The organism is Streptomyces sp. NPDC056128, assembly GCF_042263835.1.
GTDB lineage: Bacteria > Actinomycetota > Actinomycetes > Streptomycetales > Streptomycetaceae > Streptomyces.
Map to the genome: position 1 here is coordinate 122,524 of NZ_JBHJVQ010000009.1, position 56,246 is coordinate 178,769.

Below are 56,246 nucleotides of genomic sequence, written 5' to 3' on the forward strand. Positions count from 1 at the left end.
CTCGTGGTCCGGGTTTTTTTTATAACCCCCCCCCACCGCGGGCCGGGCACCTTCGCGGTGCCCGGCCGTCGTCGTACGCCTGGTCTTGCCGTCGGGTCAGACCGCCACCAGCGGCGCGTCCTCCCGCCACTTGAGGATCTTGTCGAAGCTCACCACTGCGCCGTTCCGCCCCGGCTCGTTGCCGATCTGGACGTGGTCCGCCAGTTCCCGGATGAGACACAGGCCGCGCCCGCTCTCGGCGTCCGCGGAGACCGGGCGGCCCACACTCCCCGGCCGGCCCGGCGCGGCGGCGGGGAACCCGGGGCCGGTGTCGGAGACCTCGATGTGGCAGCGCTCGCCGTCCAGGTAGGCCGTGACGCGGTAGGCATCCGTGAGGCCGCCCGCGCCGTCGTCCCCGCCGTGCTCGACGGCGTTGGCGCAGGCCTCGCTCAGGGCTACGGAGAGATCGAAGGAGATGTCCGGGTCGACGCCCGCGCTCTCCATGGTGCCGATCAGCAGGCGGCGGGCCAGGGGCACGCTCGCAGCCTCGCGCCGCAAATGGAGTGACCACCAGATGCTCATGCTCCAGCCTCCCGGCCGCGGCTCGACATACCGTTACGTATTGCCCCTCACACCCCGGTGTAAGCACGCGCGGGCCGTGACACCCCTCATCTGGCGGATGTGTCCCCGTCGTGCGCCGGTGTATGTGGCACCGCGCGCCCCAGAGAGTGATCTTCCGGTTCACTTCGGGTCGTACGGCATCTTGTGGACCTGCCGTACGGGGCGGGGGGCGTCAGTGCGATGATGAGCCCGCCATGACTGCCCCCCACCCGCCAACGGCGCGCTCCGGGAACGATCTCCGGATCCTGCGGGCCGCGGTGTTCGCCGCGGTCTGCGTCGTGCTGGCCGCGGCGGGGCACACCCTCGCCTCCTGCGCCACCGTTCCGCTGTGGTCGCTGGGCGCCGGATTCCTCGGGGCGGTCGTGGTCGCCGCGCCCCTCGCCGGCCGGCTGCGCTCGCTGCCCGGCATCGTGGCGCTGCTCACCGTCGGACAGACCGCGCTGCACGTCCTGTTCGGACTGGGCCAGCACGGCACCACCGCGGTCACGGCATCCGGTACGGCCGCCGGGGCCGCCGGCGCGACGGGCGGGCTGTCCGACGCCTCTCTGGTCCAGCAGGCGGCACGGCTGGTCTGCGGGACCACGGCGGCGGCGATCAGCCCGGCCCAGGCCCAGCGGATCCTCGACGACGCCCGGGTCGCGCCGGACGCCGCCACCGGCGCCACGCACCATCCCGCCGACGCGCTGGCCGGCGCCGGCGACTCCGCCTCGCTGCTGCCGTCCCTGCCGATGCTGCTCGGCCACGTCCTCGCGGCCCTGGCCGCCGGCTGGCTGCTGCGCCGCGGGGACCTGGCACTGGCCCGGCTCGTCGAACTGTCGGCGCACTCGGCGCACTCGATGGCCGAGGGAGCGCTCGTACGCGCCCTGCGCGCGGCGCTCTCCCTGGTGCGCGCCCTGCACGCCGGGCTCGCCGGCGCCCCCGGTACGGGCCCGCGCCCGCCGCGGCCCGCCCTGCTGGCGCCGCCGCGGCCCCGTACCACCGCACTCCAGCACACGGTGATCAGGCGCGGCCCGCCGAGCGACGTGTTCGCCCTCGCCGCCTGACACGACACGACCACCACCCCGCTTCCACCGAGGAGTACGGAGGGGCCGTCGTCGTGCGGCACGCGCGCGTGCGCGCATCCCTCTCCTCACCCGCACCGGTGCGGTACCGGTGCCCACTCGAAGCGGAGTGCTCCGTCCATGAAGACTATGAAGGCTTCCCGTGTCGCCGCCGTCGGCGCCGTCTCCGGCATCGCCGTCCTCGCCCTGTCCGCCCCCGCCTTCGCGCACGTCAGCGTGCAGCCGGAGGGCACGGCCGCCAAGGGCGGCTACGCGGTCGTCGACTTCAAGGTCCCCAACGAACGCGACAACGCCTCCACCACCAAGCTGGAGGTCAACTTCCCCATGGACCAGCCGCTCGCCTCCGTGATGCCGCAGCCGGTCCCCGGCTGGAAGGCCGAGGTCACCAAGTCCAAGCTGGACAAGCCGATCGAGTCGCACGGCAAGCAGCTCACCGAGGCCGTCTCCAAGGTGACCTGGACCGCCGAGGGCAAGGGCGTCGAGCCCGGCTACTTCCAGAAGTTCCCGGTCTCCCTCGGCACGCTGCCCGAGGACGCCGACCAGATGGTGTTCAAGGCCATCCAGACGTACTCCAACAAGGAGGTCGTGCGCTGGATCGAGGTGCCGCAGGAGGGCCAGGAGGAGCCCGAGAACCCGGCGCCCGTGCTGGAGCTGGCCGCCGCCGAGGACGACGCCCACGGCGCGGCGGACTCGTCGGACGACAAGGCCGGGAACGACGCCGAGTCGGCCGCCAAGGACACCGCCACCGAGGCCTCCGCCGACGACGGCTCCGGTGACGGCAGCGACACCACCGCCCGGGTCCTCGGCATCGTCGGCATCGTCGTCGGCGCGGCGGGCGTCGGCTACGGCGTGCTGGCGGGCCGCCGGCGCGACTCCGGCGCGTCGGCGTAACGACGCCCGCGCCGGTGCGTCGACGCCACCCCGTCGGCGCATCCTCATGTCCGGTGCGCGCCGTTCCGTCGGTCCGACGGACCCCGGCGCGCACCGGTGCACCTCACATCTGGGACATTTTTCTATGCGCAAGAAGACGTTCGCCGCGGCGGCCCTGCTCGCCGCCGCCTCCCTGACCCTGTCCGCCTGCGGCAGCGGCGCCGACAGCGACAAGCCGGTCACCGTGGTCTCCGAGGACACCGCCCAGCAGGCCGCCACCGTCCTCGACAAGCCCTTCGAGAAGCCCGACCTCGTCCTCACCGACACCCAGGGCAAGAAGTACGACTTCCGCGAGCAGACCGCCGGACGGCCCACGCTGGTCTACTTCGGCTACACGCACTGCCCCGACGTCTGCCCGCTGACCATGAACAACATCGCCGTGGCCAAGAAGCAGCTGTCGCAGGCCGAGCAGGACAAGCTCCGGATCGTGTTCGTCAGCACCGACCCGGAACGGGACACCCCGGCCGCGCTGGGCAAGTGGCTCAAGGGCATCGACCCGCAGATCGTCGGCCTGACCGGCGACTTCGACACCATCCAGGCCGGCGCCCGCACCCTCGGCATCTCGATCGACCCGCCGACCAAGGACAAGAACGGCAAGATCGTCTCGACCCACGGCACCCAGGTCGTCGCCTTCTCCCCGAAGTCCGACGCGGGCTACGTCCTCTACGGCGAGGACGCCACGGTCGACGACTACACCAAGGACCTCCCCAAGCTCGTGAAGGGGCAGAACCCGTGAGCGGCCGCGGCACCCGCCCCGCCCTCGCCGCCCTCGCGGTGATCGGCACGCTGGCCCTCGCGGGCTGCGGCGGCTCGGACTCCGGCTCCGCGGCCTCCGGCGCCTCCGGGGCCGAACTCTCGGTCGGCGCCGCCTACATACCGCAGCCGGTCTCCGCCTCGATGGCGGCCGGGTTCCTCACCATCACCAACGAGGGCGACTCGGACGACGAACTGACCTCGGTCACCAGCGGGGCGGGCGACGTCACCGTGCACGAGACCGTCGACGGGACGATGAAGGAGGTGGACCGCCTCAAGATCCCCGCACACGGTCAACTCGTGTTCAAGAGCGGCGGAAACCACCTGATGTTCGAGAAGCTGAAGCAGCAGCCGAAGCAGGGCCAGTCGGTCACCGTCGAACTGCACTTCGCCCAGTCCGACCCCGTCACGGTCAAGGTGCCCGTGAAGGCGGCCACCTACCAGCCCACCGACTCACACTCCGCACACACCGGAAACTGACCGGACACCGAGGGAGGGACCACCTTGACGCAGACCATCGCCCCGCGCTTCCGGACCCTGGTGCTGCTGCTCCTGGCCGCGGCCTGCGCGCTGCTCGCCGGCGCCGGACCGGCCTCCGCGCACGCCGCCCTGACCGGCAGCGACCCCCAGCAGGGGGCGGTGGTCGACCGGGCTCCGGCCCAGGTGTCGCTCACCTTCTCCGAGTCGGTCTCCGTGGACGACGACTCGCTGCGCGTCCTGGACCCCAAGGGCAAGCGCGTCGACGACGGCAGCCCGTCCGGCACGGGCGGCACGACGTACTCCGTGAAGCTGCACACCGGGTTGCCCGACGGCACCTACACGGTGACCTACCAGGTGGTCTCCGCCGACAGCCACCCCGTCGCCGGCGCCTACACCTTCTCCGTCGGAGCCCCGTCCGACACCTCGGTCTCCGTCTCCGGCCAGGAGGCGGGCGGCGGGTTCGTCGGCGCCCTCTACGGCTTCGGCCGGTACGTGTCGTACGCCGGGTTCGCCGTGCTGGTGGGCGGCGCCGCCTTCGTGCTGGCCTGCTGGCCGCGCGGCTCCGGGGTCCGCGTCGTACAGCGGGTCGTCGTCTCCGGGTGGCTCGCACTGACCGCCGCCACCCTCATGCTCCTGCTGCTGCGCGGCTCCTACACCGGTTCCGGGAAGGCCGGTGACATCGTCGACCTGAACCTGCTCGGCGAGGTGCTGCAGACCAAGACCGGCGCCGCGCTGGTCTCCCGGCTGCTGCTGCTCGCGGCCGCCGCGCTGTTCGTCGCCGTGCTCTTCGGCGCCTACGACAAGCGGGAGGACGAGGAGAAGCGGGACCTCACCTTCGGGCTCGCGGTGGGCGGAGCCGTCGTCGCGGCGGGCCTCGCGGCGACCTGGGCGATGTCCGAGCACGCCTCCGTGGGCCTCCAGGCGGGCCTCGCCATGCCGGCCGACATCGTCCACCTGATCGCCGTGGCCACCTGGCTCGGCGGACTCACCGCCCTGCTCGTCGCGCTGTACCGCGGCCCCGCGGACACACCGGTCCCGGCCGTCGCCGTACACCGGTTCTCGCGCGTCGCCTTCGGCAGCGTGGTCGCGCTGGTGGTGACCGGTACGTACCAGTCCTGGCGCCAGCTGGGCTCCTGGTCGGCCTTCACCGACACGCGGTACGGACAGCTGCTCCTCCTCAAGATCGGGCTCGTCGCGGTGCTGGTCGGCATCGCCTACCTCTCGCGCCGGTGGACCGCGCAGCTGGCGGGGGCCGCGGCACCGGGCGTGGTCCGGCAGCGGGAGCAGGGGGAGAAGCGCGAGAAGGGTCAGAAGGGTCAGAAGGGCGAGCAGGCGGAGAAGGAGCGGGTGGGCGCGTCGTCCGGCCGCGGGAACGAGAAGGCGAAGGGTTCCGAGAAGGCGGCGGCCTCCGACAAGGCGGCCGGTGGCTCGAAGGGGTCCGGGGGTGCCAAGGGGGCCGGTACGGGTGCCAAGGGGGCCGGTACGGGTGCCAAGGCGGGCGCCAATGGGGCCGGAGCTGGGAAGGGCTCCGGGGCCGCGAAGAACGCCGGGGCCGGGAAGGGCTCGGGGTCCGGGAAGGGCTCGGGGTCCGGGAAGGGCTCCAGCGCCGCGAACGGCTCCGGCGGCTCCCAGCGTGCCGCTCAGCTCGCCCGGCAGCGCGCGGCCGTGGACGCCGCCCGGCAGAAGCGGCAGCGGGACGCCGACCCGAACCGTTTCGGACTGCGCCGCTCCGTGCTCGCCGAGGCGGGCGTCGCCGTCGTCCTGCTGGCCGTCACCACCGTGCTGACCCAGACCGAGCCGGGCCGGACGGAGCAGGAGGCCAAGGCCACCGGCGCCTCCTCCGCCACCACCCCCGCACCGTCCACCGGCGCGGTGACGCTGGACATGCCCTTCGACACCGGCTCCCAGAACGGCAAGGGCGTCGTACGGGTCGAGCTCGACCCCGCCCGGGTCGGCGCCAACGACCTGCACCTCTACGTCGAGCGCCCGGACGGGACCGCCTTCGACATACCCGAGGTGAAGGTCGCCCTGACCCAGGAGGCCAAGGACATCGGGCCGCTGGCCGTCGCCCCGGACCACATCACCACCGGCCACTGGTCGGCGAGCGGAGTGCAGATCCCGATCGGCGGCGACTGGGAAGTCTCGGTGACCGTGCGGACCTCCGACATCGACCAGGTGACCGTCTCCAAGAACGCGCAGATCGGCTGAACCGCACCATGTCTGACCAGTCCACACCGGAAGCTACGAACGCCGAGACCGCCGCCCGCGAGGGCATCTCGCGTCGGCGGCTGCTCGGCACCGCCGGTGCCACGGGGCTCGTACTCGGCGCGGCCGGCGGCGCCACCGGCTACGCCGCCGCCCCCTCCACGGCGGCCGCCCCGCTCACCTCGCTGGGCAGCGGGCGGGCGATGTTTCACGGGAAACATCAGCCCGGCATCACCGACCCCATGCAGGCGTGCGGTCATCTCGTCGCCTTCGACCTGGCGGCCGGCGCCGGCCGCAAGGAGGCCGCCGCGCTGCTGCGCCGCTGGTCCGACACGGCACGCCGGCTGATGGCGGGCGAGCCGGCCGGAACCCGTGACACGGACGTGGCCCGGGACTCGGGGCCGTCCTCGCTGACCGTCACCTTCGGCTTCGGGCACAGCTTCTTCGGCCGGACCGGCCTGGACGGGCAGCGCCCGGTCGCCCTCGACCCGCTCCCCGACTTCTCCTCCGACCACCTCGACAAGAACCGCACCAACGGCGACCTGTGGGTGCAGATCGGGGCGGACGACTCCCTGGTGGCCTTCCACGCCCTGCGCGCGCTCCAGCGGGACGCCGGGGCCGCCGCCCGCGTCCGCTGGCAGATGAACGGCTTCAACCGGTCTCCGGGAGCCACCGCCCGCCCCATGACCGCCCGCAACCTCATGGGGCAGGTCGACGGCACCCGCAATCCGAAGCCGTCCGAGCCCGACTTCGACCGGCGGATCTTCGTCCCCGAAGAGCCGGGGAAGAACGAGCGGGCCTGGATGGCGAACGGCTCCTACGCCGTCGTACGCCGGATCCGCATGCTCCTCGACGACTGGGAGAAGCTCTCGCTCAAGGGCCAGGAGGACGTGATCGGCCGCCGCAAGTCGGACGGGGCGCCGCTGTCCGGGGGCGGCGAGACGACCGAGATGGACCTGGAGAAGACGGACAAGGCGGGGAACCTCGTCGTTCCGATCAACGCCCACGCCCGCATCACCCGGCCCGACCAGAACGGCGGCGCGGCCATGGTCCGCCGCCCCTTCTCGTACCACGACGGCTTCGACGCCGACGGTGTCCCGGACGCGGGCCTGCTCTTCGTCTGCTGGCAGGCCGACCCACTGCGCGGCTTCGTGCCCGTGCAGCGCAAGCTGGACCGGGGCGACGCCCTGTCGCAGTTCATCCGGCACGAGGCGAGCGGCCTGTTCGCGGTGCCGGGCGGGGCCGCGGAGGGTGAGTACGTGGGCCAGCGGCTGCTGGAGGGATGACCCCGGCCGGGGAGTGCGGAAGCCGGGTCTCACCCGCGCGAGGGGCCGTCGTGAGACACGTGAGCCGTGTCTCCCCGGGCCCATTAGGGTGAGGTCATGCCAGCCAGTTACGCGTATCTCGGCCCTGAAGGCACCTTCACCGAAGTCGCCCTGCGCACACTTCCGGAGACGGCGACCCGGGAACTGGTCCCGTACGTCTCGGTCCAGTCCGCGCTCGACGCGGTGCGCACCGGCGAGGCCGAGGCCGCGTTCGTGCCGATCGAGAACTCCGTCGAGGGCGGCATCACCACCACCCTCGACGAGCTGGTCGCCGGCCAGCCGCTGATGATCTACCGCGAGGTGCTGCTGTCCATCACCTTCGCGCTGCTGGTCCGCCCCGGCACCAAGCTGTCGGACGTCAAGACGGTCACCGCCCACCCGGCCGCCCAGCCCCAAGTCCGCAACTGGCTCAAGGCGCACCTCCCGGACGTCGCCTGGGAGTCCGCCGCCTCGAACGCGGACGGCGCCCGCCTGGTCCAGGAGGGGCGGTTCGACGCCGCCTTCGCCGGCGAGTTCGCCGCGGCCCGCTACGGTCTTGAGGTGCTGGAGGCCGACATCCACGACGCGGAGAACGCGCAGACGCGCTTCGTGCTGGTGGGCCGTCCGGCCCGGCCCGCGGCCCCGACCGGCGCGGACAAGACGTCCGTGGTGCTCTGGCAGCGGGACGACCACCCCGGTGGCCTGCGTGATCTGCTGGGCGAGTTCGCCACCCGGGGCATCAACCTGATGCTGCTCCAGTCCCGGCCCACCGGCGCGGGCATCGGCAACTACTGCTTCTGCATCGACGCGGAGGGGCACATCTCCGACCGGCGGGTGGCCGACGCGCTGATGGGGCTGAAGCGGGCCTGCCTCCAGGTGCGCTACCTGGGCTCGTACCCGCGGGCGGAGGTCGGGGTCGCGGACGTGGACGCGCTGCGGCCGGGCACCTCGGACGAGGCGTTCGTCGCGGCCGCGGACTGGGTGGCGCGCTGCCAGGACGGCCGGTTCTGACGGTCGGTTCTGACGGCCGGTGCCTACGTCCCGTACGACCGGTCCTACCTGCTGATTTTCGTTGTCCACAGGAGTTATCCACAGGTCTGCTTCTCGACCTGGGGACAAGTCGACAACGTAACGGCATTCAGTCGACATATCCCCCTACAGCCCCCCACTTCGTCCACAGAGGCCCAAGCCACCCTTCGTCCACCTGTTTCTTGCACCCCATCCTCCGGAGTGACACCGGGTGTCCCGTTTCCACTCGAAAGTGCGGGCCTGGAGGGTTTGGACGGGCCGCCTCCAGGAATTGGGAATGATCACTTCCGTGAGTCCACAGATCTTTCGCACAGCCTGTGGATAACTTTTCCCGACTGTGGATTCCTGTGGACAGTCACGCCTCAAGTCCCGTTCCCCACAAGGAAATCCGGTCAACCCGTCGTCCCCGAGGTGCCTCGTTCCAGGGATGCCGCAGCTTTTCATTGACCGGTCGCACGGAACGTGAGACGCGCGTTCGGCAATAGTGGGTCGAGACCCGTCACCGCACACCGGTAGCCTTGACCGCGTGATTGACCTTCGCCTGCTCCGTGAGGACCCCGACCGTGTGCGCGCCTCTCAGCGCGCCCGTGGAGAGGACGTCGCGCTCGTCGACTCCCTCCTGTCCGCCGACGAGCGACGCAGGTCGTCCGGCGTGCGCTTCGACGAGCTGCGCGCCGAGCAGAAGGGCCTCGGCAAGCTCATCGGCAAGGCCTCCGGGGACGAGAAGGCGGAGCTGCTGAAGCGCGCCGAACAGCTGAAGACCGACGTCAAGACCGCCGACGCCGAACGCGACGCGGCCGACGCCGAGACCCAGGAGCTGCTCCAGCGGCTCGGCAACCTCGTCCACCCCGACGTCCCCGTCGGCGGCGAGGAGGACTTCGTCACGCTGGAGACCCACGGCACGCACCGTGACTTCGCCGCCGAGGGCTTCGAGCCCCGCGACCACCTGGAGCTGGGCCAGCTGCTCGGCGCCATCGACGTCGAACGCGGCGCCAAGGTCTCCGGCTCGCGCTTCTACTTCCTGACCGGCGTCGGCGCGCTCCTGGAGCTCGCCCTGGTCAACGCGGCGATCGCCCAGGCCACGGCCGCGGGCTTCACCCCGATGCTGACCCCGGCGCTGGTCCGCCCCCAGTCGATGGCCGGCACCGGCTTCCTCGGCCAGGCCGCCCAGGACGTCTACCACCTCGACAAGGACGACCTGTACCTGGTCGGCACCTCCGAGGTCCCCCTCGCCGCGTACCACATGGACGAGATCCTCGACGCCGACCGCCTGCCGCTGCGCTACGCCGGCTTCTCGCCCTGCTTCCGCCGCGAGGCGGGCTCGCACGGCAAGGACACCCGGGGCATCTTCCGCGTGCACCAGTTCGACAAGGTCGAGATGTTCTCCTACGTCCTCCCCGAGGACTCGCAGGCCGAGCACCAGCGCCTGCTGGAGTGGGAGAAGCAGTGGCTGACGTCGCTGGAGCTGCCGTTCCGCGTCATCGACGTCGCCTCGGCCGACCTGGGCTCCTCGGCGGCGCGCAAGTACGACTGCGAGGCGTGGATCCCGACCCAGGGCAAGTACCGCGAGCTGACTTCGACCTCGGACTGCACCGAGTTCCAGTCCCGTCGGCTGTCGATCCGGGTCCGCGAGGACAGGAAGGTGCGCCCGCTCGCCACGCTCAACGGCACGCTGTGCGCCGTCCCGCGCACGATCGTGGCGATCCTGGAGAACCACCAGCAGGCCGACGGCTCGGTGCGCGTGCCCGAGGTGCTCCGCCCGTACCTGGGTGGCCGGGAGGTCCTGGAGCCGGTGGCCAAGTGAGCGACACCGCCTCCGCCACGGCCGCCGGTGCCGGTGCCGCCGGGACTTTTCCGTACCGGCTGATCGCGACCGATCTCGACGGCACGCTGCTGCGCGGCGACGACACGATCTCGTCGCGCACCCGGGACGCGCTGGTCGCGGCCACCTCGGCGGGCGCCGCCCACATCGTGGTGACCGGCCGCGCGGTCCCGTGGACCCGGCACATCCTCGACGACCTCGGCTACGACGGTCTGGCCGTCTGCGGCCAGGGCGCGCAGGTCTACCACGCCGGGGAGCACCGGCTGCTGACCTCGGTCACGCTGGACCGCCAGCTGGCCGGGGTGGCGCTGGCCAAGATCGAGGCGGAGACCGGTCCGCTGTACCTGGCGGCGAGCCGCGACGGCTTGGACGGCGACGTCCTGGTCGGCCCGGGGTACGAGGTCGGCGGTGATCTGCCGGCGGTGCCCTTCACCGACGCCTCGGACCTGTGGTCGGCGCCGCTGAACAAGATCTACATCCAGCATCCGACCCTGTCGGACGACGAGCTGGCCGAGGCGGCCCGGCGCACCGCGGGCGGCTTCGTCACGGTCACCATGGCGGGCGCGGGCATCGTCGAACTGCTCCCCCTCGGCCTGTCCAAGGCGACCGGGCTGTCGCTGGCGGCCCGTCGGCTCGGCCTGAAGGCGGCGGACACGATCGCCTTCGGCGACATGCCCAACGACGTCCCGATGTTCGGCTGGGCCGCCCGCGGCGTGGCGATGGCCAACGCCCACGAGGAGCTGAAGGCGGTGGCCGACGAGGTGACGTCCTCGAACGACGAGGACGGCATCGCGGTGGTCCTGGAGCGCCTGTCGGGCTGACCCGCCCGGCACGGAGCCCACGAGCCGGACGGCGCCGACGTCCCCGTCGGTCGGCCCACGCGAGGCGACCCGCGTGCTCGAAGCGGCCGCCCGATGCGCCGGCGCCGTCCGGCCTCATGCATCCACCACAATGCCGCCGCGGCAAGCCGGGCGCCACCGAATAGAGGCGGACATACGCCGCGTCAGCTCCGGCGCCACCTACGGCGTCTGCCCTTGCTGAAGAACCAGCCCGCGGGCGGCTCGTCGGAGCGCCACGGCTGCGGCTCCGGCTTCTCGCGGCGCCAGCGGGCGGCGAGCATCCGGGAGCGGGCCGAGGGCTCGAAGGTGCCGGCCTCGCGCACGAACTCCTCGTCCAGGACGAGGCCGTCCCAGGCGTCGTCTCCGGCGCTGTGCTCCGCGCCGCTCCTGGTGGCTTCCTCGCCGCCGTCCCGCGGCCGTCCGTGGCCGTCCTGCTGAGGTGTCTGGCCCGCCATCCCGGTCCTCCCAGCCCCGCGACGCCCGTCTGTTTCCCGTACTCGTCCCGGCCCAGTGTGCCCGGGCCGGGGTGAAGGCCCCGTCAGGTCGAGCCACGCCGGGTCAAGTCCCGGTCGGCCCGGGGCCCGCTCACTCCTCCCCGGCGAGCGTCAGCGACCTCAGCTTCTGGCCCGCGTACCAGGTGGCGAGGACGGTCACGCCCACCAGCAGCGCCGTGGCTGTCGGCAGGCCGACGTCCGAGGTCACCAGGTTTCCGTCGGCGACCTTCTGGGCCACCGCCAGGGACCACTGCTGGACGCTCAGCGTGCGGGCGCCCGGCACCAGGGAGCCGAACAGGGCCTCCCAGACGAGGGCGTAGACGAGCCCGAAGACCACCGCGTGCCGGGACACCGTGCCCAGCAGCAGGAACAGGGCGGCGTAGGCGATGGAGGCGACCAGCGCGGCGATCGTGTAGGCGACGGCGATCTGCTGGCCGTTGCCGTTCAGGATCAGGCCGGCGAGGAACGTGGGTACGGCGGAGAAGACCATCGTCACCGCTATGGCGACGATCAGCTTGGTGAAGATGATCGTCGGCCGTTTGATCGGCTTGGACAGCAGGTACACCACCGAGCCGTCGTCGATCTCCGGACCGATCGCACCGGTGCCGGCGATGACGCCGATGATCGGCACCATGGTGGCCAGGGCGAACCCGCCCAGCACGTCCGCCGCGGTCTGGTCGTCGGCTCCGGCGAGCGCGCGCACCGCGACGGCGATGACGAGCAGCAGCAGGGGCAGCGCGCCGAGGATGAGGGCCCGGCGGCGGCCGAGCAGGGCTCGGTAGGTGAGCCGGGCGACTGTGGGGTCGTACATTCTTCGGCCTCCTACGCCGCGACGAGGTACGAGAAGACGGACTCGAGGGACTCGTCGGACGGCGAGACCGTGAACAGCCGGATGCCGTGGTCGCGGGCGACCTTGGGCAGCAGGGCCGTGAACCGTCCGAAGTCGACGGCCTGGACGCGCAGCGCGCCCTCGGCGAGGTCGACCTCGATGCCGGACGTCGACGGGTCGGCGATCAGCGCGGCCGCGAGAGCACGGTCGTCGCTGGAGCGCACCAGGTAGCGGTGCGGCCGGTCGGTCATCAGGCGGCGGATCTTGCGGAAGTCGCCACTGGCCGCGTGGCGTCCGGCGACGATCACCTCGATGTGCCAGGCGAGCTGTTCGACCTCTTCGAGGATGTGCGAGGAGAACAGCACGGTGCGGCCCTCGTCGCCCATGCGCCGCAGCAGGTTCATCAGCTGCATGCGCTGGCGCGGGTCCATGCCGTTGAACGGCTCGTCGAGCAGGAGCAGGGACGGCTGGTGGACGAGGGCGGAGGCCATCTTCACGCGCTGCCGCATGCCCTTGGAGTACGTGGCGATCTTGCGGTCCTGCGCGTACTCCATCTCCACGGTGGAGAGGGCCTCCTGGGCGGCCTTGGCGCCCAGGCCGTGCAGTTCGGCGTTGGCCAGGACGAACTCGCGGCCGGTGAGGAAGTCGTACATCGCCTCCCGCTCGGGGACGATGCCGATGTGCTTGTAGATGGCCTCGTTGCGCCAGACCGGCCGGCCGTCGAGGGTGACGCTGCCGGTGGAGGGGGCGAGGAAGCCGCCCATCATGTTGATGAGGGTGGACTTTCCCGCGCCGTTGGGGCCGAGGAGGCCGGTGACGCCGGGGCCGATCGTCATGGTGATGTCGTTGACGGCGACCACATTGCCGAACCAGCGGGAGACGTGGTCGATGCTGAGGGTGCTCACAGTCCCACCTTCTTGTAGCGGCGCATCAGCAGGCCGTAGGTGCCGGCGATCAGGCCCAGGGTGACGAGGACGAAGACCAGGCCCTCGCCGTTGCTCGGGCCGACCCCGCCCGGGAAGGCCGAGGTGGCGCCCAGGAAGGCGGACTGCACCCCGTCGATGAGGGTGATGGGCGAGAACAGGCCGATCCAAGAGACGGCCCCGGAGCTGCCCTGGACGTCAGCGATCGCCTGGAGCGTGGAGACCGCGCCGTAGGTGATGGTCAGGACGGCGATGACGGCGGCGATGCCGAAGCCGCGGCGCGGGGTGACCGAGGCGACGACCAGGCCGAGTCCGGCGAAGAGCAGCGAGAGCAGTGCCACGGAGACGAGTCCCTGTGCGAACCCCTTGGTCTGGTCCGCGAAGTCGAGTTTGGCGAGCAGCGCGCCGACATAGAGCACCAGCAGGGGTGCGGCGGTGAGGATGAACAGGGCCGAGGACAGCGCCGCGTACTTCGCGCGGACGTAGTCGGAGGTCTCGATCGGCCGGGAGAAGTACAGCGGCACGGTCTTGAAGCGCAGGTCGCGCGAGACGGACTGGGGGGCCTGCGAGGCGACGTACAGGCTGATGACGGCCTGGAGGACGATCGCGTAGCGCGTGTAGTCCACGGGCAGGTCGTTCGCCTTGGTCGCGACGGCGACGGCGACCATGATGGCCGCGGGCAGGCACATCACCACGAACAGCAGCATCGGCAGCACCTTGGACTTGGCCGAGCGGCCGAGGCCGTAGGCGCCGCGCAGGGACTGCGAGTACAGCGAGCGGCGGGCGTAGGCGCGGCCGAGGCGGGGGCCGTCGTAGTTGCGGTAGCCGATGTTGTGGATGCGGGTCTGGTCACCCGGGACCGTGGCTGTGGGCTGTTCAGCTGCCATGGCCGACCGCCTCCTTCCGTGCTTCGTCGCTGTCCTTGAAGACCTCCGAGATGTGGTGCCGGCGCTGTTCCATCCGGACCAGGCCGAGGCCGAGGTCGGCGATGACGTCCCGGACCAGGTCGTAGGTCTCCTCGCCGGAGGCGGTGAGCAGCAGGACGTGGCCGGCGCCGGGCAGGCCGCTGCCGTCCTGGACGGTCACTCCGCGCGCGTCGAGCGCGTCGCGCACCGCGCGGGTGCCGTCGGGGTGTTCGTCGGTGTCGGTGACCTCGATGGCGAGGGTCGTCGTGTTCTGCGTGAAGTCCGTGGTGGAGCTGGAGCGCAGCAGCTTGCCGCCGTCCACGACGACGACGTGGTCGCAGGTGCGTTCCAACTCGCCCAGCAGGTGTGAGGTGACCAGGACGGAGATGCCGAAGTCGGTGTGGATGCGGCGGATGAGGCCGAGCATCTCGTCGCGGCCGACCGGGTCGAGGCCGTTGGTCGGCTCGTCGAGGAAGACCAGCTGGGGGTCGTGCACCAGGGCCTGCGCGAGCTTCACGCGCTGCTTCATGCCGGTCGAGTAGCCGCCTATGGGCCGGTAGCGCTCCTCGTACAGGCCGACGTGGCGCAGGGTGTCGGCCGTACGCTCGCGCGCGGCGGTGGGCGGCAGCCCGGACATGCGCGCCATGTGGACGACGAACTCGGTGGCCGAGACGTCGGGCGGCAGGCAGTCGTGTTCCGGCATGTAGCCGACCCGCTCGCGGATGGTGGCGCCCTTGGTGGCGACATCGAGTCCGAGCACTTCGGCCCGGCCCTCGGTGGCGGGAGACAGACCCAGAAGGATCTTGATCAGAGTGGACTTGCCGGCGCCGTTGGCACCGACGAGTCCGGTCACACCGGGTCCGACATCCACGGAGAGCCGGTCGAGCGCGGTCACCCGGGGGAACCGCTTGCTCAGGCTTTCGGTCGCGATCACAGTCACATCCATGACAGTAGTGACGCGCGCCACTGAGGTCGTCAGACCGCAGAGCCGTCTTGGAGTCAGACTCGAGTAGTACGGGCCCGTAGGGGATGCCGTACTTGAGAGCCACGGAGCGGGGCTCCGGGGGCCCGCGCCCGCCACCCTATTGACGTTGGGTCTAACAACTGGGAGATTCGGCGGCGTCACGTTACGAGCGAGTAGCACCGTCGGCGCGGACCGCGTCCGGACGGCTGGAACGGGGTGGCATGGCGACGGCAGTGGCGACGGAACTCCGTGCGGAGCTGCGGGGATTCCGGGAGGTGCAGCGTCTCGCCTACGAGTGCGCCGAGGCGGTGGCGGCCCGGCTGACGCCGGGGGTGACCGAGCGCGAGGCGGCCCGGATGCAGCGCGAGTGGCTGCGGGAGCGGGGCGTGCGGGACTGGTTCCACCTGCCCTTCGCCTGGTTCGGCGACCGAACGGCGTTCACGGACTTCCGCGTTCCGCTCCAGTTCTTCCCCACCGGCCGCCGGCTGGAGCCGGGGATGCCCTTCATCCTGGACATGGCCCCGGTGTACCGGGGCTTCACCGCCGACATCGGCTACTCCGGAGCGCTCGGCCCCAACCCGGTCCAGCACCGGCTGGCGGCCGACCTGGCGGCACACCGCGAGCTGATCCTGCGCGAGGTGCGCGAACGCCGTTCGCTGCGGGAGATCTACGAGGACGTGGACCGGCTCATGGTCCGTCAGGGCTATGCCAACCGGCACCGCGCCTATCCCTTCGGTGTCATCGCCCACAAGGTGGACCGGGTGCGGGAACGGCGTCTGTCGCCACGCCTGTTCGGCTTCGGCACGCAGTCGCTCAAAGGGCTGGCGAGCGACGCGCTGCACGGCCACCGCGAGGGCTGGTCCCCGCTGTGGTCGCCCTACCGCTTCTCCGACCACCCGCCCCGCCCGGGGCTGTGGGCGGTCGAACCCCACCTCGGTTTCCGGGGTACCGGCGCGAAGTTCGAGGAGATCCTGGTCGTCACCGACTCCACGGATCCCGAGGAGAGCGCCTTCTGGCTGGACGACGATCTGCCGCACGTGCGGCGCTGGGCGGAGGCGAAATGACGGTGCTGGACGGAGCGCGGGAGCGCTGGGTGCGCACGGGCGGGGTCGAGCTGTGCGTGGCCGAGCTGGGCGATCCGCGGCAGCCCACGGTCGTCCTGGTGCACGGCTATCCGGACAGCAAGGAGGTCTGGTCCGAGGTCGCAGGCCGCCTCGCCGACCGCTTCCACGTGGTGCTCTACGACGTCCGGGGCCACGGCCGGTCCTCGGCGCCGAGCCCGCTGCGCGGCGGGTTCACCCTGGAGAAGCTGACGGACGACTTCCTGGCGGTGGCGGACGCGGTCAGCCCGGACCGGCCCGTGCACCTGGTGGGCCACGACTGGGGCTCGGTGCAGTCCTGGGAGTTCGTCACGGTCGGACGCACCGAGGGGCGCATCGCCTCCTTCACCTCGATGTCCGGGCCGTCCCTCGACCACTTCGGGCACTGGATCAACAAACGCCTCAGGCGCCCCACCCCGCGCCGGATCGGGCAGCTCCTCGGCCAGGGCGCCAAGTCCTGGTACGTCTACCTGCTGCACACGCCCGTGCTGCCCGAACTGGCCTGGCGCGGCCCCCTCGGCAAGCGCTGGCCGCGCATCCTGGAGCGCGTCGAGCAGGTGCCCGGTGGCGACTACCCGACCGCGTCCCTGCCGACGGACGCGGCGCACGGGGCGTGGCTCTACCGGGACAACGTCCGGCCCCGGCTGCGGCACCCCCGCGACGACGCCTACGCGCACGCGCCCGTGCAGCTCATCACGCCCCTCGGCGACGCGTTCCTGTCGGAGCGGCTCTACGACGGGCTGGAGGAGTGGGCGCCCCGGCTGACCCGGCGCACGCTGCCCGCCAAGCACTGGGTGCCGCGCACCCGGCCGGACCGGCTGGCGGACTGGATCACGGAGTTCGTCACTTCCACCGAGGACGGACGGCCCGAGACGGCGCCGAAGGGCAGGCACGCCGACCGCTTCGGCGGGCAGCTGGTGCTGGTCACCGGGGCGGGCAACGGCATCGGTCGGGCGACGGCGTTCGCGTTCGCCGAGGCCGGAGCGCGCGTGGTGGCCGTCGACCGGGACGCCGAGGCCGCCGCCCGCACCGCGGAGCTGTCCCGGCTGATCGGCGCGCCGGACGCCTGGGCCGAGACCGTCGACGTCTCCGACGAACAGGCGATGGAGAAGCTGGCGGCCAAGGTCGCCGCCGAGTACGGCGTGCTGGACGTGCTCGTGAACAACGCCGGGATCGGACTGTCGGGCTCCTTCTTCGACACCACCGCGGAGGACTGGCGGAAGGTCCTCGACGTCAACCTGTGGGGCGTGATCCACGGCTGCCGTCTGTTCGGCCGGCAGATGGCCGAGCGCGGGCAGGGCGGCCACATCGTCAACACCGCGTCGGCGGCCGCCTTCCAGCCCTCCCGGGCCCTGCCCGCGTACAGCACGTCCAAGGCGGCCGTGCTGATGCTGAGCGAGTGCCTGCGGGCCGAGCTGGCCGGGCAGGGGATCGGGGTCACGGCGATCTGCCCCGGCCTCGTCAACACCAACATCACCTCGACGGCGCGCTTCGCGGGTGTGGACGCCGACGAGGAGAGGCGGCGTCAGCAGCGCAGTGCGCGGTTGTACGGGATGCGCAACTACCCGCCGGAGAAGGTGGCCGACGTGGTCCTGGAAGCCGTCGTGCACAACAGGGCCGTCGTCCCCGTGACGCCGGAGGCGCGCGGAGCACATCTCATGTCCCGATTCGCCCCACGGGTGTTGAGGCGCCTCGCACGGGTGAAGCCACCGCTCTAGTTTCCACAGGAACGCCCAACCAGCCTGTGGATAACCCGACTTGATTGTGGAACAAACCTCGGAGGCAAAATCGATCGCGTGAAGCGTGTCTCTCTCGGCAGGCTGGTTCCATGCAACACGAACACAGACCCGGACGCAGAGGCGAACACATCGACGACCGACGCACCGTGAAGGTGTCGAAGTACCTGTCGAAGCATCTGCGCCACCAGCCGGAGCGCATCGGGCTCACCCTCGACGAGGCCGGCTGGACCGAGATCGACACGCTGATCGCGGCGGCGGCCGCGCACGGCTTCCGCTTCACCCGCGAAGAGCTCGACCACGTGGTGGCCACGAACGACAAGCAGCGCTTCGCCGTCGAGGGCACCCGGATCCGCGCCAGCCAGGGCCACAGCGTCGACGTGGACCTAGGACTGCCCGCGGCGACCCCGCCGCCGTACCTCTACCACGGGACCGTGGCCCGCCACCTGGACGCGATCCGGGCCGAGGGCCTGCGGCCGATGAACCGGCACGACGTGCACCTCTCGCCGGACCGCGAGACCGCCACCCGGGTCGGCTCCCGCCGCGGCCGGCCGGTCGTACTCTCGGTGGACACCGCCGCCATGCACCGCGACGGCCACGTCTTCCACGTCAGCGCGAACGGCGTCTGGCTGACACGGACCGTGCCCCCGCAGTACCTGCGCTTCCCCTCCGGCCACTGACCCCGCGTCGCGTGAGGTGACAGCGGGTGATGTTTCACGTGAAACAGGGTCGGCCGCTTAGGCTCGGGGGCATGAGTCTGCGTCTGAGCACCGTGATCCTTCCGTACCGCCGCTGGCACGAAGGCGGACGTTCGTCCTGGACGCGTGCCGAGCAGCTCGGTTTCCACACCGCGTACACCTACGACCACCTGTCCTGGCGGAGCTTCCGCGACGGCCCGTGGTTCGGCGCCGTGCCGACGCTCACCGCCGCCGCGGCGGTCACCGAGCGGCTGCGGCTGGGGACCCTGGTCACCTCCCCGAACTTCCGGCACCCGGTGACGCTCGCCAAGGAACTGATCTCCCTCGACGACATCTCCGGCGGTCGGATCACGCTGGGCATAGGAGCGGGCGGCACCGGCTTCGACGCCACCGCGCTCGGCCAGGAGCCGTGGACGCCGCGTGAGCGGGCCGACCGGTTCGGCGAGTTCCTGCCCCTGCTCGACCGGCTGCTGACGGAGGACGCCGTCTCGTACGAGGGCGACTTCTACTCGGCCCACGAGGCGCGCAACATCCCCGGCTGTGTACAGCGGCCCCGGCTGCCGTTCGCGGTGGCCGCGACCGGTCCGCGCGGGCTGCGGCTCGCGGCGCAGTACGGACAGGCGTGGGTGACCACCGGCGACCCGAAACTCTACGAGAACGGCACCCCCGAGCAGTCCGACCGGGCCCTGCGGCAGCAGAGCGACAGGCTGGCCGACGCCTGCGCCGCGATCGGCCGCGACGTGGGCGAACTGGACCGGGTCCTGCTCACCGGCTTCACCCCGGACCGCAGCCGCCCGCTGGAGTCCGTCGACGCGTTCGTGGACTTCGCCGGCCGCCACCGCGATCTGGGCTTCACCGAGCTGGTCGTCCACTGGCCGATCGCCGACTCGGACTTCACCGCCGACGAGAAGATCTTCGAGCGGATCGCCATGGAGGCACCGGCACAGCTGAAGGACTGAGAGCCGTAGCTCACAGATGCGCGGACCGCCGCACGGGCGTGCACGCATATGCGTGACAATGACCCGGTGACCTCAGCGACCCGACAGCCCGAGCCCCCGGCCGCCGCCACCCGCCCGCGGCTCATCGCCACCGACCTCGACGGCACACTGCTGCGCGACGACAAGTCGGTCTCCCCGCGCACGGTCGCCGCACTGGCCGCCGCGGAGAAGGCGGGCATCGAGGTCTTCTTCGTCACCGGCCGCCCCGCCCGCTGGATGGACGTCGTCAGCGCCCACGTCCACGGTCACGGGCTCGCCATCTGCGGCAACGGCGCCGCCGTGGTCGACCTGCACGGCGGCCCCGGCGCCCACCGCTTCGTGAAGGTGCGGGAGCTGGCCCGGGAGAACGCGCTGGACGCCGTACGTCTGCTGCGCGAGGCCGCGCCCGGCACGGTGTACGCGGTCGAGCAGACGTACGGCTTCCACCAGGAGCCCGCGTACCCGAAGCTGCACATGGAGGTGCCCGACGACCTCCTGCCCGCCGAGGAGATCCTGGCCCCCGGCGGCCGCGCCGCCGACGAGCCGGTCCTCAAGATCCTGGCCTTCCACCCCGATCTGGACCCCGACGGCTTCCTCACCGTGGCCCGCCTCGCCATCGGCGACCGCGCCAACGTCACCCGCTCCAGCCCCAGCGCCCTGCTGGAGATCAGCGGGCCGGAGGTGTCCAAGGCCAGCACGCTCGCCCTGTGCTGTGCCGAACGCGGCATCTCGCACGAAGAGGTCGTCGCCTTCGGCGACATGCCGAACGACGTGGAGATGCTGACCTGGGCGGGACAGTCGTACGCGATGGGCAACGCGCACCCGGACGTGATCGCCGCCGCGTCGGGGCGGACGGTCGCCAACAACGAGGACGGCGTGGCGATCGTCATCGAGCGGCTGCTGGCAGACCTGGACTGACGGCCGCGTCCCGCGTCAGGTCAGAGGGGCACTCCGCGCTGCGACAGCCACGGCACCGGGTCCAGTGCGGAGCCCATCTCCGGCGTCACCCGCACCTCGAAGTGCAGGTGCGGTCCGGTGGAGTTGCCGGTACTGCCCGACTGCCCGATCCACTGGCCCGGACGGACCCGGTCGCCCTGGTCGACGGCGACCGAGGCGAGATGGGCGTACTGCGTGTAGTAGCCGCCCGCGTGCTGGACGACGACCTGGATGCCGAAGGCGCCGCCGCAGGACACCTGCACCACCCGGCCCGTACCGGCCGACCCCACCGGCGTCCCGACCGGCACCGCGAAGTCCTGGCCGGTGTGCCGGTTCGCCCATCGCGAGCCGCCGCTGCCGAAGGACGCCGACAGCTCGTACGCCTCGACCGGCGCCACCCAGGACTGGCCGACGGGCAGGTCCTGCTGGTGGAGGCGGACCGCGCCGGGGCACGAGCCGGCCGCGACGGAGGCGTCCGCCCGTCCCTCCAGCCGCGCACGCGCCGCCTCCAGCTTGCCCTCGATCCTGGTCTTCAGCGCCGCCAGATCGGCGTTGCGCTTCTCCAGTGCCTGCCAGGCCGCCTGCGCCTTCGCCTCGTCGGCGGCGAGCAGGGCCTCGGCCCGCAGACTCTTGCCGATGGCCTTGTTGACCGCCAGGTCCGCGCGGGTGAAAGCCCGCTGACCTCGCATCAGCTCGTCCGGGTCGTCTGCGAGGAACATCCGCGCGGTGAGGGAGAGCCCGCCGCCACCGCGGTACTGGGCGCGGGCGATCCGGCCCAGGTCCGCGTGCATGCCGTCGATCTTCTGCCGCTGCTCGTCCAGCCGCTTCTCGTACGCCAGCGCCTTCGACCGCTGTGCCTCCGCCTCGCGCCGCCCCTCCTCGTACCGCTGCGTCGCGTCGGCCGCGTCCTCGTACAGGCGTGCCACTTCGGGGCCGAGGTCGGCACCAGATCCACCGTCCCCGTCCGTGCCGTCGGCGGGGCGGGCCGCGAGCACGGCGAGCGCGCACAGCAACACCAGAACGAGCAGCGGGTGCCGACGGGATGAGCGCATGTCAGCGATCGTGGACCGTGCGGGGCCACCGGGTCTCGTTCACGTCGTACGAGTGGGGGAACCGTTGCTGCACACGGCTCAGTGCGACTGCTGCAACCGGGGCAACGGTGCCCCGGTGACGTTCAGTACGGCGCTTCCCACCACACCGTCGTGCCGCCGCCGTCCGCCCCGATGCCCGGGCCGAGCCGGCTGGTGCCGCCGACCGTCTCCGCGCGGCGCTCCAGATTGTGCAGGCCGCTGCGCCGGCCGCCCTCGGGGATGCCGACACCGTCGTCCGCGACGGTCAGCCGCACGCCGGGCCGCCCGTCCGGCAGGGTCGCCGCCGCGTCCACGGCCACCTCGATCCGGGTGGCGTGGGCGTGCCGGAAGGCGTTGGACAGGGTCTCGCGCAGCGCGGCGATGAGGTTCTTGCCGGTCAGCTCGCCGACGGCGGTGTCGACCGGGCCGACGAAGCGGTGCGCGGGCGTGAAACCCAGGGGTACGGCGGCCATGGTGATCTCGCGGAGCATGCGGGTGCGCAGGCCCGCGGGTGGATCGGCGGGCTGCTGCAGGGCGAAGATCGCCGAGCGGATCTCCTGGATGGTGACGTCGAGTTCGTCGACGGCCCCGCCGACCCCGTCGCGCACCTCGGGCGCCGCCGCCCTGCGCTGGGCGCTCTCCAGCATCATCCCCGTCGCGAACAGCCGCTGGATGACGAGGTCGTGCAGGTCCCGGGCGATGCGGTCCCGGTCCTCGTACACGGCGAGCCGTTCCCGGTCGCGCTGGGCGTCGGCCATCATCAGCGCCAGCGCGGCCTGTGCGGCGAACTGGTCGCCGAGCGCGCGCTCCGTCCGCGTGAACGGGCGCTCCCCGCGGGCGCGGGGCATGACGAGGCCGCCGAGGATCCGCCCGTCCCGGCACAGCGGCAGCAGCATGATCGGCCCGTAGGCGCGCACCGGTCCGGCGTCCAGGCGCGGGTCGGTGGCGGCGTCGTCCACGAACACGGGACGGCCGGCGAGGAGTTCGGCGACGATGCCGTTCTCCGGGGGAATGACCTTGCCGAGGGCGTTCGTGCGGTGCGGTGCGGCGACCGCCACGATCTCCAGGCCGCCCCCGTCGGCGGGCAGCAGCACGATGCCGGCGGCCGCTCCGGAGAGCCGGCGGGCCTGCTCGGCGACGGTTTGCAGGGCGTCGTCGGTGTCACCGCCGGACAGCAGCGCGGTGGTGACGGCGACCGAGCCGTCGATCCACCGCTCCCGCTGCTGCGCGGCCTCGTACAGTCGCGCGTTGCCGATGGCGATGCCGGCCTCGGTGGCCAGGACCCGGACCATGGCGAGGTCGTAGTCGTTGAACGGCTCGCCCGTGTGCTTGTCGGTCAGGTAGAGGTTGCCGAAGATCTCCTCCTGCACCCGGATGGGCACCCCGAGGAAGCTCCGCATCGGAGGGTGGTTCTCGGGGAAGCCGCACGCGCGCGGGTCCTCGGTCAGGTCGGTGAGCCGGACCGGCTCAGGGTCGACTATGAGGGCGCCGAGCAGCCCCTTGCGGCCGTCGGGAAGGTGGCCGACGCGCCGGACGGTCGCCTCGTCGAGGCCGTGGTGCACGAAGTCGGCGAGTCCGTCCCCGTCCTCGTCGACGACTCCGATGGCCGCGTACCGGGCGTTCGCCAGGTCGGCGGCCGTCTCGCAGATCCGGTTCAGCGTGGAGTGCAGCTCCAGTCCGCTGCCGACGGAGCGCATCGCGTCCAGCAGTTTCGGCACCCGTGCCAGGAGCTCGGCGGAGGCACCCTCGCGGGGCGGCGGGGGGCCGGGGGGCGGTGCTGGGTGCATGACCCGAGCCTAATGAGACCCTTTTGTTCAGGAAAGTCGGATTACCGAAGAATTTCTTGACCGTGACCGTGACCTCGCCCGCGCCCGCGCCCTCGCTCGCGCCCGCGCCGCGCCGCGCCGCGCCCGTGCCTACGGCCGTGTCTGTGGCACCAGCAGCTCCGCCGCCGCCTCGCGCCCGGCCATCTCCCGCAGCGGACCCGGCACGGCCGCCAGTTCCGCGTACGTCCCCCGCTGCACGACCCGGCCCCGGTCCAGCACGAGCACCTCGTCCACGGCCCGCAGACCCGCCAGCCGGTGCGTGATCAGCAGGGTCGTCCGGCCCTCGGTGGCGGCCAGCAGATCGGCGGTGAGCGCGTCCGCGGTCGGCAGGTCGAGGTGCTCGGCGGGCTCGTCGAGCACCAGGACCGGGAAGTCGGCGAGGAGCGCCCGGGCCAGGGCCAGCCGCTGCCGCTGGCCGCCGGACAGCCTGGCCCCGTGCGCACCGACCAGCGTGTCCAGGCCGTCGGGCAGGCTGTCCGCCCACTCCAGCAGCCGGGCCCGGGCCAGCGCGTCCCGCAGTGCGCCCTCGGTGGCGTCCTTCCTGGCCAGCAGCAGGTTCTCGCGCACCGAGCTGTCGAAGAGGTGCGCGTCCTGGGCGCACAGCCCGACGAGGCGCCGCACGTCGTCGCCGGCCAGGGCGTACGCGTCCACCCCGGCCAGCGTGTAGGAGCCGGCGTCCGCGTCGAGGAAGCGCAGCAGCGTCTGGGCGAGGGTGGTCTTGCCGGAGCCGGACGGCCCGACCACGGCGACGCGGCGGCCTTCGGCGAGCGAGAGGTCCAGGCCCGCCAGGGCGTCCCGGTCCTGCCCGGCGTGCCGTGCGGCCAGTCCCCTGAGGACGACCGGGAACGGCGAGGCGGGAGCCTGCCGGGGTGTCTCCGGCTCCCGTACCGGCTCGGGGGCGTCGAGGACCTCGTACACGCGCTCGGCGCTCCTGCGCACCCGCTGCCGGTACTGCACGGCCAGCGGCAGCCCGAGTACGGCCTCGAAGGCGGCCAGCGGCGTGAGGACGACGACGGCCATGGCCACGCCGGCGAGCCGGCCGTCGGCCACCGCCTGGGCGCCGACGAGGGCGGCGCCCGCGACGGTCAGGCCGGAGATCAGCGCGGTGAGTCCGTCGCCCAGCGCGGTGGCGGTGGCGGCGCGGGAGGCGATCCGGGTGAGCGTGCCGTCGGCCCGGCGTGCCTCCGCGGCCCGGCCGGGCAGGGCTCCGGCGACGGTCAGCTCGGCGGTGCCGGTCAGCAGGTCGGCCACCCGGGTGGCGAGCACGCCCCGCGCGGGGGCGAGCCTCCGCTCGGCCCGCCGGGCCACCGCCCCGGTCACCAGCGGGACGCCGGCCCCGGCCGCCAGCAGACCGGCCGCGAGGACCGCACCGGCCTCCGGCAGCAGCCAGGCCGTGAACCCGACCGAGGCGGCGGAGACGACGACCGCGCCACCGGCGGGCAGCAGCCACCGCAGCCAGTAGTCCTGCAGGGCGTCGACGTCGGCGACGAGCCGGGACAGCAGGTCGCCCCGACGGGTGCGGCGCAGCCCCGCGGGCGCCAGCCGCTCCAGCCGCCGGTACACGGCGACCCGGGTGTCGGCCAGCATCCGCAGCACGGCGTCGTGCGTCACGAGCCGCTCCGCGTAGCGGAACACGGCCCGCCCGATCCCGAAGGCGCGCGTCGCCGTGACGGCCACCATCAGGTACAGCACCGGCGGCTGCTCGGACGCCCGTGAGATGAGGTACCCGGAGGTGGCCATCAGGCCCACGGCACTGCCCAGCGCCAGGCTGCCCAGCAGCAGCCCGAGGGCGAGCCGTCCGCGCCGGGCGGCGGACATGGCACGGACCCTGGCGAGGACACCGCCCCGGGCCTCCACCACGGGCGCCGGGACGTCCGGAGCGACGGGAACAGCGGATACGGCGGTCTCCTCGGCACCACGCCCGGCCGGTACGGAAAGGGTGCCGTCGGACACGGCGGCGGGCGCGGGCTCCGCGAGCCGCACCACCCGGTCGGCCACCTCCAGCAGCGCCGGACGGTGCACCACCAGCAGCACCGTCCGCCCCTCCGCCAGCCTGCGCACGGCCGCCACGACCTCGGCCTCGGTGGCCCCGTCCAGGGCCGCCGTCGGCTCGTCCAGCAGCAGCACCGGCCGGTCCGCGAGGAACGCCCGGGCCAGCGCGAGCCGCTGCCGCTGCCCGGCGGACAGCCCCGTCCCGTCCTCGCCGAGGACGGTCCCCGTGCCGTCGGGCAGCGCGTCCACGAACTCCAGCGCGCCCGCGTCCCGCAACGCACGGCATACGGCGAGGTCGTCGGCGTCGGGCCGGGCCAGGCGTACGTTCTCCGCGATGGTCCCGGCGTACAGGTGCGGGTGCTGCGGCACCCAGGCGACCTGGGCGTGCCACTGCGCCGGGTCGAGCGAGGAGAGGTCGGTCCCGCCGATCCGGATCCGTCCCGCGCTCGGGGTCACGAAGCCGAGGAGGGCGTGGAGCAGCGTCGACTTGCCCGCTCCGCTCGGGCCGACGAGCGCGACCGTCTCCCCGGGCTCGACGGTGAGGCTCACGTCCGTGACGGCGTCCACGGAGCGTCCGGGATAGCGGACCGTGACGTCCTCGAAGGCGAGGGCGCCGTCGGCCGGAACCGGGTCGTTCCCGGACGCCGGTACGGGCCGTTCCAGGACCTCGAAGATCTCCTCGGCGGCGGCGAGCCCTTCGGCCGCCGCGTGGTACTGCGCCCCCACCTGCCGCAGCGGCAGATAGGCCTCGGGCGCGAGGACGAGGACGACCAGGCCGTCGTACAGGGCCATGTCCCCGTGGACGAGCCGCATGCCGATGGTGACCGCCACGAGGGCCACGGACAGGGTGGCGAGCAGTTCCAGCGCGAAGGACGACAGGAAGGCGATCCGCAGCGTCCGCATGGTCGCCTGCCGGTACTCACCGGTGATGCGCTTGATCGAATCGGCCTGCGCCTTGGCCCGTCCGAAGACCTTCAGCGTCGGCAGCCCCGCGACCACGTCCAGGAAGTGCCCGGAGAGCCGGGACAGCAGGCGCCACTGGCGGTCCATCCGGGACTGGGTGGCCCAGCCGATCAGCACCATGAAGACCGGGATGAGCGGCAGGGTCCCGACGATGATGGCCGCCGAGACCCAGTCCTCGGTGACGATGCGGGCGAGCACCGCCACGGGTACGACCACCGCGAGGCCCAACTGCGGCAGATAGCGCGAGAAGTAGTCGTCGAGGGCGTCGACGCCCCGGGTGGCCAGGGCGACCAGCGAGCCGGTCCGCTGTCCGCTCAGCCAGCCGGGGCCGAGCGCGGTGGCCCGCTCCAGCAGCCGGCCCCGCAGCTCCGACTTCACCGCCGCGCTCGCCCGGTGCGCGGCCAGTTCGGTGAGCCAGCCGACCAGCGCGCGGCCACACGCCACGGCGACCAGCAGGAGCAGGGGAGTACGGAGTTCGGCGGCGGTCATGGACTGCTGGAAGGCGCCCACCACCACCTCGGCGATGAGCATCGCCTGCGCGACGAGCAGTCCCGCCCCGACGGCTCCCAGGACGACGACAGCCGTAAGGAAGAGCCGGGTGGCGCGGGCGTACCGCAGAAGACGTGGATCGATGGGTTTCACGTGAAACAGACCTCCCCGGCACTCAGTGCGTGGCGTCGGCGAGGTGCTGGGTGCCGATGCGCTTGCGGAACACCCAGTACGTCCAGCCCTGGTAGAGCAGGACGACCGGTGTGGCGATCACGGCCAGCCAGGTCATGATCTTCAGCGTGTAGGCGCTCGAGGACGCGTTGGTGACGGTGAGGCTCCAGTCCGGGTTGAGCGTGGACGGCATGACGTTCGGGAAGAGCGTCAGGAAGAGCATCGCCACGGCGGCGACGATGGTGCCGCCGGAGAGCGCGAACGACCAGCCCTCACGCCCGGCCTGGTTCGCCACCAGGGCGGCGACCAGGGCGGCGACGGCCACCACGAGGGCGACCAGGCTCTTGCCGTTCCCGCTGTGGGCCTGCGTCCAGACCAGGAAGACCAGGGCCAGCACGGCCGTGACCAGCCCGATCCGCAGCGCCAGGACCCGTGCGCGCTCACGGATCTCACCGACGGTCTTGAGCGCGGTGAACACCGTTCCGTGGAAGGTGAACAGCGTCAGCGTGACCAGACCGCCCAGCAGCGCGTACGGGTTGAGCAGCTCCCAGACGGTGCCGACGTACTCCAGGTCCCGGTCGATCTTGACCCCGTGGACGATGTTGCCGAAGGCCACGCCCCACAGGAACGCCGGGATCAGCGAGGTCCAGAAGATCGCGGTCTCCCAGTTGCGCTGCCAGTTCTCCTCGGGCCGCTTCACGCGGTACTCGAAGGCGACACCCCGGACGATCAGGCAGACCAGGATGACCAGCAGCGGAAGGTAGAAGCCGGAGAAGAGCGTGGCGTACCACTCGGGGAAGGCGGCGAAGGTGGCGCCGCCGGCGGTGAGCAGCCACACCTCGTTGCCGTCCCACACGGGGCCGATGGTGTTGATCAGCACCCGCTTCTCGGGCCGGTTCCGGGCGAGCAGCTTGGTGAGCACGCCGACGCCGAAGTCGAAGCCCTCCAGGAAGAAGTAGCCGGTCCACAGGACGGCGATCAGAACGAACCAGACGTCGTGCAGTTCCATGACTGTGCAGCTCCCTCGGCCTAGTACGAGAAGGCCATCGGCTTGTCGGCGTCACGGAGGTCGCCGCCGATCTTCGTGGGCGGGTTGAGGTCGGCCTCGGTCAGCTCGGGCGGGCCCGCCTTGACGTACTTCGCCAGCAGCTTGACCTCAATGACGGCCAGGACGGCGTAGAGCAGGGTGAAGACGGTCATCGAGATGATGACCTCGGTGGTGGAGACGCCGGGGGAGACCGCGTCCCGGGTCTGCATCACGCCGTAGACCACCCAGGGCTGGCGGCCCATCTCGGTGAAGATCCAGCCCCAGGAGTTGGCGATCAGCGGGAAGGCCATCGTCCAGACCGCCAGCAGCCAGTACATGCGGGTGAGCCTCGCCCCGAGCGGCTTCTTCAGCAGCACCAGTCGCGGCACTTCGTCCTCCCCGGTGCGCAGCGGGGCCGGCAGCAGGAACCTCTTCCGGGTCAGCCACAGGCCCAGCAGGCCGAGCGAGAAGGAGGCCATGCCGAAGCCGATCATCCACCGGAAGCCCCAGTAGGCGACGGGGACGATGGGCTTGTAGTCACCGGGGCCGTACTTCTCCTGAAGGGCCTTGTTGGTGTCGTTGATGCCGGGTACGTAGGACTCGAAGTCGCTGTGCGCCAGGAAGGACAGCAGTCCGGGGATCTCCAGGGCGACCTTGTTGTGGCCCTTGTCGACGTCCCCGTAGGCGAACACCGAGAAGGGCGCCGGCTTCTCGCCGTCCCACAGGGCCTCGGCGGCGGCCATCTTCATCGGCTGCTGCTCGTACATGACCTTGCCGAGGGTGTCGCCGCTGACCGCGGTGAGCATGCCGCCGACCGCCAGGGTGACCAGGCCGAGCCGCAGCGAGGTCCGCATCACCGGGATGTGCTTCTTGCGCATCAGGTGGAAGGCGGCGATGCCGACCATGAAGGCACCGCCCGTGAGGAAGGCCGCCGAGAAGCTGTGGAAGACCTGGTTGAGGGTGGTGTTCTGGGTGAGGACCTGCCAGAAGTCGGTGAGTTCGGCGCGGCCCTTCTCCTCGTTGATCCGGTAGCCGACGGGGTGCTGCATCCAGGAGTTGGCCGCGAGGATGAAGTACGCCGACAGCAGGGTGCCGATCGAGACCATCCAGATGCAGGCCAGGTGGATCTTCTTGGGCAGCTTGTCCCAGCCGAAGATCCACAGACCGATGAAGGTGGACTCGAAGAAGAAGGCGATCAGCGCCTCGAAGGCGAGCGGGGCACCGAAGACGTCGCCGACGAAGCGCGAGTAGTCGGACCAGTTCATGCCGAACTGGAACTCCTGCACGATGCCGGTGACGACACCCATGGCGATGTTGATCAGGAAGAGCTTGCCCCAGAACTTGGTCGCCCTGAGGTACTTCTCCTTCTCCGTGCGGACCCATGCGGTCTGCAGCCCGGCCGTCAGGGCGGCCAGTGAGATCGTCAGCGGGACGAACAGGAAGTGGTAGACGGTCGTGATGCCGAACTGCCACCGCGCCAGGGTCTCCGGCGCCAGAGCCATGTCCACGTCGTCACTCTCCTTACCTCGCCACATCGCCGTGGTCAGCGGCGTTTTGAACGTGTTTGTCACACCCAACGCGGGTGCAACCGGGACACGCTTGTGAACGCGTTCACATTCACAAGCAATTATGACCTACTGCTTTTCGACACCGGAAGGGGGGTCCCCTGTGACGTCAACCCCTTGGCAGGGACTTCAACATATTGTTGAATCCGCCGCATGCAGATTCGGATCTCATGGCCTGCGGGACACCTCACCGCGGCACTCGACGACACCCCGACCACGCAGGCGCTTCTCAAGGCCCTGCCGCTCACCGCCTCCGCCCATACCTGGGGCGAGGAGGTGTACTTCGACACAGGTGTGTCGGTTTCACGTGAAACGGACGCCCGGGAAGTCGTCGAGCCGGGCACGGTCGCCTTCTGGACCGACGGGGACGCCCTGGCCCTCCCCTACGGGCCCACACCGATTTCGCGAGGCGACGAATGCCGCCTCGCGAGTCCGTGCAACGTCATGGGCCGCCTGGACGGCGACCCGCGCCTGCTGGCGACGGTGCGCGACGGCGACCCGGTACGCGTCGAGCGCGTCGACGCCTGACGGTCGTGTCCCGGCCCGCCGCCTGACCTACAGCTGCTTCTGAACTACAGCTCCTTCTGACCTACAGCTCCTTGCGGAACGCTTCCGACACCTTCAGGAAGATGTCGTTCGCCTCGCTCTCTCCGACCGTGACCCGCACACCCTCGCCCGGGAACGGTCGGACGACCGCGCCGGCCTGCTCGCACGCGTTCGCGAACGCGACCGTGCTCTCCCCCAGCCGCAGCCACACGAAGTTGGCCTGGGTCTCCGGCACCGTCCAGCCCTGTGCGCGCAGCGCGTCGACCACGCGCGTGCGCTCGCACACCAGCGACCCGACCCGGCCGATCAGCTCGTCCTCGGCCCGCAGCGAGGCGATCGCCGCCTCCTGCGCGATCTGGCTCACCCCGAAGGGCACCGCGGTCTTGCGCAGCGCCGCCGCCACCGGCTCGTGCGCGATCGCGAACCCGACCCGCAGCCCCGCGAGGCCGTACGCCTTGGAGAAGGTGCGCAGGACGCAGACGTTGGGCCGCGTGCGGTAGATCTCGACGCCGTCCGGCACCTCGGGGTCGCGGATGAACTCGCGGTAGGCCTCGTCCAGGACCACCAGCACATCGCTCGGCACCCGGTCGAGGAAGCGCTCCAGCTCGGCCCGCCGCACCACCGTGCCGGTCGGGTTGTTGGGGTTGCAGACGAAGATCAGCCGGGTCCGGTCGGTGATCGCCTCCGCCATCGCGTCCAGGTCGTGCACGTCGCCCGGGGTCAGCGGGACCTTCACGGACGTGGCGCCGCTGACCTGGGTGATGATCGGGTACGCCTCGAAGGAGCGCCAGGCGTAGATCACCTCGTCGCCCGGGCCCGAGGTCGCCTGGATCAGCTGCTGCGCCACGCCGACCGACCCGGTGCCGGTGGCCAGGTGGGTGAGGGGCACGCCGAAGCGATCCGACAGCTCGCTCATCAGGGACGTACAGGCCATGTCCGGGTACCGGTTGAAGGACGCGGCGGCGGCCGTCACCGACTCCATCACCCCCGGCAGCGGCGGATAGGGGTTCTCGTTGGAGGACAGCTTGTAGGCCACCGGGCCGTCGGCCGCGGCGGGCTTGCCCGGCTTGTAGGTGGGAATTCCCTCCAGCTCGGCGCGCAGCTTGGGGCTCGTCTCGCTCACCGCAGTCCTCCTCGTGACCACCACCGGCATCGAATACTTCTCACCTTATGAGGATTCGCCGCCGCTGCGTATAGGTGAGGCCAGACCTCCTCCGTCACACTGGCAACAGGGGCATCAGGGCACGAAGGCGCACGTATCGGGGGGCGCGCCGCACATATATCTACGCGCCGGTGGCTTGCGCCGTGGCGCGCATCCCCCGTGCAGGTGAGTTGAGACCTCTTCGCAACATCCGCCCCATGGCAGGCCCTCACTCGTCGGCACACCAGGTACTGGCATGGTTGGGCCCAACTAGCTTGCTTTCCATGGCCGTTCTGCGTTAATGATCATGCAGAAACGTGACTGTCAACGCGTGCATATGCGTCCGCCCTACCCCACCCCATGAGCCCTACTATCGGCTCGCCATGACAGCAGCAGGGAAGCACCAGGTGAGCCGCGCGGAAACCTCACGTCGAGGCAGCCGGCCGGGCCGGGCGGGCATCAGGGACGTGGCCGCCGCCGCCGGAGTATCCATCACTACCGTCTCCGACGCACTCAACGGCAAGGGCAGACTCCCGGATGCCACCCGGCGCCATGTGCGCGAGGTCGCCGACCGTCTGGGCTACCGGCCCTCGGCCGCCGCCCGCACGCTCCGCACCGGCAAGTCCGGACTCATCGGCCTGACCGTGACGACGTACGGGGATGAACCTTTCACCTTCACCGAGTTCGCGTACTTCGCGGAGATGGCGCGCGCCGCCACCTCCGCCGCGCTCGCCCGCGGCTACGCCCTCGTAATCCTCCCGGCGACCTCCCGCCACGACGTGTGGTCCAACGTCGCACTCGACGGGACGGTCGTCATCGACCCCTCGGACCACGACCCGGTCGTCAGCGAACTGGTCCGCCAGGGCTTACCGGTCGTCTCCGACGGCCGCCCGGCCGGCACACTCCCCGTCACGGCGTGGGTCGACAACGACCACGAGGCGGCCGTCCTCGGCATCCTCGATCACCTCGCCGACGCCGGCGCCCGCAGGATCGGCCTGCTCACCGGCACCACGACGGACACGTACACCCATCTGTCGACCACCGCCTACCTGCGCTGGTGCGAGCGCGTCGGGCAGGACCCGGTCTACGAGGCCTACCCCGCCCACGACCCGTGCGCCGGCGCGGTCGCCGCCGACCGGCTGCTGGCCCGCCCCGACCGGCCCGACGCCGTCTACGGCCTGTTCGACCCGAACGGGACCGACCTCCTCGCCGCCGCCCGCCGCTACGGACTGCGCGTCCCCGAGGACCTGCTGCTGGTCTGCTGCAGCGAGTCCACCGTGTACGCCAGCACCGAGCCGCCCATCACCACCCTCTCGCTCAAACCCCGCCGCATCGGTACGGCCGTGATCCAGGTGCTGATCGACGCGATCGAGGGGCTGCACTCGGACCAGCCGGTCGAGCAGGTCATACCGACCGAACTGATCGTGCGTACGTCGTCGCAGCGCCGCCCGCCCCGTACGACGGTCAGCCCGCCGCGATCACCGGAGAACCACTAGGAGCGCGCCGGGCCACGCGCTCGGCGCGTGCGGCGGCGCGCCCCGGTCCGAAACGGGGCGCGGAGGGGCGGCGCACGGGGGCGCGCGGAAGGCGGCGAACGCCACACCCGGCACGTTCGCCACACGGCCGGACGGCGTTCCCGGACGGGCGAAGACCGGCCCAATCGGGGCGAAAGCCGCGGTGAACCGGAGTCCTGTTCTGATTCACCACCCCTGGGTCATCACACAGCGCGATCCGCATTCCTATGATGGGCCCACACACCGCGGGCCGCTGCGACCAGGCAGTCCGAAGCGGTGCAGATGCGGCGCGATGGTGGAGGGGTCAATGACTCAGGGGGCCGGTCAGGGACCCGAGGTGGAGCGGACCGCGACGGTGCGCGACTTCCGGGTGCCCGCTTACGTCCACGAGACCGCTCCGTATGCCGGCCCCGGCACACAGGCGGGCGAGCCCGCGCCGCCCTCCGAGGAGGGGTCCGAGGAGCCCTATCCGGAGGGTTACACGCCCACGCAGCGGGATCTGCCCGTCATCCGTCGGGGTGACACGGTTCAGGTGCCCGTCGACCCCGAGCCGATCCAGGTGCGGCAGTCCGTCACCGGCCAGGGTCCGCTGTTCGTCGTGGGCGACGTGCACGGCTACCTCGACGAGCTGCTCGCCGCGCTGCGCGAGAAGGGCCTCGTCGACGCCGACGGCCAGTGGTGCGCGGGCACCTCACGCCTGTGGTTCCTCGGCGACTTCACCGACCGCGGCCCGGACGGCATCGGCGTCATCGACCTGGTGATGCGGCTGTCCGCCGAGGCCGCCGCGGCCGGCGGCTACTGCAAAGCGCTGATGGGCAACCACGAGCTGCTGCTGCTCGGCGCCAAGCGGTTCGGCGACACGCCGGTCAACTCCGGCGCCGGCACCGCCACCTTCCAGGCGGCCTGGCTGCTGAACGGCGGCCAGAAGACCGACATGGACCGCCTCCAGGACCACCACCTGCAGTGGATGGCCCGCCTCGACGCCATGGAGGAGGTCGACGACCACCTCTTGGTCCACTCGGACGCCACCACCTACCTCGACTACGGCCGTTCCATCGAAGAGGTCAACGACACCGTCCGCGAGACCCTCACCCGTAACGACGCGGAAGAGGTCTGGGACCTGTTCCGCAAGCTCACCAAGCGCTTCTCCTTCCGCGACGAGGGCGGCGCCGAGGCCGTGCGCTCCCTGCTGGATACGTACGGCGGCACCCGGATCGTTCACGGACACAGCCCCATCCCCTACCTGCTGGGCGAGGTCGGCTCCGAGGACGGCGAGGACGACACCCGTACGGCGGTCGAGGGACCCCACGTCTACGCGGACGGGCTGGCCATCGCGATGGACGGCGGCGTGACCATGGCCGGAAAGCTGCTGGTCCAGCAACTTCCGCTGGACGTCTGACCGTTCGGCAGACGAGCGTTTCGACGGCGGGACCCGTACGGGACGGCACCCAATTTCTGGAAACCCCCTGTCACCCTCCACCGTCACCGCTCTACCATCGGCTTATCCGTAGCAGGCTCCCCTCCGTTTCTGCCCGACGGCTCGTTGGCATGCGAGCCCCAAGCCCTACGGAGCATCGGGGGATGCACATGAACAGCGTTCCGCAGCACCTGTCGAACGAGGACCGCCAAGAGTACGAGCGGATCCTCGACGAGGCGCTGCGCTCCGCACCACACCGCCCGGAACTGGCCGCTGTCGGACAGCGGCTCAACTCCGAACAACTGCGCACCATGGCACTCAACGCGACCGCCCTCATCACGGCGGCGGCCACCACCGAGTACCAGCACTACGTGAAGGCCCGCGAGGAACTGCGCCACCCGGCGCCGTCCGCCACGTCGCCCGCCACGCGCGAGTCCGGCTCCGAGGAGCAGGGCAGGGACGCGGTGGGCCTCGCCGCCACCATGGGGGAGGTGGCCGAGGCGACCGGTGCGGGGGCCGTCGCCGTCGTCGCCGTCCTGGCACCCGTCCTGGCCGGCACCGCCGCGGCGATCTTCCTGCTCGTCGGCTACATCCTGAAGATGCTGGATCCGGGGCAGGCCTTCGCGCAGACCATGCTCACCACGGGATGGATGTTCGGCGCCGTGACCGCGGTGGCGATCCTCGTCGCCGCGGTGGGGCTGCTGATCACCGCACTGCGCAACCGGCCGTCCGCCGAGTCCGGCTCCTACGGCGTACTCGACGAGGAAGTGGCCCGGGCCAGGGACGCCTGGCACGACGCCCTGCTGGAACGCGGCATCCTGCCCTTCCTGCAGGAGGCGCTCGGTGACCCGGGCAGGGCGGCGGCACTGCACCGCACGGGACCGAGGGCCCCGAGCAGCCGCATGCCGCACCTCGGATACGGCCGGCCCGGGTTCACCAGTCCCGACGGCGGCCCCGAGACCGGTCACCGTCCGAGCTACTCCAGCCCGGACTACAGCAGCCCGGACTTCGGGGGTCCGGAACACCGGCCCGAGTAGCCACCGGTCCGGGCGGGCGGCGCGTCAGAGGATGCCCGCCCGGCCGGCGGCTGTGATCCAGGACGGAAACTCGGACAGCAGGCGGTCGTAGAGCTCCGGGTCCGGCACGGTGGCGATGTCGTCCACGGCGAAGAAGCCGACGTTGTCGACGCGGCGGCCCGTCAGGGTGTCGAACCGCTCCAGCACGCCGTACTTGGCCCGGCCGAGCCCCACGAACTGCCAGAAGACCGGCTCCTCCACCGCCTCCCGCAGCTCCCGCTCGATCTCGGCGTCGCGGTAGACACCGCCGTCGGAGAAGAACAGGACCAGGGTCGGAACCGGTGCCGGATTCTCCCGGACGAAGGCACGGACCTGGGCGATCACCTTCTGCTCCTCGTTCTGGATCCCGACCGCCCGCATGTCGACCTGCTGAGGGTCCAGGCCCTTCTTCCGGCCGCGGCGGAAGAGGCTGATCTCCCCCACACGTACGTGCAGCCGCAGCCAGTCGGGCAGCTCGCCCAGGCGCAGGTCGGGCAGGCGCGCCGGGTTCGAGGCGAAGGTCCATGCCTGCATCTCGCCGTCGTCGTCCAGCTGCGCGGCGACGGCGGCCATCCGCTCCACGACGTCCGCCACGACGCCCTTGGAGTAGAGGAACGACATGGAACCGGAGGCGTCCAGTACGAGGATGACGCGCGCGGTGACGCCGTCCGCGCCGTGCTTGCGCAGACTGACGGCGACCTGCTCCTTGCGCAGGGACAGCCGCTTGCGCATGTCCACGGGCAGTTGTTCCTCGCCCTTGGTGAGACGGGTGCGCCCGGTGGACGCGGTCGGCGGTGGGGACAGGGGCTGAGGGGGTGGCGTCGGGGTGGGTGTCGGGGTGGGCGTGGGCGTCGGGGGAGCGTCGTCGTCCACGGTGATGCCGAAGTCGGTGGCGAGTCCCGCGAGTCCGGCGGCGTACCCCTGCCCGACCGCGCGGAACTTCCACTTCCCCTGCCGCCGGTACAGCTCGCCGCCGACCAGGGCGGTCTCCGTCCCGGCGGTCATGTCGAACCGGGCCAGCTCGGTGCCGGAAGCGGCGTCCAGCAACCGCATCGACAGCCCCGGTACCCGGCCGAACGTCCCGCCGTCCGCCGAGGCGCACAGCACGATGCGTTCGACGGCCGGCTCCACCGAGACCAGGTCCACCTCGACCGAGTCGGTGGTGACACCCGGGGGCGCGCCGGGTCCGCCCCGTTTGCCCAGGTGCCCCACCGCGCCGGACGCGTGCCGGGGCTGGTTGTAGAAGACGAAGTCACCGTCGTCCCGCACCCGTCCGGCCGAGGTGAGCAGCAGCGCGGAGGCGTCGATCTCGGGCACCCCGGGACCGGCGGCCCAGACGAGTTCGATCCGCACCGCGGGGGAGTCGACGGCGAGGTTGGCACCCTTGCTCAGGGAGGTGGCTGTCATACCCCCAGTCTGCCGAGACGGACCCCTCGGCGGGGAGAGGACGGACCGACGGTCTGCCCCCTCCCCACCGCACGGCGCGGCACAGCACGGCACGGCACGGCACGCGGGGACGTCAGTGCTCGCGGCGGATGTCCTGCGAGATCTTCATGGATGTCAAGACCAGCCCACCGGCGGCCGACACCGGATCTCGATTCCCGAACCGTGATCGGATACTCCCTGGTCACCGACTGCCTACATCACTAGCGTCGGCTTCCGATCCACACCTGCCCAGGGGGACTCATGCAAGCGCACACGACACGGCTGAGGACAAGAGCCGTGGCAACGGTCGTCGGAGTGGTCCTGGCGTCAGGGTGTGCCCCGGCTCAGGAGCCGAAGGCCGCCGCCGAGGCGTCGTCCACCACCCCTTCGGCCAAGGCCCGAGCGGAACCTCTGACGATGACTCAACTCAAGGACCTGGCCTTCAAGGACGGAGAGGTCCCACAGGCCCACGAGCCCCTCGCGGTACAGGAACCCCCGCTGGAAGGCAGCGAACGCTCCTTCCCGCCCATATCCGTACCCGCCTGCCAGCCACTCATCGACGTCCCCAACGGCGAGGGGTCGTTCGCTCACGTCTTCCAGACCTTCAACTGGAAGAAGAACATCATGGGCGGCAACTCGACACTCGCCTCCTATGAGGGAGACGAGGCCAAACAGCGCTTCGCGGAACTCAAGCAGGCCCTCGCCACCTGCCGGTCCTACGAGGGCGAGGGCTACGTCGGACCGTTCAAGGCGACGGTGAGGACGGAGACACCGCCGCAGGTCGGCGAAGAGGCGTTGGCTTTCCGGCAGATTATCCCTATGGAGCCGAATCAGCCGGGGGACCGCAACGAGCAGTTCATCGTGGTACGCACGGCGAACACCATCGCCACGTTCTCCGAGCTGAGCGTAGGCGCAGACCTGTCGTTCCCCACCGAGCTGATCAGGCGGCAGGTGGAACGGCTAGAGGACGCTCAGCAACCCTGATCACGGACTCAACGGCCGGCCGACGCCCCCGTGGACATCGGCCGGCGAACTCCTTGGACTGCCTCACGGCTCCGGTTGGGCCGCGAGCGCAGGGCTCCCAACCTGCGGTGGTCATCGGGGCCGGACAGGCTCTCGTCCAAGGCCAGGAGTGAAAGGAGCTGCACGGCACGTCCGGCCGAGGCTGCCGCCTCCAGTTTGTGATGGCCGTCGAGCAGGAAATGCGTCAGCCCCCAGTGCTCGTACTCGTCGGTCGACTGGAGGCTGATCGCAGGCTGACAGCGATCCAACGTCGACACCGCGACTGCTGTCGGCACCATCCCCTGCGCCATCCACTCGGCATACTCCGCGACCCGCTCCCGGTTGTTCCAAAGTGGAGGAACCATCGGTACGGCGAACTCATAGAGATGTGCGGTGTCATCGATCACCGTCTCGAACGTCCGGTAATACGGCGTGCGGGGGTGCTCCGGGAGGCCCCAGAACTGGTCGGGCCCCCAGGTGGCCACTTGCTCATTGCTGAAGTAGTCGCCCTCCTGTCCTGGCGTCACCAACCGTGGCTCGACACGGAGCAACAAGGGCAGGTAGTTGCCTTCCGGCAGCAAGGAGCCGAATGCAACCAGGGTGCCGTCGTCCAGATCGGAGACCTGGCCGACGAGGCGTTCTTGCATGCCTGCCAATGACAGCGTTTCGCTGGCGCCCTCAAGCCGCTGGAACAGGAACTGACACGTCCCACACCACGGGGAAAGCTCAAACGCGGGCTTCCCATCGAGCATCAGCAACCTGCGCCGCGGTGCCGACCCCAGTTCTTGGAGCTCTGTCTCGAAGCAGAGTCTCGCCTCAGGTCCGGCGACTCCGAGCCTGCGCGGCTCGCCAACGATGTTCATCATGCCCACGACCGTACGTTCCGGCACTGCTACATGCGCCGAATTACCTGCGCGCCCGCTCTTTCGACCGTTGTGCGGCTGTAAACGTGAACCAGCGCGAGATGGAAGAGCGCCGGCGCAAGTGGAGCCCACCGATGAATCCGATCGGCACGCAGCATGTACTTGACTACTGCTGTGGGGCGGAAAGGCACGTAGTCGATGGTCTGATGTTCCCATCTGTCCGCGACACCTCTGCTCATACGTGCCTGCAGGCCTTCGCCCGTCAAGTCCTTCAGCCTGGCGTAGAAGTGAGCGCTCCAGTGGCGTTTGTCAATGTCCAGCACAAAGGCAAGCAGTTCAAGTGAGTACTCGTTTGGTTCGATGGAGAGTTCCTCCCGCATGCCGCGCCGGGCTACGGCATACAGGTCGGGGGCGCTCCGGCCGGATGAGTCGATGTGCCGTGACATGCCCTCGTTCACAGAGGAGTTCCAGACACCTGGCGCCATACGGACCCGGTCGCTGCGCCGGCTGACGACCAACATGTCGTCGGCGGTCACCACCGCGACGTTGATTGCGAAACTGCACTGCAGAAACGCAGGTGACTGCAGCGGATCCTCCGGGGCAAGGTAGCGGGACCGAGGAGTCGTACCGTCGGCCAGTCGACGGTCGAGCTGCTGAGCCGCGAGAAACGTGTAGTAGTCCGTCGGGCGCAGCCGCAGATGAACTTGGGGCTGTTCGTCGAGGGCGGTGCGGGAGACATCGAACGATTCGACTGCGTAGCGAGGACCGTTCCACAACGGCGTTCGGCCCTCCGCAAGCAGACGTTGGCTCTCAACCTCGATTTCAGCGCGCCATCCGACCATGTCCGATGGCAACTCGATCTCCTCGTCGAGCACCTGGATATAGATGGCTTCGGCGGGTATTGACGACTCACCGTCCCCCTCCACGACCAAGGCGGAGGTATGGAGGGGGCCCAGGGAGAAGGTCCTCCACGCGGGACTGGACGCCTCCCGCTGCCTCATGCTGCGTACCACTCTCGTGGAGCGAATGCGCAGTTTGTACCAGCCGTTCTGTAACGGTTGTTGGAACAGCACCGCGAACAACATCCCCAGCACCGCGCCGACGACTCCGTTGGCCACATCAATCCCGCCCATGCCAGGCAGCGTAGGGACGTAGATCATCCCGTGCGCGACCTTGTCCCTTCCGTTACGGCAGACGCGCCCCTGTTTCACGAGGAGGTCAACTACGTCAGCAGTGGCGCCTGCGAACGCCTGACAGGCAACCCGGATGCCTTCTACGACGCATGGGCCGAGTACCGACTGCGTCCACGTGTGAGGTACGAGCAATCGTGCTCCACTCGGAGCAGGACGGCCTCGCCGCTGAGTACAGGGCGAGGCCGTTCTCTCAGGGCTACGGCTACTCCGCCATGGGCAGGTACACCCGGTTCCCGCTCGCAGCGAACTCCTTCGACTTCTGGAGCATCCCCTCCGCGACCTCCTCCGCCGTCGCCCCCGCAGCCGCCGTGCCACCGAACTGCTCTGTGATGCTGTGGCTGATCTTCATCGAGCAGAACTTCGGCCCGCACATCGAGCAGAAGTGGGCCGTCTTGGCGGGCTCGGCCGGCAGGGTCTCGTCGTGGAACTCCCGTGCCGTGTCCGGGTCGAGGGCCAGGTTGAACTGGTCCTCCCACCGGAACTCGAAACGGGCGTCGGACAGCGCGTCGTCCCACTCCTGCGCACCTGGGTGACCCTTGGCGAGGTCGGCGGCATGGGCGGCGATCTTGTAGGTGATGACGCCGGTCTTGACGTCGTCACGGTTGGGCAGGCCCAGGTGTTCCTTGGGCGTGACGTAGCAGAGCATGGCCGTGCCCCACCAGGCGATCATCGCGGCACCGATGCCGGAGGTGATGTGGTCGTACGCCGGCGCGACGTCCGTGGTCAGCGGGCCGAGCGTATAGAACGGAGCTTCATCGCAGATCTCCTGCTGAAGGTCGATGTTCTCCTTGATCTTGTGCATCGGGACATGTCCCGGGCCCTCGATCATGGTCTGAACGTTCAAACGCTTGGCGGTCCGGTTGAGTTCCCCGAGCGTGCGCAACTCGGCGAACTGCGCCTCGTCGTTGGCGTCCGCGATGGATCCCGGCCGCAGGCCGTCGCCGAGGGAGTACGTGACGTCGTACGCGGCGAGGATCTCGCAGAGTTCCTCGAAGTTCTCGTACAGGAACGACTCCCTGTGGTGGGCCAGGCACCACGCCGCCATGATCGAGCCGCCGCGCGAGACGATGCCGGTCTTGCGGTTCGCGGTCAGCGGCACGTACGCCAGGCGCACGCCCGCGTGGACCGTCATGTAGTCCACGCCCTGCTCGGCCTGTTCGATCACGGTGTCCTTGTAGACCTCCCAGGTCAGCTCCTCGGCCCGGCCGTCGACCTTCTCCAGGGCCTGGTAGAGCGGCACGGTCCCGATGGGGACGGGGGAGTTGCGCAGGACCCACTCGCGGGTGGTGTGGATGTTGCGGCCGGTGGAGAGGTCCATGACCGTGTCGGCGCCCCAGCGGGTCGCCCAGGTCATCTTGTCGACCTCCTCCTCGATGGAGGACGTCACCGCCGAGTTGCCGATGTTGGCGTTGACCTTCACCAGGAACCGCTTGCCGATGATCATCGGCTCGATCTCGGGGTGGTTGACGTTGGCCGGCAGTACGGCACGGCCCGCCGCGATCTCCTCGCGGACGACCTCCGGCGAGACGTTCTCCCGGACGGCCACGTACTCCATCTCCGGCGTGATCTCGCCCCGGCGGGCATACGCGAGCTGCGTCACTGCGGTGCCGCCCCGGCCCCGGCGGGGCTGCCGCGGCCGTCCGGGGAAGACGGCGTCGAGGTTGCGCAGTCCGCCGCGCGGCGAGGTGTGCTTGATGCCGTCGTCCTCGGGACGGACGGGACGGCCCGCGTACTCCTCCGTGTCGCCGCGGGCGATGATCCAGTTCTCCCGGAGCGGAGCCAGTCCCCTGCGGACGTCGGTGTCGACCAGCGGATCGGTGTACGGGCCGGAGGTGTCGTACAGCGTGACCGACTGCCCGTTGGTGAGGTGCACCTGACGGACCGGCACCAGCAGGTCGGGGCGCGAGCCCTCGACGTACGCCTTGTGCCAGCCGATGGACTTCCCGGCCTCCGCGGTCTCCTCCTGGGAGGAGTTCTGCGTGGAGGCAGGCGTGCGTGCGTCCTTGATGGTCATGAGACCTACTCCCTACGCCGGCATTACCCGGTAACAGGTTCGGCGGTCGACGCAGCGGATTCCGTCCGCCGACGCTTCGTGGGATACATCACTCGACTTCGGTGACGTTTCCCGTGAAACATCGCTGGGACGGAGGTCAGCGCCCTCTCAGCCCGGTGCTCCGAGCTCCCGCGTGTACAAAGGTGCCCCCACGCTAACGCCCATTCGGGCGCGGTGAACAGAGGGCCCCCCTTGTTCTTGCGATGATCGGTCGGTGACCACACCGCAGCATCCCCCCTTTCCGCCGCACGATCCCCGCCGCGGACCGCACGCCGAAGAGGGCGCCGACCGTGGAGCCGGCGACCACGGACACGGCCACGATGGCGGCGGTCACGGGCCCGGTGCGGGCGGCGGTCATGGGCCCGGGGCGGGAGGAGGTCACGGGCACTCGCACAGTCACGGACCCGCGGCGCCCGTCTCCCGGCATCTGCGGAAGGTCATCGCCGCGATCCTGATCCCGTTCACCGCGGCGGTCCTGGTCGGGCTCGCCGTCCTGTGGCCGGGCGGCGCGCCGCCGCACGAGCGCACCGGCGTCGGCTTCGACCGGCAGACGCAGCAGGCCACCGTGACCAAGGTGGTGGAACTGAGCTGCCAGTCCGTCAACGCCTCGGGCTCCACCCCCACCGGCGACACCTCCACCGCCGAGGGCTCCTCCGCCGTCCAGCAGGCGAACGGCGAGTGCAAGCGGGCGACGATCCGCGTGGACAGCGGCAAGGACAAGGGCCGTACGTTCGAGGAGATCGTGCAGCCGGACCAGTCGCGGCAGTTGCACGAGGGCCAGCAGGTCGTGGTCGCCTACGAACCCTCCGCACCGCGGGACCTGCAGTACTCGGTGACCGACATCAACCGCCGGCTCCCCCTCGCCCTGCTCGCCGGCATCTTCGCGCTGGCCGTGGTGGCCGTCGGAAGGCTGCGGGGCCTGATGGCGCTGATCTCCCTGGCGATCAGCTTCCTGCTGCTGAACTTCTTCATCCTCCCCGCGATCCTCCAGGGTTCGAACCCGCTGGTCGTCGCGGTGATCGGGTCCAGCGCCATCATGCTGATCGCGCTGTATCTGTGTCATGGCCTCTCCGCGCGCACGTCCGTGGCGGTGCTCGGCACGCTGATCTCCCTGTTGCTGATCGGCGTTCTCGGGTCGCTGTTCATCGGCTGGGCGGCGCTGACCGGCAACACGGACGACAACACCGGCCTCATTCACGGCCTGTATCCGTCGATCGACATGAGCGGTCTGCTGCTGGCCGGCGTCATCATCGGTTCGCTCGGCGTCCTCGACGACGTGACGGTCACCCAGACGTCGGCGGTCTGGGAGCTGCACGAGGCCAACCCGACGATGGGCTGGCGCGGGCTGTACCGCGCGGGCATCCGCATCGGCCGCGACCACATCGCCTCGGTCGTCAACACGCTCGTGCTCGCCTACGCGGGCGCCGCGCTGCCCCTGCTCCTGCTGTTCTCGATCGCGCAGAGCGGGGTGGGGACGGTCGCCAACAGCGAGTTGGTCGCGGAGGAGATCGTGCGCACGCTGGTCGGCTCGATCGGCCTGGTGGCGTCCGTGCCGGTCACCACGGCCCTCGCCGCTCTCGTCGTCTCGGCCGACCGGACGGCCGCGCAAGCCGCCGGGGCGACGCCGGGCGGGAACGCGGCCCCCGCGCGCGGCGGACGCGGCCGTCGCCGCAAGCGCTGACGCGCCCCGGGGCGAAGCGTTACGCCCGCACCGCGCCTGCCGTAACGGTTCAGCCCGCGCTCTGTTCCTCCGCCAGGATGCGGTCCAGCGCCTCGTCGAGGTGGGTGTCGAAGTCCGCGAGCGCGCCCTCCTGACCCAGGGGCACCAGCTTGTCGGTGCGGTCGAGGAACGCCACCAGGGGCGCCGCCGAGGAACGGAACAGTGCCTGGTCGCCACCGACCTGGAGGCGGATCAGCACCTCGGCCAGCGGCTCCGGCTCGACCGGTGCGATGCGCACGTCCCCGTCACCGCACGGCCGGCCCACCCCGTCGACCAGTAGCTCCCTGCCGAAGGCCCAGGTCACCGGGGCGTCCCCGGGGAGATGGAAGGTCAACCGCACGGCATAGGGATCACAGGTCGCATAGCGCAGCTCCACCGGAATGCGGAACGAGAGCTCCTCGGACACGAGAAAGCTCATCATGACCTCTGCCTGTACGGACTCGCCCATCGCACACCCGTCATTCGCCGTCGACTGTCCGGGAATCAAACCTCTAACACTGGTGGCATCTTGCTCAACGTACACACCAGATCACAAGGAGTGAGTTTTCAGATACTGATAGAGATCGCGAGTGACCCCAGGAGCCGCCCCACCTCGTCCTGCAGCCGCTCCGCGGCCGGCAGCAGCCGGTCGGCCTGGTGAAGGGGCAGGGAGACGGCCATCGTGGCCACCGTGGTGCCGACGGTGATGGGGATCGCGGCGCACACCGTCCCCAGGGCGTACGCCTGGCGTTCGGTCACCGGAGTCGTCCGCCGTCTGCGTTCCAGGCGTCTCAGCAGGGCATTGCCATCACGGACCGTGTACGGCGTGAGGGACTGCACCGGGTAGCGGTCCAGGTGGTCCCGGCGGGCGTCCTCGTCCAGTTGCGACAGCAGGCACTGCCCGACGGCGTGCGCGTGCCCGGTCTCGCGGAAGTCCGCCCACTCCTCGACGGCCGGGTTGCCCGGGGTGTCGGAGACGCACATGACCTCGATCTCGCCGTCGCGGTACATGGCGTAGTACACGGGAGCGCCGATCGCGTCGCGCACCTGCGCGAGCGCGTCGACCACCGTGCTGCGACGTTTCTGCGCGGCCCCGCTGCTGCTCAGCCGCTCGGCGGCGTCGCCGAGGAAGAACAGCCCCTTCTCCCGGCGCAGGTAGCCCTCGTGCACCAGGGTGCGCAGCAGGTGGTACGCCGTGGGGAGCGCCAGCCGGGTCTCCCGGGCCAGCTGCTTGGCGGGGGCTCCGTACTCGTGTTCCGCGACGCACTCCAGGAGGCGCATCGCCCGCTGCACGGAGCCGATGAGGGTGGCCGAGGGCGGGTCGGCGGAGGGGGGCGGGGGTGGTGGCGTCGAGTAGGGCTGCACGGGCAGGGCGTGCAGCGGTGCGAATGCGGTGTCAGCCGTGGCCAAGGGTCACTCCCGGGAACGCGAGGAGGCCGTCCGTGCGGGGAACACGGGTGGGGGTGTGCGCCGTTCGCGAGGTCGCCCCCGCGTGGAGTTCCGGACTCTAATCGCCGGTCACCGCCCGCCGACGGCCCGTCCCGGAAACTTCCCTCGCCCGAGGGAATCGGTGGTTCCCGTTACCGCCACCCTTGTCCCACGGCTCTCACCAGTCGCTGCGCGAGGACGAACTCGACATGAACTTGCGCACGACGTAGATCAGTCCGCCGACGAGCGCGACGAAGACCAGCAGCTTGAACAGCAGTCCGATCACGAACCCGACCACGCTGGCGATCAGCCCGCCGAACACGACCAGGGCGATGACCGGCACCGCGATCCACTTCACCCACCACGGCAGTCCCGTGAAGATCTCTCGCATGGCCCTCGTCCTTACCTTCCACCCGTTCGGGGAACGGGCCCTGTGTGGGTCCGGTCTCCCGCTGGGAATGCTCTGATGTCCTGCACCCGATGCTAGGGCCGCGAAGGCCCCCGCAGGGCGCACGCATCCCTTGTCTCCCCCTGACCGTTCCCCTAGGGAATCCCGGGGTGGGGACTCAGCTCTCGGGCGGAGAGAACACCACGAGAACCCGCAGGTCCTCACTGATGTGGTGGAACTTGTGGGCGACCCCGGCCGGGACGTAGACCACACTGCCGCGGGCGACCTGGGTGGTCTCCATGCCCACGGTGATCGCGGCCCGCCCGCTCACCACGAAGTACACCTCGTCCTGCGCGTGCGGGTTCTGCGGATCGGACGTGCCCGCGTCGAGGGCGTACAGGCCGACCGACATGTTCCGCTCGCGCAGGAACTGCAGGTAGGCACCGTCGTTGGCGGCACGCTCCGCCTCCAGTTCGTCCAGCCGGAATGCCTTCATCGCCTCGTCCGCCCCTGCCTCACCGTTCGTTTCCGATCGCGTCTGCCACGATCAGACACATGAAGAATTTCCTAGTCAAGACGATCGCCAACGCCGGGGCCCTCGCGGTCGCCGTATGGCTGCTCGACAAGATCACCCTGACTGGGGGCAGCACCGGTGAGAAGGCCGTCACGCTGATCGTGGTGGCGCTGGTCTTCGGCCTGGTGAACATGCTGGTGAAGCCGATCGTGCAGGTGCTCACCTTCCCCCTGTTCATCCTGACCCTCGGTCTGTTCACGCTGGTGGTCAACGCGCTGATGCTGCTGCTCACCTCGTGGGTGGCCGACAAGCTCGACGTGAGTTTCCATGTCGACGGCTTCTGGACCGCCGTCCTGGGCGGACTGATCATCTCGATCGTCTCCTGGGCCCTCAACGCGTTCCTGCCCGACGGGGACCGATCGCGATGACCTATCGCGTCTGCTTCGTGTGCACGGGCAACATCTGCCGTTCCCCGATGGCCGAGGCCGTCTTCCACGCGCGCGTGGCGGACGCCGGGCTCGACGGCCGGGTGGCGGTCGACAGCGCCGGCACCGGTGGCTGGCACGAGGGCGAGGGGGCCGATCCGCGCACTGTGGCCGTCCTGGTGGAGCACGGGTACGACCTCGGCCACACCGCACGGCAGTTCCAGCAGTCCTGGTTCTCCCGCCTCGACCTGGTGATCGCCCTCGACGCCGGCCATCTGCGGGCCCTGCGCCGGCTGGCGCCCACGGAGGAGGACGCGGCCAAGGTGCACCTGCTGCGGTCCTACGATCCCGCCGCCGACGGCGGTGACCTGGACGTTCCGGATCCGTACTACGGGGGCACGGACGGCTTCGAGGAGTGCCTTGAGATGGTGGAGGCGGCGAGCGGAGGACTGCTCGCCGCGGTACGCGAGCAAGTGGAGGGACGGGCGGCATGAGTGATTCCGCTACGAACGACGGGCCCGGCGGGCACGGGCCGGGGGCGTCCACCGGCACCGGTGACGGCACGCGCGCGGTGCGGGCCGGGCTGCCCGAGCCCGTCAAGCACGAGCCGACCCTGCCCGGTCCGGTGTTCGCCGCCCACTTCCATCTCCCGGGAGAGCCGACCGGCCCGTACACCTACGGCCGCGACGAGAACCCGACCTGGACGCATCTGGAACGGGCCATCGGCGAGCTGGAGTCTCCCGGGCGGGAAGGCGTCGAGACGCTCGTGTTCGCCTCCGGCATGGCCGCGATCTCGTCGGTGCTCTTCTCGCAGCTGCGCGCCGGGGACGTGGTCGTCCTGCCCAGCGACGGCTACCAGGTGCTGCCGCTGGTCCGCGCCCAGCTGGAGGCGTACGGCATCGAGGTGCGTACCGCGCCGACCCGCGGGGACGCCCAGCTCGACGTCCTGGACGGGGCGAAGCTGCTGTGGATCGAGACGCCGTCCAACCCCGGTCTCGACGTGTGCGACGTACGACGGCTCGTCGAGGCGGCCCACACGCGCGGCGCCCTGGTCGCCGTCGACAACACCCTCGCCACACCGCTCGGACAGCGCCCGCTGGAGCTCGGTGCCGACTTCTCCGTCGCCAGCGGCACCAAGCAGCTCACCGGCCACGGAGACGTCCTCCTCGGATACGTGGCCGGCCGCGACGCCGAGGCGATGACCGCCGTACGGCGCTGGCGCAAGATCGTCGGCGCGATCCCCGGCCCCATGGAGGCCTGGCTGGCGCACCGTTCGATCGCCACCCTCCAGCTGCGGGTCGACCGGCAGAACGCCACCGCGCTCAGGGTCGCCGAGGCGCTCCGGGCGCGGCCCGAGATCACCGGCCTGCGGTACCCGGGGCTGCCCGACGACCCCTCACACAAGATCGCCTCGCAGCAGATGCTGCGCTACGGGTGCGTCGTCTCCTTCACGCTGGCCACACGCGCGCGTGCCGACCGTTTTCTCGACGCGCTGCGGCTGGTGGAGGGTGCGACGAGCTTCGGCGGGGTGCGGTCCACGGCCGAGCGGCGCGGGCGCTGGGGCGGCGACGCGGTGCCGGAGGGCTTCGTGCGGCTCTCGGTCGGCGCGGAGGACCCCGAGGACCTGGTGGCCGATCTGCTGCGCGCGCTGGACGAAACGGCGGACTGAACCCGCCGTACGACGGCTGTACAACGGACGGTCCGAGCCTCCCCCCTCGTGGCTCGGACCGTCCTCCGGTTCCGCGCGCGAAGAACCGCGCGACCAAGGCTAGTTGACTCTGTGTCAGTGTCCAATCACAGTAGCGACAGCGACCTATCGACATATTTATAGTTGGCCACGCCGGGGGCCGGAGACGTTCAAAAGAGGGGGCAGTCCGTGGATCTGGCCTTGCTGCGCACCTTCGTCACCGTGCACCGGGCCGGTTCCTTCACGCGCGCGGCAGCCCTGCTCGGCCTCTCACAGCCCGCCGTGACCTCGCAGATCCGCACGCTGGAGCGCCAGCTCGGCCGCCCGCTGTTCCTGCGTCAGGCCCGCGGCGTGACCCCGACGACCATCGGCGACGAACTCGCGCACAAGGCCGCACCTCATCTCGACGCCCTCGTGGAGATCACCGAGACGGGTGTCCAGGACGACTCCTCCCTGCGGACCCTGCATCTAGCCGGGCCGCCCGAGTTCACCGCCGAGCGGGCGCTGCCCGCCCTCACCGAGCTCACCGGCGAGGACGGACAGGGCTACGCGCTGCGCGCCTCGTTCGGGAACGCCGAGGAGACCCTGGAGGGGCTGTCCGCCGGACATCATGATCTGGCCATCGGTACGGCACGTCCCCGGGGCGTGCTGCTCACGGCGACTCCGCTCTGCGACGAGGAACACGTCCTGGTCGCCGCGCCGAGCTGGGCGGAGCGAGCGGGCGTCGACAAGCCCCACAGCACCGACGCGCCCGCACTGGAGCGCGTACCCGTGGTCGAGGTGCACGAGTCGCTGCCCTTCGTCGCCCGGTACTGGGCGTCCGTCTTCGACGCCCGCCCGGCAGCCCCCGGCACGATCGTCGCTCCCGACCTGCGTGCCGTTCTCGCCTGCACGGTCGCCGGGGCGGGTCTCGCCGTACTGCCCCGCTATCTGTGCGCACCGGCGCTGGAGCGCGGCGAGGTGGTCGCCCTGCACGACCCGGCGGTACCGCCGCTGCGGACGTACTTCCTGGTGGTGCGGACCGGCACGTTGGCGATGCCGCACATCGCCCGGGCCCATGAGTGGCTGCTGCGTGCGGCGGCCGACTGGAACTGAGCCGGCGGGCTCGACGGCCGTGGGTGCGCGGCAATGTTTCACGTGGAACCAACCGGGCCACATTTCTCCCATGACCGTCCGACCCGTGGTCAAGCGCACCGCTCGCGCCGTTCTCCTGGACCGCGAGCACTTGATCCTGATCAAGCGCACCAAGCCCGGCGTCGATCCCTACTGGGTCACGCCCGGAGGCGGGGTCGAGCCCGAGGACGCCACCGTGGTGGACGCCCTGCACCGCGAGGTGTACGAGGAACTCGGCGCCAAGATCACCGATGTCGTCCCCTGCTTCGTGGACACGGTGGAGCACATCGGCGAGGACGCCGGCACGACCGGCGTGAAGGTGCAGCACTTCTTCGTCTGCCATCTGGGGTCCATGGACCCGGCCCTGCGGCACGGCCCGGAGGTCGACGAGCCCGCCGGCGAGTACGAGATCGTCCGGGTGCCGTTCACCCGGGTCGGGATCGCCTCGGTCCACCTGGTGCCGCTGTCGCTGCGGCACTATCTGGACGGCAACATCGAAGGGGTGCGCGCTCTGCACGCCCCCGACCTCGGCTGAGCCGCTCAGGCCACGACATGGCCAAAAGCTTGCCCGTTCCCCCGGAAACGGGTGGACGCGGACGGCCGCTGTCGGACAGCCTGACCTGCGTGCCGACACCTTCCCCCGCCTCCGCTCCGATCCGCCGTCTGACGCTCCGCGATCTCACCGCCTGCGCCGACCTGTCCGAGGACCGGGGGTGGCCGCGCGAGGAGCACAAGTGGGGGTTCCTCCTCACCGCCGGGACGGGGTACGGCATCGACGATCCCGGCGGCGGCCTCGTCGCCGCCTGCACCGTCACGGAGTACGGCCCGCACGGCCGGCCCTCCCTGGCCGCCATCGGCATGGTGCTGGTGGCCGAGCGGCACGCCCGCCAGGGCGTCGGCCGCAGGCTGATGCGCCATGTCGTCGCCGAGCTGGGCACCACCCCGCTGACCCTGCACGCGACCCCGTACGGCCGGCCGCTCTACGAGGAGCTCGGTTTCAAGGTCACCGGCCGGGCGGAGATGGTCCGCGGACGCTTCACCCCGGTCGGGCCCGAGCCCGGGATCGCCACGCGGGCCGCCACGGCCGAGGACCTCACCACGATCGTCCGGCTCGACGAGGAGGTGTTCGGCGCCGACCGGACCCCCATCGTCACGCGCCTGCCCGCCTTCGCGGACCAGCTGCGGGTCGCCGAGGAGGACGGCCGGATCATCGGGTACGCCGCGGCCTGGCCGAACATGGACACGCACGTCGTGGGCCCGCTGATCGCCCGGGACACCGAGACGGCCAAGGCGCTGATCGGTTCCCTGGCCGCCCGCACCGACCGCCCGCTGCGCACGGACATCGACGCACGTCACGAGGACCTGCTGGCATGGGTGCGGGAGCGCGGCCTGGCGGTGGTCGCCCCGAACGCCGTGATGACGTACGGCATCACCGAACTGCCCGGGGACTGGAACCGGCGGTTCGCGCCGCTGACGGTGGCGGCGGGCTGACCGAGGCGACCCGACCGCCCGCCGTCAGGCGAGGGCCTTCACGGCGGCCGAGGCGAAGCCGTGGTCCTGGTCGGGTGCGCCACCGCCCACTCCGATCGCGCCGACCAGCCGGCCCTCGCGGTGCACGGGCACGCCGCCCGCGATGAACAGCAGGGGCCGGTCGAGCGCCGTGGGCAGGGTGTGGAAGAGCCCTCCTGGCTGAACGGCGTCGACGAGGTCGGCGGTGGGGGCGTTCAGCTGGAGCGCGGTGTAGGCCTTGCGGGTGCTGGTCTCGCCGGAGATCAGGGCGGCACGGTCGTCGCGCCGGAAGGCGAGCAGGTGGCCGCCCGCGTCGAGGACGGTGACGCTGACGGTCACCCCGGCGGCCTCGGCGGCGCGATGGGCGGCGGTGACGAGGGACTCGGCGTCCTGGATCGTCAGCGGGGCGACAGCGGTGGTGCTCATGGGGTTTCTCCTTGGTCGGTGCCCGGTGGGGCGGTGGTGGGTGGTGCGGCGGCGCAGTGCCAGCGCGGAAGTGCGGTGGCGGTCGCTGCGGCGCCTGGTGCGGTGCTTCGGTGAGCGCCGGGGCGGGGTGAGCCGCGGGGTGCGGGGACGGCCCTGGCCCCGCACCCAGCGGCCCGGGTCGGTCAGTGGTGGACGGCTGCGGCTCGCTGCTCCGCGGGTGTGGAGCCCGCGACGACCGCGGTAGGCGCGCCCTCGCGGCGTTCGAGCGCGGCCGAGAGGACGGCGAGGAGCAGGGCGGCGGCGGCCAGCACGGCACCCACCCAGTTCGGGGCGGTGTAGCCGAAGCCGGCGCCGATGACCACGCCGCCGAGCCAGGCGGAGAGCGCGTTGCCGAGGTTGAAGGCGCCGATGTTCACGGCCGAGGCCAGCGTCGGGGCGCCGTGCGCGTGGTCCAGGACGCGCTTCTGCAGCGGCGGCACGGTGGCGAAGCCCAGGGCGCCGATGAGGAAGACGGTCACGGCCGACGCGATCTTGTCGTGTGCGGTGAGGGTGAAGAGGGCCAGTACGACGGCCAGGGCGCCCAGGGAGATGTACAGCATCGGCATCAGGGCGCGGTCGGCGAACTTTCCGCCGATGAGGTTGCCGCCGACCATGCCGAGGCCGAAGAGGACCAGCAGCCAGGTGACGGAGCCGTCCGCGAACCCGGCGACGTGGGTCATCATCGGCGCGATGTAGGTGATGGCCGCGAAGACGCCGCCGAAGCCGAGGACGGTCATGGCCATCGCCAGCAGGACCTGGACGTTCTTGAACGCGGCCAGTTCGTGCCGGAGCCGCACGCCCTCGGGCCTGGGCACGTCGGGGACCAGCTTGGCGACACCGGCCAGGCCCACGACGCCGAGCGCGGCGACGACGGCGAAGGTGACGCGCCAGCCGGCGGACTGCCCGATGAGCGTGCCCAGCGGGACGCCGACGACGTTGGCGACGGTCAGACCGGTGAACATCATCGCGATGGCACCGGCCTTCTTGTGCGGGGCGACCAGGTCGGCCGCGACGACCGAGCCGATGCCGAAGAAGGCGCCATGGGCGAGGGAGGCGACCACGCGGCCGATCAGCATGACGGAGAAGGCGGGGGCGAGGGCGGAGAGCAGGTTGCCGACGATGAACAGGCCCATCAGCAGCATCAGCATCCGCTTGCGCGGGACCTTGGTGCCGAGGACGGTCATCAGCGGGGCGCCGAACATCACGCCGAGCGCGTATCCGGTCACCAGGAAGCCGGCGGTGGGGATGGAGACCCCGTAGTCGCTCGCGACCTCGGGCAGCAAGCCCATGATCACGAACTCGGTGGTTCCGATACCGAAGGCCCCGATCGCGAGGGCCAGAAGCGCGAGAGGCATGGAGGGGTACACCTTCCCAGAAGATTGCAGGAGCGCTTTGCGTGCGTTCACAATAGTTGCAGACGCGGGCTATATGCAAACGCAGACTATTGCACGCCTGGTCTACCCTGGTCTCAGCCGCTCCGGGACGGAGGAACCACATGACAGCGACGGACCCCGCGCTCACCGCCCTCTCCCAGGGCTGGTGCGCACTCTCCCTGCTGCACGGGAGGATCGAGGCCCACATCGAGCGCGCACTGCAGGCCGGGCACGACCTGAGCGTGCGCGAGTACTCCCTGCTCGACGTGCTCAGCCGGCAGCACGACGGCGATGGAGGGCACCTGCAGATGAAGCAGGTCGCCGACGCCGTCGTGCTCAGCCAGAGCGCGACGACGCGCCTGGTCACCCGACTCGAGGACCGCGGGCTGCTCGAGCGCTACCTGTGCCCCACCGACCGCCGCGGCATCTACACCAACGTCACCGGGGCCGGCCTGAAGCTGCTGGACGAGGCCCGGCCCACCAACGACGCCGCGCTGCGCGAGGCCCTGGACGAGGCAGCCGCCAACCCCGACCTGGCACCGCTGGTCCGTGCCGTGGAGACCCTCAAGGCACCGGTGCCCGCCTAGCCCGGCTCGGAGCGCGGCCCACGGACTTAGAGTGCGGTCATGGCAGATCTTGAAATACGCCGGACCACCGCAGCGGACATCCCGGCGATCGTCGCGATGCTCGCCGACGACCCCTTGGGCGCCCAGCGTGAGTCACCGGACGACCTGGACCCGTATCTGGCCGCGCTCGAACGGCTCGACGCCGATCCGAACCAGCACGTGGTAGTCGCCGTCCGCGACAGCCGTGTCGTCGGCACCCTCCAGCTGACGATCGTCCCCGGCCTGTCCCGGCGCGGCGCCACCCGGTCGATCATCGAGGGTGTACGCATCCACGCCGACGAGCGCGGCAGCGGCCTGGGCACACAGCTCATCGAGTGGGCCATCGACGAGTCCCGGCGGCAGGGATGCCAACTGGTGCAGCTCACGTCCGACAAGACCCGCACCGACGCCCACCGTTTCTATGAGCGTCTGGGCTTCTCGTCCTCGCACACGGGGTTCAAGCTCCAGCTGTGAGCAGGCACTCCCCTCCGGAGCGCCCAACGGCTGTGGGGTCCTGTTTCACGTGAAACAGGACCCCACAGCCGTTGGACAACGCCTAGCCGATCCCTCGCCAGCCCTCCGGGTCCACCCCGCCCGGCACGGGGGAACCCGCGTCGTACGGCTGACGAGTGAAGACGAACGATCCCAGGTCCAGGTGGCTCACGCTGCCGTCCGGCCGCCGTACCGACTGCAGCAGCTCCCCGGCGTAGTAGCCCTCCAGGCCCGTCCAGGTCCCGTCACCGTTGGCCCGGAAACTCGACCGTCGGCCCTGGCCCGACAGGGGCTCCAGCGACACTCCCCCGTCGGAGGTCAGCCGCAGGGCGAAGGCGTGCGTCCCCCAGTACCACTGCCCGGCCAACTCCAGTACGGAGGCGTCCGCCTGCGGCAGCGGACGCCACGGTTCGGGGATCCGGGGTTCCGCCTCGGCGACGATACGCACGAGGTCGGCACCCACCCCGCCGAGCAGCGGTCCGGAGGTGCAGTTGGTCAGCACCACCGCGGCGACGTCGTCCTCCACGGCGATGGTGAGGTTGGCCAGGAAGCCCGGCAGGGAGCCGGAGTGCCCCACGAGCAGCCGCCCGTCCCGGTGCTGGATCTGCAGTCCCAGGCCGTACGCCGCACCGTCCACGACGTCCGCGGCCTCGACCGCTGCGGCAGGGGCCCGCATCTCCCGGACAGTGTCCGCGCCCAGGACCCGGTCGTCCCCCGCGGTCAGAAAGACGGCGAACCGCGCCAGGTCCCCGGTGGTGGACCAGAGTTGACCGGCCGGGGCCATCCTGCCGAGATCCTCGGCCGGCTCGGGCAGCATCACGTCGGCCCACGGATGCACCGCCCAGCCACCCGCGTGCGGAGCGCTCGGGCGCGTGGCCGTGCGCTCCAGCCCCAGCGGTTCCAGCACCTCCCGCCGCAGCACGTCCTCCCACGAGGCGCCGCGGAGCTCCTCGACCAGCGCACCGAGCAGGGTGTAACCGGGGTTGGAGTAGTGGTGCCGGCGGCCCACCGGGTGCAGCAGCGGCCGCTTGCCCAGCACGTCGGCGAGCTCGGGGCGCAGTGATCCCGGCGTCCGCTCCCACCACGGCGCGGGCGACTCGGCGGCCAGTCCGCCGGAGTGGGCCAGCAGTTCGGCGATCGTGGCCTCGCCCGCGCCGGTACCCGGCAGATGCTTCTCCAGAGGGTCACCGAGGTCGAGCAGGCCCTCGTCACGCAGCCGCAGGACGAGAACAGCCGTGAACGTCTTGGTGATCGAGCCGATGCGGTACTGCACGTGCTCGTCGGGGCCGTGCCCGTCGACCGAGGTCCGCGCACCGTGCCACACGGTCCGCCCGTCCCGGACGACCGCCGCCACGAGCGAGGGCGTGCGCCCCTCGGCCTGTGCCACGGCGATCCGGTGCAGCAACTGCCGACGGGTGGCGGGAAGCAGCTCATCCTGAGATGTCGTCATGCCACCAGTCCACCGTCCCGGGCGGTCCACGTCGAGCCGATTACGTCGCGGCCCGGGCGCGTGGCCTGCTCGGCGCGCGCGTCACCTCGAGATGCGGGCTTCGATGCCGTCGAGCAGAAAGTCGAGACCGATCCGGAAGGTCTCGTCGGCGTCCAGGTGGGCGGCATCGCGCACCACCGTGGCCAGCGCGGGGAATCGGCCCGTGGCGAAGGTCCGTTCCAGGTAGGGCCCGAGAGAGGCCTGCCAACGCCGCTCGTCCATCCCGGTGACCCGCTCCGCACGCCGCTCGGCGATCTCCCGGCGCACCGCCCCGATCACGTAGGCGTCGACCGCGGTGACCACCGGCATGACGGCGTCCACGTCGACGCCGTCCAGTGCGGCCACCACGGCCTCGCCCCTGGCCAGCGCGTGCGGCCCGAGCTGCGGTCGCCCACCGAGCAGGTCGGCGAGCCATTCATGCTCGTGCGCTGCCTGCCGGGTGGTCTCGGCAAGGGAGCGCAGCACCTCCCGCCAGCTGTCTCCGACCGGCCGGATCTCGGCGTGGACGGCGTCGACCATCAAGTCGAGCAGCTCCTCCTTGCCGGCGATGTAGCCGTACAGCCGCATCGGCCCCACGCCCAGCGCGGTGGCGACCTTGCGCAGCGACACCGCCTCCAGGCCGTCCGCGTCGGCCAGCCGGATTGCCGCTCGCACGATCTTCTCCCGGTTCAGCGGGGCCGGCACGGGTCGTTCCGGAGGCTCCGGCCTCTCCCACACCAACATGCCGCTAACCGTACACCGCATGGAGCGATACAGTGTATCGACCAGTACGGCGTATCGAACAGAGGGAGGGACAACCATGGCATCCATGACCATCGCCATCGTCGGAGCCGGTCTCGGCGGCCTAGCGCTCGCCCGTGTGCTGCACGTGAACGGCATGGACGCGGTCGTCTACGAGCGTGAAGCGTCACGCGTCGCGCGCGGTCAGGGCGGCATGCTGGACATCCACTCCGGCCAGCGGGCGCTGCGCGAGGCCGGTCTGATCGACCAGTTCCACGCGATCGCCCGGGGTGAAGGCCAGGACATGCGCCTTCTCGAGCCGGACGGCACCCTGCTCCTCCAGGAAGACACACCCGACGACGCCCCACTCGATCGACCCGAGGTGGACCGCGCCGCGCTGCGCGACCTGCTGCTGGACGCGCTCCCCGAAGGCACGGTGCGC

The 56,246-nt window shown here is 70.9% G+C and carries 53 protein-coding genes and 1 riboswitch (1 of these 54 running past the window's edge); of the genes, 29 read left to right on the forward strand and 24 right to left on the reverse strand.

Going from position 1 to position 56,246, the window contains the following annotated elements; translation table 11 throughout:
- Positions 1-96: 96 nt before the first annotated feature.
- Positions 97-561 (reverse strand): ATP-binding protein, encoded by a 465-nt coding sequence (locus ACFC1X_RS19845; RefSeq protein WP_376355367.1) that lies wholly within the window; start codon positions 559-561, stop codon positions 97-99.
- A gap of 233 nt (positions 562-794) precedes the next feature.
- On the opposite strand from ACFC1X_RS19845, the gene ACFC1X_RS19850 reads away from it, so the two are divergent.
- From ACFC1X_RS19850 to ACFC1X_RS19890, 9 genes are all read left to right on the forward strand, one after another.
- Entirely contained in the window at positions 795-1,643 is an 849-nt protein-coding gene (locus ACFC1X_RS19850) for a hypothetical protein (protein WP_376355369.1), read from the forward strand.
- A gap of 147 nt (positions 1,644-1,790) precedes the next feature.
- Positions 1,791-2,552: a YcnI family protein gene (locus ACFC1X_RS19855; protein WP_376355531.1), complete on the forward strand. Its 762-nt coding sequence runs from the start codon at positions 1,791-1,793 to the stop codon at positions 2,550-2,552.
- Positions 2,553-2,676: 124 nt separating this feature from the next.
- Positions 2,677-3,327: an SCO family protein gene (locus ACFC1X_RS19860; protein WP_376355371.1), complete on the forward strand. Its 651-nt coding sequence runs from the start codon at positions 2,677-2,679 to the stop codon at positions 3,325-3,327.
- Complete coding sequence (locus tag ACFC1X_RS19865; protein ID WP_376355373.1) at positions 3,324-3,824, forward strand: copper chaperone PCu(A)C; 501 nt, start codon at positions 3,324-3,326, stop codon at positions 3,822-3,824. The genes ACFC1X_RS19860 and ACFC1X_RS19865 overlap by 4 nt, the downstream gene beginning before the upstream one ends.
- Before the next feature lie 24 nt (positions 3,825-3,848).
- On the forward strand, positions 3,849-6,032 hold the full coding sequence (locus tag ACFC1X_RS19870) for a copper resistance CopC/CopD family protein (protein WP_376355375.1): 2,184 nt from the start codon (positions 3,849-3,851) through the stop codon (positions 6,030-6,032).
- An 8-nt stretch (positions 6,033-6,040) separates the two neighbouring features.
- Entirely contained in the window at positions 6,041-7,315 is a 1,275-nt protein-coding gene (gene efeB / locus ACFC1X_RS19875) for an iron uptake transporter deferrochelatase/peroxidase subunit (RefSeq protein WP_376355377.1), read from the forward strand.
- Positions 7,316-7,411: 96 nt separating this feature from the next.
- Positions 7,412-8,344, forward strand: coding sequence for a prephenate dehydratase (gene pheA / locus ACFC1X_RS19880; protein WP_376355379.1), 933 nt, complete (start codon positions 7,412-7,414; stop codon positions 8,342-8,344).
- Between the two features lie 544 nt (positions 8,345-8,888).
- Entirely contained in the window at positions 8,889-10,166 is a 1,278-nt protein-coding gene (gene serS / locus ACFC1X_RS19885) for a serine--tRNA ligase (RefSeq protein WP_376355381.1), read from the forward strand.
- Positions 10,163-11,005, forward strand: coding sequence for an HAD family hydrolase (locus tag ACFC1X_RS19890; protein ID WP_376355383.1), 843 nt, complete (start codon positions 10,163-10,165; stop codon positions 11,003-11,005). Before serS ends, ACFC1X_RS19890 begins: the two co-directional genes overlap by 4 nt.
- 182 nt (positions 11,006-11,187) lie before the next feature.
- Here the strand turns inward: ACFC1X_RS19890 and ACFC1X_RS19895 are convergent, their stop codons facing one another.
- The 5 genes from ACFC1X_RS19895 to ACFC1X_RS19915 all read right to left on the reverse strand — a co-directional run bounded on the left by ACFC1X_RS19895 (position 11,188) and on the right by ACFC1X_RS19915 (position 15,108).
- Positions 11,188-11,478 (reverse strand): hypothetical protein, encoded by a 291-nt coding sequence (locus ACFC1X_RS19895; protein ID WP_376355385.1) that lies wholly within the window; start codon positions 11,476-11,478, stop codon positions 11,188-11,190.
- 130 nt (positions 11,479-11,608) lie between these two features.
- Entirely contained in the window at positions 11,609-12,328 is a 720-nt protein-coding gene (locus tag ACFC1X_RS19900) for an ABC transporter permease subunit (RefSeq protein WP_376355387.1), read from the reverse strand.
- A gap of 11 nt (positions 12,329-12,339) precedes the next feature.
- Complete coding sequence (locus tag ACFC1X_RS19905) at positions 12,340-13,251, reverse strand: ABC transporter ATP-binding protein (protein WP_376355389.1); 912 nt, start codon at positions 13,249-13,251, stop codon at positions 12,340-12,342.
- Complete coding sequence (locus ACFC1X_RS19910; protein WP_125491852.1) at positions 13,248-14,156, reverse strand: ABC transporter permease; 909 nt, start codon at positions 14,154-14,156, stop codon at positions 13,248-13,250. Before ACFC1X_RS19910 ends, ACFC1X_RS19905 begins: the two co-directional genes overlap by 4 nt.
- A complete protein-coding gene (locus tag ACFC1X_RS19915) occupies positions 14,146-15,108 on the reverse strand; it encodes an ABC transporter ATP-binding protein (protein WP_234956656.1) in 963 nt (320 codons plus the stop codon). Before ACFC1X_RS19915 ends, ACFC1X_RS19910 begins: the two co-directional genes overlap by 11 nt.
- A 251-nt stretch (positions 15,109-15,359) precedes the next feature.
- On the opposite strand from ACFC1X_RS19915, the gene ACFC1X_RS19920 reads away from it, so the two are divergent.
- The 5 genes from ACFC1X_RS19920 (at position 15,360) to ACFC1X_RS19940 (ending at position 20,567) form a co-directional block, all read left to right on the forward strand.
- Positions 15,360-16,202 (forward strand): M24 family metallopeptidase, encoded by an 843-nt coding sequence (locus ACFC1X_RS19920; RefSeq protein WP_376355391.1) that lies wholly within the window; start codon positions 15,360-15,362, stop codon positions 16,200-16,202.
- On the forward strand, positions 16,199-17,956 hold the full coding sequence (locus ACFC1X_RS19925; RefSeq protein ID WP_376355393.1) for an SDR family oxidoreductase: 1,758 nt from the start codon (positions 16,199-16,201) through the stop codon (positions 17,954-17,956). Before ACFC1X_RS19920 ends, ACFC1X_RS19925 begins: the two co-directional genes overlap by 4 nt.
- A 149-nt stretch (positions 17,957-18,105) precedes the next feature.
- Positions 18,106-18,654 (forward strand): RNA 2'-phosphotransferase, encoded by a 549-nt coding sequence (locus tag ACFC1X_RS19930; protein WP_376355533.1) that lies wholly within the window; start codon positions 18,106-18,108, stop codon positions 18,652-18,654.
- Positions 18,655-18,725: 71 nt separating this feature from the next.
- Complete coding sequence (locus tag ACFC1X_RS19935) at positions 18,726-19,631, forward strand: LLM class flavin-dependent oxidoreductase (protein ID WP_376355394.1); 906 nt, start codon at positions 18,726-18,728, stop codon at positions 19,629-19,631.
- Positions 19,632-19,679: 48 nt separating this feature from the next.
- A complete protein-coding gene (locus ACFC1X_RS19940) occupies positions 19,680-20,567 on the forward strand; it encodes an HAD hydrolase family protein (RefSeq protein WP_376355396.1) in 888 nt (295 codons plus the stop codon).
- Between the two features lie 20 nt (positions 20,568-20,587).
- Here ACFC1X_RS19940 and ACFC1X_RS19945 read toward each other — a convergent pair whose 3' ends face one another.
- The 5 genes from ACFC1X_RS19945 to ACFC1X_RS19965 form a co-directional block, all read right to left on the reverse strand.
- Positions 20,588-21,637 carry a M23 family metallopeptidase gene (locus ACFC1X_RS19945; protein WP_376355398.1) on the reverse strand — a complete coding sequence of 350 codons (1,050 nt, stop codon included), beginning with the start codon at positions 21,635-21,637 and terminating at the stop codon, positions 20,588-20,590.
- Between the two features lie 122 nt (positions 21,638-21,759).
- A complete protein-coding gene (locus tag ACFC1X_RS19950; protein WP_376355400.1) occupies positions 21,760-23,442 on the reverse strand; it encodes a GAF domain-containing sensor histidine kinase in 1,683 nt (560 codons plus the stop codon).
- A 129-nt stretch (positions 23,443-23,571) separates the two neighbouring features.
- Positions 23,572-27,078: a thiol reductant ABC exporter subunit CydD gene (gene cydD / locus ACFC1X_RS19955; RefSeq protein ID WP_376355402.1), complete on the reverse strand. Its 3,507-nt coding sequence runs from the start codon at positions 27,076-27,078 to the stop codon at positions 23,572-23,574.
- Between the two features lie 22 nt (positions 27,079-27,100).
- Complete coding sequence (gene cydB, locus ACFC1X_RS19960; protein ID WP_376355404.1) at positions 27,101-28,105, reverse strand: cytochrome d ubiquinol oxidase subunit II; 1,005 nt, start codon at positions 28,103-28,105, stop codon at positions 27,101-27,103.
- A gap of 20 nt (positions 28,106-28,125) precedes the next feature.
- On the reverse strand, positions 28,126-29,631 hold the full coding sequence (locus ACFC1X_RS19965; protein ID WP_376355406.1) for a cytochrome ubiquinol oxidase subunit I: 1,506 nt from the start codon (positions 29,629-29,631) through the stop codon (positions 28,126-28,128).
- A gap of 210 nt (positions 29,632-29,841) precedes the next feature.
- Between ACFC1X_RS19965 and ACFC1X_RS19970 the strand changes: the two genes are divergently transcribed.
- Entirely contained in the window at positions 29,842-30,216 is a 375-nt protein-coding gene (locus tag ACFC1X_RS19970) for a cyclophilin-like fold protein (protein WP_376355408.1), read from the forward strand.
- A 61-nt stretch (positions 30,217-30,277) separates the two neighbouring features.
- Here ACFC1X_RS19970 and hisC read toward each other — a convergent pair whose 3' ends face one another.
- Entirely contained in the window at positions 30,278-31,357 is a 1,080-nt protein-coding gene (hisC, locus tag ACFC1X_RS19975) for a histidinol-phosphate transaminase (RefSeq protein WP_376355410.1), read from the reverse strand.
- A gap of 401 nt (positions 31,358-31,758) precedes the next feature.
- Between hisC and ACFC1X_RS19980 the strand changes: the two genes are divergently transcribed.
- The 3 genes from ACFC1X_RS19980 to ACFC1X_RS19990 all read left to right on the forward strand — a co-directional run bounded on the left by ACFC1X_RS19980 (position 31,759) and on the right by ACFC1X_RS19990 (position 35,343).
- Positions 31,759-32,871 (forward strand): LacI family DNA-binding transcriptional regulator, encoded by a 1,113-nt coding sequence (locus ACFC1X_RS19980; protein WP_376355412.1) that lies wholly within the window; start codon positions 31,759-31,761, stop codon positions 32,869-32,871.
- A gap of 310 nt (positions 32,872-33,181) precedes the next feature.
- Positions 33,182-34,288, forward strand: a complete 1,107-nt coding sequence (gene sppA, locus ACFC1X_RS19985; protein WP_376355413.1) for a Ser/Thr/Tyr protein phosphatase SppA — start codon at positions 33,182-33,184, stop codon at positions 34,286-34,288.
- A 182-nt stretch (positions 34,289-34,470) separates the two neighbouring features.
- Positions 34,471-35,343, forward strand: a complete 873-nt coding sequence (locus ACFC1X_RS19990) for a hypothetical protein (RefSeq protein WP_376355415.1) — start codon at positions 34,471-34,473, stop codon at positions 35,341-35,343.
- 24 nt (positions 35,344-35,367) lie between these two features.
- Here ACFC1X_RS19990 and ACFC1X_RS19995 read toward each other — a convergent pair whose 3' ends face one another.
- The gene (locus ACFC1X_RS19995; protein WP_376355417.1) at positions 35,368-36,768 is read right to left on the reverse strand and encodes a VWA domain-containing protein; all 1,401 of its coding nucleotides are present in this window, start codon (positions 36,766-36,768) and stop codon (positions 35,368-35,370) included.
- Positions 36,769-37,083: 315 nt separating this feature from the next.
- Here ACFC1X_RS19995 and ACFC1X_RS20000 point away from each other — a divergent pair, with 315 nt between their 5' ends.
- Positions 37,084-37,770 (forward strand): hypothetical protein, encoded by a 687-nt coding sequence (locus ACFC1X_RS20000; protein WP_376355419.1) that lies wholly within the window; start codon positions 37,084-37,086, stop codon positions 37,768-37,770.
- An 8-nt stretch (positions 37,771-37,778) separates the two neighbouring features.
- Here ACFC1X_RS20000 and ACFC1X_RS20005 read toward each other — a convergent pair whose 3' ends face one another.
- The 3 genes from ACFC1X_RS20005 to thiC form a co-directional block, all read right to left on the reverse strand.
- Positions 37,779-38,654, reverse strand: coding sequence for a hypothetical protein (locus ACFC1X_RS20005; protein WP_376355421.1), 876 nt, complete (start codon positions 38,652-38,654; stop codon positions 37,779-37,781).
- Positions 38,655-38,680: 26 nt separating this feature from the next.
- Complete coding sequence (locus ACFC1X_RS20010) at positions 38,681-39,784, reverse strand: hypothetical protein (RefSeq protein WP_376355423.1); 1,104 nt, start codon at positions 39,782-39,784, stop codon at positions 38,681-38,683.
- 262 nt (positions 39,785-40,046) lie between these two features.
- On the reverse strand, positions 40,047-41,858 hold the full coding sequence (gene thiC, locus ACFC1X_RS20015) for a phosphomethylpyrimidine synthase ThiC (protein WP_376355425.1): 1,812 nt from the start codon (positions 41,856-41,858) through the stop codon (positions 40,047-40,049).
- A riboswitch (TPP riboswitch) is annotated at positions 41,851-42,040 on the reverse strand. Its footprint overlaps the gene before it by 8 nt.
- Positions 42,041-42,111: 71 nt before the next feature.
- On the opposite strand from thiC, the gene ACFC1X_RS20020 reads away from it, so the two are divergent.
- Complete coding sequence (locus tag ACFC1X_RS20020) at positions 42,112-43,578, forward strand: YibE/F family protein (RefSeq protein ID WP_376355427.1); 1,467 nt, start codon at positions 42,112-42,114, stop codon at positions 43,576-43,578.
- A gap of 49 nt (positions 43,579-43,627) precedes the next feature.
- Here the strand turns inward: ACFC1X_RS20020 and ACFC1X_RS20025 are convergent, their stop codons facing one another.
- From ACFC1X_RS20025 to ACFC1X_RS20040, 4 genes are all read right to left on the reverse strand, one after another.
- The gene (locus ACFC1X_RS20025; protein WP_376355428.1) at positions 43,628-44,065 is read right to left on the reverse strand and encodes an SsgA family sporulation/cell division regulator; all 438 of its coding nucleotides are present in this window, start codon (positions 44,063-44,065) and stop codon (positions 43,628-43,630) included.
- 98 nt (positions 44,066-44,163) lie between these two features.
- Positions 44,164-44,889, reverse strand: coding sequence for an IclR family transcriptional regulator (locus ACFC1X_RS20030; RefSeq protein ID WP_376355535.1), 726 nt, complete (start codon positions 44,887-44,889; stop codon positions 44,164-44,166).
- Positions 44,890-45,202: 313 nt separating this feature from the next.
- The gene (locus tag ACFC1X_RS20035) at positions 45,203-45,415 is read right to left on the reverse strand and encodes a DUF5326 family protein (RefSeq protein ID WP_007388908.1); all 213 of its coding nucleotides are present in this window, start codon (positions 45,413-45,415) and stop codon (positions 45,203-45,205) included.
- A 175-nt stretch (positions 45,416-45,590) separates the two neighbouring features.
- Positions 45,591-45,908, reverse strand: a complete 318-nt coding sequence (locus ACFC1X_RS20040; RefSeq protein WP_114528306.1) for a cupin domain-containing protein — start codon at positions 45,906-45,908, stop codon at positions 45,591-45,593.
- 59 nt (positions 45,909-45,967) lie between these two features.
- On the opposite strand from ACFC1X_RS20040, the gene ACFC1X_RS20045 reads away from it, so the two are divergent.
- The 6 genes from ACFC1X_RS20045 (at position 45,968) to ACFC1X_RS20070 (ending at position 50,642) form a co-directional block, all read left to right on the forward strand.
- Positions 45,968-46,354 carry a phage holin family protein gene (locus ACFC1X_RS20045; protein ID WP_161329461.1) on the forward strand — a complete coding sequence of 129 codons (387 nt, stop codon included), beginning with the start codon at positions 45,968-45,970 and terminating at the stop codon, positions 46,352-46,354.
- Positions 46,351-46,845, forward strand: a complete 495-nt coding sequence (locus ACFC1X_RS20050) for a low molecular weight protein-tyrosine-phosphatase (RefSeq protein ID WP_376355431.1) — start codon at positions 46,351-46,353, stop codon at positions 46,843-46,845. Before ACFC1X_RS20045 ends, ACFC1X_RS20050 begins: the two co-directional genes overlap by 4 nt.
- Positions 46,842-48,020 carry a cystathionine gamma-lyase gene (locus tag ACFC1X_RS20055; protein ID WP_376355433.1) on the forward strand — a complete coding sequence of 393 codons (1,179 nt, stop codon included), beginning with the start codon at positions 46,842-46,844 and terminating at the stop codon, positions 48,018-48,020. The genes ACFC1X_RS20050 and ACFC1X_RS20055 overlap by 4 nt, the downstream gene beginning before the upstream one ends.
- A 207-nt stretch (positions 48,021-48,227) precedes the next feature.
- Complete coding sequence (locus ACFC1X_RS20060) at positions 48,228-49,133, forward strand: LysR family transcriptional regulator (RefSeq protein ID WP_376355435.1); 906 nt, start codon at positions 48,228-48,230, stop codon at positions 49,131-49,133.
- Between the two features lie 70 nt (positions 49,134-49,203).
- A complete protein-coding gene (locus tag ACFC1X_RS20065) occupies positions 49,204-49,686 on the forward strand; it encodes an NUDIX domain-containing protein (protein ID WP_376355437.1) in 483 nt (160 codons plus the stop codon).
- Between the two features lie 89 nt (positions 49,687-49,775).
- Complete coding sequence (locus tag ACFC1X_RS20070) at positions 49,776-50,642, forward strand: GNAT family N-acetyltransferase (protein WP_376355439.1); 867 nt, start codon at positions 49,776-49,778, stop codon at positions 50,640-50,642.
- Positions 50,643-50,666: 24 nt separating this feature from the next.
- On the opposite strand, the gene ACFC1X_RS20075 is transcribed toward ACFC1X_RS20070, so the two are convergent.
- Together ACFC1X_RS20075 and ACFC1X_RS20080 are read right to left on the reverse strand one after the other, a co-directional pair.
- Positions 50,667-51,086 (reverse strand): heme-binding protein, encoded by a 420-nt coding sequence (locus ACFC1X_RS20075; RefSeq protein WP_376355441.1) that lies wholly within the window; start codon positions 51,084-51,086, stop codon positions 50,667-50,669.
- A 182-nt stretch (positions 51,087-51,268) separates the two neighbouring features.
- Positions 51,269-52,480 (reverse strand): MFS transporter, encoded by a 1,212-nt coding sequence (locus tag ACFC1X_RS20080; RefSeq protein WP_376355443.1) that lies wholly within the window; start codon positions 52,478-52,480, stop codon positions 51,269-51,271.
- Between the two features lie 140 nt (positions 52,481-52,620).
- Between ACFC1X_RS20080 and ACFC1X_RS20085 the strand changes: the two genes are divergently transcribed.
- On the forward strand, positions 52,621-53,085 hold the full coding sequence (locus ACFC1X_RS20085; RefSeq protein WP_376355445.1) for a MarR family winged helix-turn-helix transcriptional regulator: 465 nt from the start codon (positions 52,621-52,623) through the stop codon (positions 53,083-53,085).
- A 39-nt stretch (positions 53,086-53,124) separates the two neighbouring features.
- A complete protein-coding gene (locus tag ACFC1X_RS20090) occupies positions 53,125-53,577 on the forward strand; it encodes a GNAT family N-acetyltransferase (RefSeq protein WP_376355447.1) in 453 nt (150 codons plus the stop codon).
- A gap of 82 nt (positions 53,578-53,659) precedes the next feature.
- Here ACFC1X_RS20090 and ACFC1X_RS20095 read toward each other — a convergent pair whose 3' ends face one another.
- Positions 53,660-55,045, reverse strand: coding sequence for a serine hydrolase domain-containing protein (locus tag ACFC1X_RS20095; RefSeq protein ID WP_376355449.1), 1,386 nt, complete (start codon positions 55,043-55,045; stop codon positions 53,660-53,662).
- 81 nt (positions 55,046-55,126) lie between these two features.
- Positions 55,127-55,807: a TetR/AcrR family transcriptional regulator gene (locus tag ACFC1X_RS20100; RefSeq protein WP_376355451.1), complete on the reverse strand. Its 681-nt coding sequence runs from the start codon at positions 55,805-55,807 to the stop codon at positions 55,127-55,129.
- Positions 55,808-55,892: 85 nt separating this feature from the next.
- Here ACFC1X_RS20100 and ACFC1X_RS20105 point away from each other — a divergent pair, with 85 nt between their 5' ends.
- A protein-coding gene (locus ACFC1X_RS20105) for an FAD-dependent oxidoreductase (RefSeq protein WP_376355537.1) crosses the window boundary here: on the forward strand, positions 55,893-56,246 show its 5' portion. 756 nt of this gene lie beyond the right edge of the window; only the first 354 of its 1,110 coding nucleotides appear in the window; the start codon lies at positions 55,893-55,895; its stop codon lies off the right edge, out of view.

What these genes read in the sequence shown, in the direction of transcription:
- sppA (WP_376355413.1), top strand. Translation starts at nt 33,182, where the DNA reads ATGGTGGAGGGGTCAATGACTCAGGGGGCCGGTCAGGGACCCGAGGTG.
- ACFC1X_RS19945 (WP_376355398.1), bottom strand. Translation starts at nt 21,637, where the DNA reads ATGCGCTCATCCCGTCGGCACCCGCTGCTCGTTCTGGTGTTGCTGTGC.
- ACFC1X_RS20045 (WP_161329461.1), top strand. Translation starts at nt 45,968, where the DNA reads ATGAAGAATTTCCTAGTCAAGACGATCGCCAACGCCGGGGCCCTCGCG.
- ACFC1X_RS19995 (WP_376355417.1), bottom strand. Translation starts at nt 36,768, where the DNA reads ATGACAGCCACCTCCCTGAGCAAGGGTGCCAACCTCGCCGTCGACTCC.
- ACFC1X_RS19855 (WP_376355531.1), top strand. Translation starts at nt 1,791, where the DNA reads ATGAAGGCTTCCCGTGTCGCCGCCGTCGGCGCCGTCTCCGGCATCGCC.
- ACFC1X_RS19900 (WP_376355387.1), bottom strand. Translation starts at nt 12,328, where the DNA reads ATGTACGACCCCACAGTCGCCCGGCTCACCTACCGAGCCCTGCTCGGC.
- ACFC1X_RS19895 (WP_376355385.1), bottom strand. Translation starts at nt 11,478, where the DNA reads ATGGCGGGCCAGACACCTCAGCAGGACGGCCACGGACGGCCGCGGGAC.
- efeB (WP_376355377.1), top strand. Translation starts at nt 6,041, where the DNA reads ATGTCTGACCAGTCCACACCGGAAGCTACGAACGCCGAGACCGCCGCC.
- ACFC1X_RS19850 (WP_376355369.1), top strand. Translation starts at nt 795, where the DNA reads ATGACTGCCCCCCACCCGCCAACGGCGCGCTCCGGGAACGATCTCCGG.
- thiC (WP_376355425.1), bottom strand. Translation starts at nt 41,858, where the DNA reads ATGACCATCAAGGACGCACGCACGCCTGCCTCCACGCAGAACTCCTCC.
- ACFC1X_RS19950 (WP_376355400.1), bottom strand. Translation starts at nt 23,442, where the DNA reads ATGCACCCAGCACCGCCCCCCGGCCCCCCGCCGCCCCGCGAGGGTGCC.
- pheA (WP_376355379.1), top strand. Translation starts at nt 7,412, where the DNA reads ATGCCAGCCAGTTACGCGTATCTCGGCCCTGAAGGCACCTTCACCGAA.
- ACFC1X_RS20095 (WP_376355449.1), bottom strand. Translation starts at nt 55,045, where the DNA reads ATGACGACATCTCAGGATGAGCTGCTTCCCGCCACCCGTCGGCAGTTG.
- ACFC1X_RS20005 (WP_376355421.1), bottom strand. Translation starts at nt 38,654, where the DNA reads ATGATGAACATCGTTGGCGAGCCGCGCAGGCTCGGAGTCGCCGGACCT.
- ACFC1X_RS20050 (WP_376355431.1), top strand. Translation starts at nt 46,351, where the DNA reads ATGACCTATCGCGTCTGCTTCGTGTGCACGGGCAACATCTGCCGTTCC.
- ACFC1X_RS19935 (WP_376355394.1), top strand. Translation starts at nt 18,726, where the DNA reads ATGAGTCTGCGTCTGAGCACCGTGATCCTTCCGTACCGCCGCTGGCAC.
- ACFC1X_RS20075 (WP_376355441.1), bottom strand. Translation starts at nt 51,086, where the DNA reads ATGAGCACCACCGCTGTCGCCCCGCTGACGATCCAGGACGCCGAGTCC.
- ACFC1X_RS19860 (WP_376355371.1), top strand. Translation starts at nt 2,677, where the DNA reads ATGCGCAAGAAGACGTTCGCCGCGGCGGCCCTGCTCGCCGCCGCCTCC.
- cydB (WP_376355404.1), bottom strand. Translation starts at nt 28,105, where the DNA reads ATGGAACTGCACGACGTCTGGTTCGTTCTGATCGCCGTCCTGTGGACC.
- ACFC1X_RS19845 (WP_376355367.1), bottom strand. Translation starts at nt 561, where the DNA reads ATGAGCATCTGGTGGTCACTCCATTTGCGGCGCGAGGCTGCGAGCGTG.
- ACFC1X_RS19920 (WP_376355391.1), top strand. Translation starts at nt 15,360, where the DNA reads ATGGCGACGGCAGTGGCGACGGAACTCCGTGCGGAGCTGCGGGGATTC.
- ACFC1X_RS19940 (WP_376355396.1), top strand. Translation starts at nt 19,680, where the DNA reads ATGCGTGACAATGACCCGGTGACCTCAGCGACCCGACAGCCCGAGCCC.
- ACFC1X_RS20100 (WP_376355451.1), bottom strand. Translation starts at nt 55,807, where the DNA reads ATGTTGGTGTGGGAGAGGCCGGAGCCTCCGGAACGACCCGTGCCGGCC.
- ACFC1X_RS19980 (WP_376355412.1), top strand. Translation starts at nt 31,759, where the DNA reads ATGACAGCAGCAGGGAAGCACCAGGTGAGCCGCGCGGAAACCTCACGT.
- ACFC1X_RS20085 (WP_376355445.1), top strand. Translation starts at nt 52,621, where the DNA reads ATGACAGCGACGGACCCCGCGCTCACCGCCCTCTCCCAGGGCTGGTGC.
- ACFC1X_RS20035 (WP_007388908.1), bottom strand. Translation starts at nt 45,415, where the DNA reads ATGCGAGAGATCTTCACGGGACTGCCGTGGTGGGTGAAGTGGATCGCG.
- ACFC1X_RS20025 (WP_376355428.1), bottom strand. Translation starts at nt 44,065, where the DNA reads ATGGGCGAGTCCGTACAGGCAGAGGTCATGATGAGCTTTCTCGTGTCC.
- ACFC1X_RS20065 (WP_376355437.1), top strand. Translation starts at nt 49,204, where the DNA reads ATGACCGTCCGACCCGTGGTCAAGCGCACCGCTCGCGCCGTTCTCCTG.
- ACFC1X_RS20055 (WP_376355433.1), top strand. Translation starts at nt 46,842, where the DNA reads ATGAGTGATTCCGCTACGAACGACGGGCCCGGCGGGCACGGGCCGGGG.
- ACFC1X_RS20010 (WP_376355423.1), bottom strand. Translation starts at nt 39,784, where the DNA reads ATGGGCGGGATTGATGTGGCCAACGGAGTCGTCGGCGCGGTGCTGGGG.
- ACFC1X_RS20040 (WP_114528306.1), bottom strand. Translation starts at nt 45,908, where the DNA reads ATGAAGGCATTCCGGCTGGACGAACTGGAGGCGGAGCGTGCCGCCAAC.
- ACFC1X_RS19910 (WP_125491852.1), bottom strand. Translation starts at nt 14,156, where the DNA reads ATGGCAGCTGAACAGCCCACAGCCACGGTCCCGGGTGACCAGACCCGC.
- ACFC1X_RS19970 (WP_376355408.1), top strand. Translation starts at nt 29,842, where the DNA reads ATGCAGATTCGGATCTCATGGCCTGCGGGACACCTCACCGCGGCACTC.
- ACFC1X_RS20080 (WP_376355443.1), bottom strand. Translation starts at nt 52,480, where the DNA reads ATGCCTCTCGCGCTTCTGGCCCTCGCGATCGGGGCCTTCGGTATCGGA.
- ACFC1X_RS19990 (WP_376355415.1), top strand. Translation starts at nt 34,471, where the DNA reads ATGCACATGAACAGCGTTCCGCAGCACCTGTCGAACGAGGACCGCCAA.
- ACFC1X_RS20090 (WP_376355447.1), top strand. Translation starts at nt 53,125, where the DNA reads ATGGCAGATCTTGAAATACGCCGGACCACCGCAGCGGACATCCCGGCG.
- ACFC1X_RS19925 (WP_376355393.1), top strand. Translation starts at nt 16,199, where the DNA reads ATGACGGTGCTGGACGGAGCGCGGGAGCGCTGGGTGCGCACGGGCGGG.